The 56,154-nt window shown below is 72.5% G+C and carries 51 protein-coding genes and 2 tRNA genes (1 of these 53 only partly in view); 17 read left to right on the top strand and 36 right to left on the bottom strand.

What is annotated here, in order from left to right; genetic code table 11:
• The coding region (locus ACYU8V_RS20625) for a GTPase (protein WP_460850078.1) at positions 1-1,047 on the bottom strand (1,047 nt) is incomplete at its 3' end.
• Positions 1,044-2,687 (bottom strand): ABC transporter, encoded by a 1,644-nt coding sequence (locus ACYU8V_RS20630; RefSeq protein WP_460850080.1) that lies wholly within the window; start codon positions 2,685-2,687, stop codon positions 1,044-1,046. The genes ACYU8V_RS20625 and ACYU8V_RS20630, both read right to left, overlap by 4 nt.
• A gap of 111 nt (positions 2,688-2,798) precedes the next feature.
• Here ACYU8V_RS20630 and ACYU8V_RS20635 point away from each other — a divergent pair, with 111 nt between their 5' ends.
• Positions 2,799-4,037, top strand: coding sequence for a lipase family protein (locus ACYU8V_RS20635; RefSeq protein ID WP_460850082.1), 1,239 nt, complete (start codon positions 2,799-2,801; stop codon positions 4,035-4,037).
• 1 nt (position 4,038) lies between these two features.
• Here the strand turns inward: ACYU8V_RS20635 and ACYU8V_RS20640 are convergent, their stop codons facing one another.
• On the bottom strand, positions 4,039-4,485 hold the full coding sequence (locus ACYU8V_RS20640; protein ID WP_460850084.1) for an Lrp/AsnC family transcriptional regulator: 447 nt from the start codon (positions 4,483-4,485) through the stop codon (positions 4,039-4,041).
• Between the two features lie 132 nt (positions 4,486-4,617).
• Here ACYU8V_RS20640 and ACYU8V_RS20645 point away from each other — a divergent pair, with 132 nt between their 5' ends.
• A complete protein-coding gene (locus ACYU8V_RS20645; RefSeq protein ID WP_460850086.1) occupies positions 4,618-8,130 on the top strand; it encodes an indolepyruvate ferredoxin oxidoreductase family protein in 3,513 nt (1,170 codons plus the stop codon).
• A 21-nt stretch (positions 8,131-8,151) separates the two neighbouring features.
• Entirely contained in the window at positions 8,152-8,634 is a 483-nt protein-coding gene (locus ACYU8V_RS20650) for a nuclear transport factor 2 family protein (protein ID WP_460850088.1), read from the top strand.
• Between the two features lie 4 nt (positions 8,635-8,638).
• On the opposite strand, the gene ACYU8V_RS20655 is transcribed toward ACYU8V_RS20650, so the two are convergent.
• From ACYU8V_RS20655 to ACYU8V_RS20690, 8 genes are all read right to left on the bottom strand, one after another.
• Complete coding sequence (locus ACYU8V_RS20655; protein ID WP_460850090.1) at positions 8,639-9,157, bottom strand: hypothetical protein; 519 nt, start codon at positions 9,155-9,157, stop codon at positions 8,639-8,641.
• A 122-nt stretch (positions 9,158-9,279) separates the two neighbouring features.
• A complete protein-coding gene (locus tag ACYU8V_RS20660) occupies positions 9,280-10,452 on the bottom strand; it encodes a DUF2235 domain-containing protein (protein WP_460850093.1) in 1,173 nt (390 codons plus the stop codon).
• 43 nt (positions 10,453-10,495) lie between these two features.
• Positions 10,496-10,831, bottom strand: a complete 336-nt coding sequence (locus ACYU8V_RS20665) for a YrdB family protein (RefSeq protein ID WP_460850096.1) — start codon at positions 10,829-10,831, stop codon at positions 10,496-10,498.
• A gap of 284 nt (positions 10,832-11,115) precedes the next feature.
• Positions 11,116-11,188 (bottom strand) — tRNA-Glu (locus ACYU8V_RS20670).
• Positions 11,189-11,290: 102 nt separating this feature from the next.
• Positions 11,291-11,362 (bottom strand) — tRNA-Gln (locus ACYU8V_RS20675).
• Positions 11,363-11,407: 45 nt separating this feature from the next.
• The gene (locus tag ACYU8V_RS20680) at positions 11,408-12,340 is read right to left on the bottom strand and encodes a lysostaphin resistance A-like protein (protein WP_460850098.1); all 933 of its coding nucleotides are present in this window, start codon (positions 12,338-12,340) and stop codon (positions 11,408-11,410) included.
• Between the two features lie 34 nt (positions 12,341-12,374).
• Entirely contained in the window at positions 12,375-13,847 is a 1,473-nt protein-coding gene (gltX, locus tag ACYU8V_RS20685; protein WP_460850101.1) for a glutamate--tRNA ligase, read from the bottom strand.
• Positions 13,844-14,653 carry a fumarylacetoacetate hydrolase family protein gene (locus ACYU8V_RS20690; RefSeq protein ID WP_460850103.1) on the bottom strand — a complete coding sequence of 270 codons (810 nt, stop codon included), beginning with the start codon at positions 14,651-14,653 and terminating at the stop codon, positions 13,844-13,846. The genes gltX and ACYU8V_RS20690 overlap by 4 nt, the downstream gene beginning before the upstream one ends.
• A gap of 54 nt (positions 14,654-14,707) precedes the next feature.
• Between ACYU8V_RS20690 and ACYU8V_RS20695 the strand changes: the two genes are divergently transcribed.
• Genes ACYU8V_RS20695 through ACYU8V_RS20705 form a run of 3 tightly spaced genes read left to right on the top strand, consistent with a single transcriptional unit; the run spans position 14,708 to position 16,823 of the window.
• Positions 14,708-15,094 (top strand): hypothetical protein, encoded by a 387-nt coding sequence (locus tag ACYU8V_RS20695; RefSeq protein ID WP_460850105.1) that lies wholly within the window; start codon positions 14,708-14,710, stop codon positions 15,092-15,094.
• A gap of 54 nt (positions 15,095-15,148) precedes the next feature.
• Positions 15,149-15,991 carry a hypothetical protein gene (locus ACYU8V_RS20700; RefSeq protein ID WP_460850108.1) on the top strand — a complete coding sequence of 281 codons (843 nt, stop codon included), beginning with the start codon at positions 15,149-15,151 and terminating at the stop codon, positions 15,989-15,991.
• 58 nt (positions 15,992-16,049) lie between these two features.
• Positions 16,050-16,823, top strand: a complete 774-nt coding sequence (locus tag ACYU8V_RS20705; protein ID WP_460850110.1) for a 3-methyladenine DNA glycosylase — start codon at positions 16,050-16,052, stop codon at positions 16,821-16,823.
• A 641-nt stretch (positions 16,824-17,464) separates the two neighbouring features.
• Here ACYU8V_RS20705 and zwf read toward each other — a convergent pair.
• Together zwf and ACYU8V_RS20715 are read right to left on the bottom strand one after the other, a co-directional pair.
• A complete protein-coding gene (zwf, locus tag ACYU8V_RS20710; RefSeq protein WP_460850112.1) occupies positions 17,465-18,913 on the bottom strand; it encodes a glucose-6-phosphate dehydrogenase in 1,449 nt (482 codons plus the stop codon).
• Positions 18,914-18,971: 58 nt separating this feature from the next.
• Entirely contained in the window at positions 18,972-19,502 is a 531-nt protein-coding gene (locus ACYU8V_RS20715) for a TetR family transcriptional regulator (protein WP_460850114.1), read from the bottom strand.
• A 34-nt stretch (positions 19,503-19,536) separates the two neighbouring features.
• Between ACYU8V_RS20715 and ACYU8V_RS20720 the strand changes: the two genes are divergently transcribed.
• Together ACYU8V_RS20720 and ACYU8V_RS20725 are read left to right on the top strand one after the other, a co-directional pair.
• Positions 19,537-20,220: a response regulator transcription factor gene (locus ACYU8V_RS20720; RefSeq protein ID WP_460850116.1), complete on the top strand. Its 684-nt coding sequence runs from the start codon at positions 19,537-19,539 to the stop codon at positions 20,218-20,220.
• Positions 20,217-21,527 carry a sensor histidine kinase gene (locus ACYU8V_RS20725; protein WP_460850117.1) on the top strand — a complete coding sequence of 437 codons (1,311 nt, stop codon included), beginning with the start codon at positions 20,217-20,219 and terminating at the stop codon, positions 21,525-21,527. Before ACYU8V_RS20720 ends, ACYU8V_RS20725 begins: the two co-directional genes overlap by 4 nt.
• A 17-nt stretch (positions 21,528-21,544) precedes the next feature.
• Here the strand turns inward: ACYU8V_RS20725 and ACYU8V_RS20730 are convergent, their stop codons facing one another.
• Positions 21,545-22,843, bottom strand: a complete 1,299-nt coding sequence (locus tag ACYU8V_RS20730; protein WP_460850119.1) for a COG4705 family protein — start codon at positions 22,841-22,843, stop codon at positions 21,545-21,547.
• Between the two features lie 121 nt (positions 22,844-22,964).
• Here ACYU8V_RS20730 and bioB point away from each other — a divergent pair, with 121 nt between their 5' ends.
• Genes bioB through bioD form a run of 4 tightly spaced genes read left to right on the top strand, consistent with a single transcriptional unit; the run spans position 22,965 to position 27,247 of the window.
• The gene (bioB, locus tag ACYU8V_RS20735) at positions 22,965-24,137 is read left to right on the top strand and encodes a biotin synthase BioB (RefSeq protein WP_460850122.1); all 1,173 of its coding nucleotides are present in this window, start codon (positions 22,965-22,967) and stop codon (positions 24,135-24,137) included.
• Entirely contained in the window at positions 24,121-25,449 is a 1,329-nt protein-coding gene (gene bioA, locus ACYU8V_RS20740) for an adenosylmethionine--8-amino-7-oxononanoate transaminase (RefSeq protein ID WP_460850123.1), read from the top strand. The genes bioB and bioA overlap by 17 nt, the downstream gene beginning before the upstream one ends.
• Complete coding sequence (locus ACYU8V_RS20745; protein ID WP_460850125.1) at positions 25,446-26,567, top strand: 8-amino-7-oxononanoate synthase; 1,122 nt, start codon at positions 25,446-25,448, stop codon at positions 26,565-26,567. The genes bioA and ACYU8V_RS20745 overlap by 4 nt, the downstream gene beginning before the upstream one ends.
• Positions 26,564-27,247 carry a dethiobiotin synthase gene (bioD, locus tag ACYU8V_RS20750; RefSeq protein ID WP_460850127.1) on the top strand — a complete coding sequence of 228 codons (684 nt, stop codon included), beginning with the start codon at positions 26,564-26,566 and terminating at the stop codon, positions 27,245-27,247. The genes ACYU8V_RS20745 and bioD overlap by 4 nt, the downstream gene beginning before the upstream one ends.
• A gap of 66 nt (positions 27,248-27,313) precedes the next feature.
• Here the strand turns inward: bioD and ACYU8V_RS20755 are convergent, their stop codons facing one another.
• The 3 genes from ACYU8V_RS20755 to cimA are packed head-to-tail and all read right to left on the bottom strand — an operon-like array spanning position 27,314 to position 30,946.
• Positions 27,314-28,735: an amidase gene (locus ACYU8V_RS20755; RefSeq protein ID WP_460850130.1), complete on the bottom strand. Its 1,422-nt coding sequence runs from the start codon at positions 28,733-28,735 to the stop codon at positions 27,314-27,316.
• Positions 28,736-28,754: 19 nt separating this feature from the next.
• Complete coding sequence (locus tag ACYU8V_RS20760) at positions 28,755-29,333, bottom strand: GNAT family N-acetyltransferase (protein ID WP_460850132.1); 579 nt, start codon at positions 29,331-29,333, stop codon at positions 28,755-28,757.
• Positions 29,334-29,335: 2 nt separating this feature from the next.
• The gene (gene cimA / locus ACYU8V_RS20765; RefSeq protein WP_460850135.1) at positions 29,336-30,946 is read right to left on the bottom strand and encodes a citramalate synthase; all 1,611 of its coding nucleotides are present in this window, start codon (positions 30,944-30,946) and stop codon (positions 29,336-29,338) included.
• A 58-nt stretch (positions 30,947-31,004) separates the two neighbouring features.
• Between cimA and ACYU8V_RS20770 the strand changes: the two genes are divergently transcribed.
• On the top strand, positions 31,005-31,361 hold the full coding sequence (locus ACYU8V_RS20770) for a hypothetical protein (protein ID WP_460850137.1): 357 nt from the start codon (positions 31,005-31,007) through the stop codon (positions 31,359-31,361).
• 7 nt (positions 31,362-31,368) lie between these two features.
• Here ACYU8V_RS20770 and ACYU8V_RS20775 read toward each other — a convergent pair whose 3' ends face one another.
• Positions 31,369-33,024 (bottom strand): serine/threonine-protein kinase, encoded by a 1,656-nt coding sequence (locus tag ACYU8V_RS20775; RefSeq protein WP_460850139.1) that lies wholly within the window; start codon positions 33,022-33,024, stop codon positions 31,369-31,371.
• 60 nt (positions 33,025-33,084) lie between these two features.
• Here ACYU8V_RS20775 and ACYU8V_RS20780 point away from each other — a divergent pair, with 60 nt between their 5' ends.
• Positions 33,085-33,894, top strand: coding sequence for an FkbM family methyltransferase (locus ACYU8V_RS20780; RefSeq protein ID WP_460850140.1), 810 nt, complete (start codon positions 33,085-33,087; stop codon positions 33,892-33,894).
• A gap of 2 nt (positions 33,895-33,896) precedes the next feature.
• On the opposite strand, the gene ACYU8V_RS20785 is transcribed toward ACYU8V_RS20780, so the two are convergent.
• The 3 genes from ACYU8V_RS20785 to ACYU8V_RS20795 all read right to left on the bottom strand — a co-directional run bounded on the left by ACYU8V_RS20785 (position 33,897) and on the right by ACYU8V_RS20795 (position 36,289).
• A complete protein-coding gene (locus ACYU8V_RS20785; protein ID WP_460850294.1) occupies positions 33,897-34,970 on the bottom strand; it encodes a branched-chain amino acid aminotransferase in 1,074 nt (357 codons plus the stop codon).
• A gap of 66 nt (positions 34,971-35,036) precedes the next feature.
• Positions 35,037-36,125 carry a 3-isopropylmalate dehydrogenase gene (locus ACYU8V_RS20790; protein ID WP_460850141.1) on the bottom strand — a complete coding sequence of 363 codons (1,089 nt, stop codon included), beginning with the start codon at positions 36,123-36,125 and terminating at the stop codon, positions 35,037-35,039.
• 11 nt (positions 36,126-36,136) lie between these two features.
• The gene (locus ACYU8V_RS20795) at positions 36,137-36,289 is read right to left on the bottom strand and encodes a hypothetical protein (protein WP_460850142.1); all 153 of its coding nucleotides are present in this window, start codon (positions 36,287-36,289) and stop codon (positions 36,137-36,139) included.
• A gap of 199 nt (positions 36,290-36,488) precedes the next feature.
• Here ACYU8V_RS20795 and ACYU8V_RS20800 point away from each other — a divergent pair, with 199 nt between their 5' ends.
• Together ACYU8V_RS20800 and ACYU8V_RS20805 are read left to right on the top strand one after the other, a co-directional pair.
• Entirely contained in the window at positions 36,489-37,058 is a 570-nt protein-coding gene (locus ACYU8V_RS20800) for an O-methyltransferase (RefSeq protein WP_460850143.1), read from the top strand.
• A 101-nt stretch (positions 37,059-37,159) separates the two neighbouring features.
• Positions 37,160-37,315, top strand: a complete 156-nt coding sequence (locus tag ACYU8V_RS20805) for a DUF6131 family protein (RefSeq protein ID WP_460850144.1) — start codon at positions 37,160-37,162, stop codon at positions 37,313-37,315.
• A 136-nt stretch (positions 37,316-37,451) separates the two neighbouring features.
• On the opposite strand, the gene ACYU8V_RS20810 is transcribed toward ACYU8V_RS20805, so the two are convergent.
• From ACYU8V_RS20810 to yczE, 11 genes are read right to left on the bottom strand one after another with little or no spacing between them, the layout of a single operon-like run.
• On the bottom strand, positions 37,452-38,198 hold the full coding sequence (locus ACYU8V_RS20810) for an FHA domain-containing protein (protein WP_460850145.1): 747 nt from the start codon (positions 38,196-38,198) through the stop codon (positions 37,452-37,454).
• Positions 38,195-39,484: a VWA domain-containing protein gene (locus ACYU8V_RS20815; protein ID WP_460850146.1), complete on the bottom strand. Its 1,290-nt coding sequence runs from the start codon at positions 39,482-39,484 to the stop codon at positions 38,195-38,197. The genes ACYU8V_RS20810 and ACYU8V_RS20815 overlap by 4 nt, the downstream gene beginning before the upstream one ends.
• Complete coding sequence (locus ACYU8V_RS20820; protein ID WP_460850147.1) at positions 39,477-40,607, bottom strand: protein phosphatase 2C domain-containing protein; 1,131 nt, start codon at positions 40,605-40,607, stop codon at positions 39,477-39,479. The genes ACYU8V_RS20815 and ACYU8V_RS20820 overlap by 8 nt, the downstream gene beginning before the upstream one ends.
• Positions 40,604-42,985, bottom strand: a complete 2,382-nt coding sequence (locus tag ACYU8V_RS20825; protein WP_460850148.1) for a serine/threonine-protein kinase — start codon at positions 42,983-42,985, stop codon at positions 40,604-40,606. The genes ACYU8V_RS20820 and ACYU8V_RS20825 overlap by 4 nt, the downstream gene beginning before the upstream one ends.
• Positions 42,982-44,091, bottom strand: a complete 1,110-nt coding sequence (locus ACYU8V_RS20830) for a hypothetical protein (RefSeq protein ID WP_460850149.1) — start codon at positions 44,089-44,091, stop codon at positions 42,982-42,984. Before ACYU8V_RS20830 ends, ACYU8V_RS20825 begins: the two co-directional genes overlap by 4 nt.
• On the bottom strand, positions 44,088-45,023 hold the full coding sequence (locus ACYU8V_RS20835) for a glutamate ABC transporter substrate-binding protein (protein WP_460850150.1): 936 nt from the start codon (positions 45,021-45,023) through the stop codon (positions 44,088-44,090). The genes ACYU8V_RS20830 and ACYU8V_RS20835 overlap by 4 nt, the downstream gene beginning before the upstream one ends.
• A complete protein-coding gene (locus tag ACYU8V_RS20840) occupies positions 45,020-46,249 on the bottom strand; it encodes a hypothetical protein (protein WP_460850151.1) in 1,230 nt (409 codons plus the stop codon). Before ACYU8V_RS20840 ends, ACYU8V_RS20835 begins: the two co-directional genes overlap by 4 nt.
• On the bottom strand, positions 46,246-47,622 hold the full coding sequence (locus tag ACYU8V_RS20845) for an AAA family ATPase (RefSeq protein WP_460850152.1): 1,377 nt from the start codon (positions 47,620-47,622) through the stop codon (positions 46,246-46,248). The genes ACYU8V_RS20840 and ACYU8V_RS20845 overlap by 4 nt, the downstream gene beginning before the upstream one ends.
• Positions 47,619-48,119: a hypothetical protein gene (locus ACYU8V_RS20850; protein WP_460850153.1), complete on the bottom strand. Its 501-nt coding sequence runs from the start codon at positions 48,117-48,119 to the stop codon at positions 47,619-47,621. The genes ACYU8V_RS20845 and ACYU8V_RS20850 overlap by 4 nt, the downstream gene beginning before the upstream one ends.
• Positions 48,120-48,153: 34 nt before the next feature.
• On the bottom strand, positions 48,154-49,401 hold the full coding sequence (locus ACYU8V_RS20855; protein ID WP_460850154.1) for a toxic anion resistance protein: 1,248 nt from the start codon (positions 49,399-49,401) through the stop codon (positions 48,154-48,156).
• Positions 49,402-49,431: 30 nt separating this feature from the next.
• Positions 49,432-50,109 (bottom strand): membrane protein YczE, encoded by a 678-nt coding sequence (yczE, locus tag ACYU8V_RS20860; protein WP_460850155.1) that lies wholly within the window; start codon positions 50,107-50,109, stop codon positions 49,432-49,434.
• A 61-nt stretch (positions 50,110-50,170) separates the two neighbouring features.
• Between yczE and yczR the strand changes: the two genes are divergently transcribed.
• Entirely contained in the window at positions 50,171-51,625 is a 1,455-nt protein-coding gene (gene yczR, locus ACYU8V_RS20865) for a MocR-like transcription factor YczR (RefSeq protein WP_460850156.1), read from the top strand.
• A gap of 68 nt (positions 51,626-51,693) precedes the next feature.
• On the opposite strand, the gene serA is transcribed toward yczR, so the two are convergent.
• The 4 genes from serA to efeU all read right to left on the bottom strand — a co-directional run.
• Positions 51,694-53,286: a phosphoglycerate dehydrogenase gene (serA, locus tag ACYU8V_RS20870; protein WP_460850157.1), complete on the bottom strand. Its 1,593-nt coding sequence runs from the start codon at positions 53,284-53,286 to the stop codon at positions 51,694-51,696.
• A 116-nt stretch (positions 53,287-53,402) separates the two neighbouring features.
• Positions 53,403-54,653, bottom strand: coding sequence for an iron uptake transporter deferrochelatase/peroxidase subunit (gene efeB, locus ACYU8V_RS20875; protein WP_460850158.1), 1,251 nt, complete (start codon positions 54,651-54,653; stop codon positions 53,403-53,405).
• 104 nt (positions 54,654-54,757) lie between these two features.
• Complete coding sequence (gene efeO / locus ACYU8V_RS20880; protein WP_460850159.1) at positions 54,758-55,966, bottom strand: iron uptake system protein EfeO; 1,209 nt, start codon at positions 55,964-55,966, stop codon at positions 54,758-54,760.
• Positions 55,947-56,154, bottom strand: partial view of an iron uptake transporter permease EfeU gene (efeU, locus tag ACYU8V_RS20885; protein WP_460850160.1) — the 3' portion only. The gene runs 1,049 nt beyond the window's last position; only the last 208 of its 1,257 coding nucleotides appear in the window; its start codon lies beyond the right edge, outside the window — the gene reads right to left on this strand; the stop codon is at positions 55,947-55,949. Before efeU ends, efeO begins: the two co-directional genes overlap by 20 nt.

Raw genomic sequence — 56,154 nt, forward strand, 5'->3', positions numbered from 1 at the left:
GCCGCCGGCCGGCCGCCACAGGCCGCGGCGCCGGCGCTCGGCGTCCGCCCGCTCGAGCCGGGCCAGGACGGTGTCGACGCCCGCAGCGTCGGCCACCCGGCGCTCGAGGTCGGCGACCCAGGCCGTGGGCAGCTCGGTGGGGGCGTCACCGGCGGCCGCGAGCAGCCGCTGGGACGCGGCCCGCAGGTCCGCGTCCACACGGAGGACGGAGTGCCGCTTCTCCTCGACCCGACGCCGCAGCGCGGCACGCAGGTCGTCCACGCCCATGCCGTGCCGGGCGCTGACACCGAGGACGCGCGCGTCCCTCATCCCGTCCTGGGCCACCACCCGACGTACGTCGCGCAGCATCCACTGCCGCCGGTCCTCCGGGACCGTGTCGAGGTGGTTGAGCACGACCATGGTGACGTCGCGGTGGCCGGCCAGCGGGCGGAGGAACTCCCGGTGGATCGCCGCGTCGGCGTACTTCTGGGGGTCGACGACCCAGACCAGCGCGTCCGCGAGCGCGACGACCCGGTGCGCCTCCTCGTGGTGGGCGGTCTCGATCGAGTCATGGTCGGGCAGGTCGAGCAGGATCAGGCCCTCCGGCAGCCGGTCGCGCCGGACCCGGTCGCCGAGGTCGGCCCGGGTGGTCCGGTCCGCCGGGTCGACGCCGAGCCAGTCGAGCAGCTCCTCCACCTCCGCGCCGGCCTCGCCCCAGACCAGTGCCTTCGCGCGGGACGTGGTCGGCCGCTGGGCGGTGGAGCTCGAGATCTCGGTCCCCGCGAGCGCGTTGAAGGTCGCCGACTTCCCCGAGCCGGTCGCGCCCGCGATCGCGACGACGGTGTGGGTGGCCGACAGCCGCAGCCGCGCACCGGCCCGCTCGACCGAGGCCAGCGCCTCGTCCAGCAGTACGTCGTCGAGCCGGCCGCGCGCCGCTGCCACCGCCTGCTCCAGGGCCGTGAGGCGTACGCCGAGGTCACTCCCCCGCCCGGGTAGGTCGCCGCCCGGGCGGCGTACCGACGCACCCAGGCCGCGCGGCGCCGGAGGTGCTGCTGCTGTCCCGATCATCGTTCCTCCTCAGCGACGAGGTGGGCGACGCGTCGCGCTGCCCTCCGCAGTCGTGCGGGGGCGTCGGGCTCCAGGCCCCACCCCAGCACCGGTTCCAGGTAGCGGGCGCGCTCCTGGTCGATCAGCCGCTCGACGAGGCCGCGCATGCCGCGCGCCGCGCCTTGCCGCAGCCCCCCGGTCGCGCCGGTCGCACCGGCCGGGCCGCTGGACGCCGCCGACACGGCCAGGGCGAGTGCGAGGGCGCTGAGGCGGGCGCGGTCGGCCGGCGAGGCGGCCGGGTCGGCCGTGGCTCCGACCTCAGCGACCAGCTCCTCGCGCCAGCGCCGCGTCTCGGCACGGACCCGGCGGCCGATGCTGCGGCTGGGCCGGGAGAGATCCTCCGCGCTCCAGTCCAGCAGCGCGTCCCCGTGAGCAGTGTCCCGCAGGGCCCGGCTGGTCGCGATGGCCGCGCGCTCCGCGTGGTCCACGACCAGCGACTCCAGCGCCATGTCCAGGGCGAGCCCGAGTCGGTCGACCTGCTGCTCCTGCTCGGCGCTCAGCGAGGTCAGCCGGTCGCGCAGGCCGCCCGCGCCCGTGACCGAGAGGTCGACGTCGTCGGTGCCGAGGAGGTCCTGCCAGCGCGCGAGCAGGTCGCCGCGCAGCAGCGACCCGTCCCCCACGGCGGCCACCAGCTCGCGCTTCGCCTCGTCGTACGTCGCGTCGGCCAGCGCCAGCAGCTCGCCGACCGCCCCGACCTGGTCCTCCAGCGCCGACGCCGCCGCGACCGCGGACGCGGCGGCCGGCCGCAGCGCGCCGGTGACGGCTTGGGCGACCAGCGCGGTCCGGCGTACCGGCGAGGCGGCGATGCCGTCCAGGAAGGCGCGCACGTGCGCGACCTCCGCGGCAGGCAGCACGCCGTGCTCCCCCACGTCGCCGGCGGCGACGAAGAGCACCTGCTCGGCAGGCACGCCGCGGGTGGCCAGCATCAGGTGCAGGTGGGCCGAGACCGTGGCGTGGTCCTCGGCGGGGACCCTGCTCATCACGACCGCGACGGGCGTGTTCCGGCTGACCGCGAGCTCCAGCTGCTCCCACGGGAGAAGGTCGGAGTAGCGCGCCGCGGAGGTGACGAACAGCCACAGGTCGGCCGCGGCCAGCAGGCGCAGCGACAGCGCCCGGTTGCCCTCGTCGATGGAGTCGAAGTCGGGGGCGTCGAGGATCGCGAGGCCGCGCGGGGCGCTCGCGGTCGCGACCAGCTGGATCGCGTCCTGGGCATCGGACTCGGCGACGACCCGCTCCAGACCGCCCAGGATCCGGTCCGCGCCGAACCAGCCGGCGTCGTCCGGGTGGTGCACGAGCACCGGCGAGCGGGTCGTCGGCCGGAGCAGGCCGGGGCGGGTCACCGGGTGACCGATGAGGCTGTTGACCAGCGTCGACTTGCCGACGCCCGTCGGACCCCCCACCACGACCAGAGGCGGGGCGTCGATCCGGTCCAGCCGCGGGAGCACGTAGTCCTCGAGCTGCTCGAGCACCTGCGCCCGGGCGGCGCGCAACGGCTCGGTGCCGGGCAGCCGCAGCGGCAGCGGGGCGGCCCGGAACGCGTCGTGCATCTCCCGTGCCGCGGGCGCGACCGCCTCGTCCACGCCGCGTGCTGCGCGCGTCATCACCGTGTTCATCACCCCACTGGTGCAGCGGGGCGACCGCTCTGATCCATCCGGATCGAGAATCGTCGCGAAGTGCTTCCGGCGGGGTGGGCGCTCTGCCACGCTTCGGCCATGGTCGACAACCCGATCGGCGCCGCCGTCACCCTGGCCCTGTCGGCCGTCGGCGCGTTCCGCCTCGGGCCGCTGCCCGAGACCGACTTCTACGTCGAGCCGGAGTCCCTCCCCGAGACGCCCGGGACCCTGATCCGCTCGGAGCCCGCCCGGTTCTACCTCGACCCGCTCCGGCTCGTGCCCGCACCCGCGCGGGTCGCGCGGATCATGTTCGCCAGCCGCGACCGGCTCGACCGGCCCATCGCCGTCACGGGCACCGTGCTGACCCCCACCCGGCCCCGCAGCCGGCGCACCGACCGCGGTCTGGTCGCGTTCGCCGTCGGCACCCAGGGCATGGGCAGCCAGTGCGCGCCGTCGCGGCAGATGGCGGTGGGCCGGGAGTACGAGAGCGTGTTCATCGCCGGGCTGCTGGCCCGCGGCTTCAACGTCGTGGTCCCCGACTACCAGGGCCTCGGGATGCCGGGCGTCCACACCTACATGAGCCGCCGGGTGCAGGGCCAGGTCGTGCTCGACGCGCTGCGGGCCGCGCAGCAGCACCACGACGCGACGATCCCCCGCAACGGACCGGTCGCGATCACCGGCTACTCCCAGGGCGGTGCGGCCGCGGCGAGCGCGGCCGAGCTGTGGCACTCCTACGCACCCGAGCTGGACCTCAAGGGGGTCGTGGCCGGCGCCGTACCGGCGGACCTGGAGCTCACCGCGTGGCTGCTCGACGGCGGCCCCTACTTCGGCTTCCTCGGCTATGCGATCGCGGGCCTCACCAGCGACTACGGGATCTCCCTGGACGAGTACCTCAACCCCCGGGGCCGCGACGTGATCGCGCGGATCACCGAGCAGTGCCTCTTCGAGTCGCTGCGGGCGTTCGCCTTCACCAAGTCATCGGCGCTGACCGAGGACGGGCGCCCGCTCGGCAAGCTGCTCGCCGAGGAGCCGCTCGCCACCCTCGCCCGCCAGCAACGGCTCGGCGAGGGCACCTACCCGCGCGTCGACACCCTGCTGCTGCACTCGCGGCTCGACGACGTCGTCCCCTTCGAGGCCGGCCGGGCCCTGGCCGAGCGGTGGGTGGGCCAGGGCGCGCGGGTGCGGTTCGTGCCCGGGGTGGCACCGACGCACGCGGCGGCGGCCCTGACGTCGTACCCGGCCGCGTTCGCGTTCCTGCACGGCCGCTTCACCGGACGGCCGATGCGCGCCAACACCCAGCGCTACCTGCGCTCGCTCGAGGAGTCGGTGCCCGCCTGACTCACTGCCGGGTCCACTGCTCCAGCACGACGAGGGTCTTGGTGCTGGAGATCTGCGGGCCGGCGCGCAGCTGGCCGACGACCCGGCGCAGGTCCTCGACGCCCTCGACCCGGATGCGCAGCAAGGCGTCCGGATCGCCGGCCAGGGTGAGCACCTCCTCGACCTCCGGGATGCCGGAGACGTGCTCGCGGATCTGGGCCAGGTCCAGGTCGTCGGCGAACTGGAGCTCGGTGATCGCCTCGATGCCGCCGGTGATCCGGCCGTGGTTGACCTGGATCGTGTAGCGCTCGATGACACCGAGCCGCTCCAGCCGCGCGATCCGCCGCTGGACCGGCGCGACGGTCAGGCCCACGGCCTGGGCGATGTCGCGCAGCGGCCGCCGGGCGTTCTCGCGCAGCAGGTCCAGGATCGCGCGGTCGGTGGCGTCGAGGACGACGGGCTCGCTCACGCAACAGATCATAACGTTGATGCCAGTTTTGTTGCGCAAAGGCGCTGCAGTACGTCGTGCGGATTGCGGATCGTCGCCAAAGCCGACGACGGCCGTTGTGACCCGGCCCACCGAGGGCGCATGCTCGTGCGCGTGACCGAGCTGCTTGACCGCGCCCCCGAGCCGGCCGTCCCCGCCGCGCCGTACGACCTCGCCGACCGGTTCCGGTTGGACGCGCCCCCGGTGCTGCTCACCGGGGTGCAGGCGATCGCCCGGCTGCTCGTCGAGCACCGCGCCCTCGACCGTCGCCGCGGCCTGCGGACCGCGTCTTTCGTGTCCGGCTACCAGGGCAGCCCGCTCGGCGGCCTGGACCGGATGCTCGCCGACATGAAGGACGTCCTCGACGAGAACGACATCCGGTTCGTGCCCGGCCTCAACGAGGAGCTCGCCGCCACCGCCGTGTGGGGCAGCCAGGTCGAGCTGCCCACCGACACCCAGCGGTACGACGGGGTCACGGGGTTCTGGTACGGCAAGGGACCCGGCGTCGACCGGGCGACTGACGCGCTGCGCCACGCCAACATGTACGGCGTCAACCGCCGCGGCGGCGCGATCCTCCTCGTGGGCGACGACCCCGCCTCGAAGTCCTCGACCGTCCCCGCGGTGAGCGAGCGATCGCTGGCCGCCCTCGGCATCCCGGTGCTCTTCCCGCGCAACTCCACCGAGATCGTCACGCTCGGCCTGCACGCGATCGAGATGTCGCGGGCCACCGGTTGCGTGGTCGCCCTCAAGATCGTCGCCGACGTCGCGGACGGCGCCTGGGTGGTCGACGGCGCCGACATCGACGTCTCGCCCGTCCAGCCCGCGATCGACTGGAACGGCCACCCCTACGCCTACACGCAGAGCCCGATCGTGCTCCGCCCGGCGATGATCGTCGGCGCCGAGGCCGAGCTGGTCGGCCCGCGCACCGCTCTGGTCCACGACTACGCCGCCCGCAACGGCCTCAACGTCACCGAGATCGACCCGGCCGGCGCCCGGCTCGGCCTGGTCGCCTCGGGCAGCTGCTACGACTCGCTGCGCCAGGCGCTCGCCGACCTCGGCGTGAGCGACGAGGCCCTGGCCGCCGCCGGGATCCGGGTGCTGCGGATGGGCATGATGAGCCCCGTCGAGCCGGCCGCGATCCGCCGGTTCGCCGAGGGCCTCGACGAGATCCTGGTGGTCGAGGACAAGACCTCCTTCATGGAGATGCAGATCCGCGACGTGCTCTACGGCACCGACGGCGCCCCGCGGGTGCTCGGCAAGCTGGACGGCCGCGGCGAGCGCCTGATCCCCGCCGACGGCGAGCTCACCGCGGGCCGGCTGCTGGCCCCCCTGCGGCACGCGCTCGAGGGCTGGGTGACCGTCACCCCGCCCCAGCGGCCGCGGACGGTGCTGCCGCTCATCACGGCCGGCCGGTCGGCGTACTTCTGCAGCGGGTGCCCACACAACCGCTCCACCGTGCTGCCCGAGGGCTCGCTGGGCGGAGGCGGCATCGGCTGCCACGCGATGGTGACCATCTCGGACCGGCCGGAGAGCGTCGTCACCGGCGTCACCCAGATGGGCGGCGAGGGCGCGCAGTGGATCGGGCAGGCCTGGTTCACCGACGCGAAGCACATCTTCCAGAACGTCGGCGACGGCACCTACTTCCACTCCGGCCAGCTCGCGGTCCAGGCCTGCATCGCGGCCGGCGTGAACATCACCTACAAGGTCCTCTACAACGACGTCGTGGCGATGACCGGCGCCCAGGACGCCGAGGGTGCGCTCGGCGTGCCCGCGCTGACCCACAAGCTGCACATCGAGGGCGTCACGAAGATCATCGTGTGCGCCGACGAGCCGTCGCGGCACCGCCGCCGCGACCTCGCGCCCGGCACGCTGCTGTGGGACCGCGACCGGCTCGACGAGGCGCAGCGGATGCTGCGCGACATCCCCGGCGTGACCGTGCTGATCTACGACCAGCACTGCGCGGCCGACGCCCGTCGCCAGCGCAAGCGCGGCGCCCTCCCGGCCCGCACCAAGCGCGTGGTCATCAACGAGGCGGTCTGCGAGGGATGCGGCGACTGTGGCGCGAAGAGCAACTGCCTCTCGGTGCAGCCGGTCGAGACCGAGTACGGCCGCAAGACCCGCATCGAGCAGACCTCGTGCAACACCGACTACAGCTGCCTGGACGGCGACTGCCCGTCGTTCGTCACCGTGGAGGCGGCACCGCGCAAGCGTCGTACGACGTCCAAGGACTCGGCGAAGAGGTCGGCGAAGAAGGGCTACCCGACCCCGCCGACCGTTGCGGCGAGCGCGGCCGAGTCCCCCGTCACGACCACCCAGAACGTCTTCATGGTCGGCATCGGCGGCACCGGCATCGTGACCGTCAACCAGGTCCTCGCCACCGCCGCCCTGCGCGCCGGGTACGCCGTGGAGTCGCTCGACCAGACCGGCCTGAGCCAGAAGGCCGGTCCCGTGGTGGGCCACCTCCGGTTCGCCGGCGGCGACCTCGAGCCCGCCAACCGGCTGACCCCCGGCTCGGCCGACTGCTTCCTGGGCTTCGACCTGCTGACCCTGGCCGAGGACCGGAACCTGCTCTACGGCGACGCGGCGAAGACCCGCACCGTGGTGTCGACCAGCCGGACCGCGACCGGCGCGATGGTGCAGGACCCGAGCGTGCAGCACCCCGACGAGGCCGACCTCCTCGACCGGGTCCGCACGGCCAGCATCGAGCTGTTCGACTTCGACGCCCTCGAGGCCGCCGACCGGATCTTCGGCAACACGGTGGCGGCCAACTTCCTGCTCGTCGGCGCGGCGTACCAGACCGGCGCCCTGCGCCTGCCCGCCGCCGCGATCGAGGAGGCCATCGCGATCAACGGCACCGCTGTCGCGGCCAACGTGGCCGCGTTCCGGTGGGGCCGGGCCGCGGTCGCCGACCCGTCCGCCTTCGCGGCCGCCAACCAGCGCGTGGTGGCGCCGCGCGAACGGCACGTCCCCGCCTCCGTCGCCGCGTCCGGCCTGACCGGCGAGGTACGCCGCCTCGTCGAGCTGCGGGCCGCCGACCTGGTCGACTACCAGGACGAGCGGCTGGCCGACTCCTACGTCGCGCTCGTCGCCCGGGTGGCCGCGGCCGAGGCGGCGGTGTCCACCGACACCCGGCTGAGCGAGGCCGTCGCCCGCAACCTGTTCAAGCTGACGGCGTACAAGGACGAGTACGAGGTCGCCCGGCTGCTCACCGACCCCACCTTCCTTGCCGAGACCGGGGAGTCCTTCCCTGGCGCCACGATGTCCTTCCAGCTGCACCCGCCGGTGCTGCGGGCGATGGGCCGCACGAAGAAGATCGCGTTCGGGCCGCGCTCGCACGGGACGCTGCGGGCGCTGGCCCGGATGAAGCGGCTGCGCGGCACCGCGGCCGACCCGTTCGGCCGGGCGCACCTGCGTCGGGTCGAGCGCACCCTGCGCGACCACTACCGCGAGCTGGTGGCGGGCCTGGCGGGCGACCTGACCGCCGAGGGTCTCGAGCGCGCCGTGGCGATCGCGGAGCTGCCGGACCTGGTCCGCGGCTACGAGGGCGTCAAGCTGGCCAGCGTCGAGCGGTACGTCGCCGCGCTGACCGATCTCGGCGTACGACCGCCGGCCCTCGATTCAAAGTAGAACTCGTTCTACTATCACCGGGTGGACCTCGAAGCGATCGAAGAGATCAAGCGCCTCAAGCACCGCTACTTCCGCACCCTCGACCTGAAGCTGTGGGACGAGTTCGGTGACTGCCTGGCCGAGGACGTGACGGCGCGCTACGGCACCGCCGCGATGGGCGAGCCGCTGCACTTCGACTCGCGCGCGGCGGTGGTGGAGTACATGTCGAGCAACCTCGGGCCCGGCATCATCACCACCCATATCGCCTCCCACCCCGAGATCGACGTCGCCGGGGACACCGCGACGGCGTCGTGGGCGTTCGAGGACACCGTGATCGTGCCGGACTTCAAGGTCGTGGTGCGGGGCAGCGGCTACTACACCGACGGCTACCGGCGCGACGCCGACGGCCGGTGGCGCACCGCCTCCATCGCCTACCAGCGGATCTACGAGGCCGTCACCTCGCTCGACGACACCCCCAGCTTCAAGCTGATCGCCAACCGCTGGGACCCGAGCCTCGCCCACTGAGTCGTCACGACAGCGTGGTCACCCGGACCCCCACTCCGCTCTGGGAGATGGGGCTGCTGGTGAGGTTGCAGGCGCTGACGACGATGTGATCGGGCGAGACGACCTTGAGCGGCCCGAGCACGACGCCTGCCGGCGGGTTGCCGGTGCCGGTCCAGGTCAGCACCGCCGCCTGGCCGACCCGCGCGCCGGCGACGGAGAGGAGCAGGTTGCCGCAGCCGTTCGGCGACAGCGAGAAGCTGATCGAGCCGGTCACGTCCGCCCCGGCGAGGTCGGCGAGCCTCAGCGAGTGGTCCGCGACCTTGGACCCGTTGACCGCGGCAGGCGCGAGCTTGGCTCGACTCACGGCCTCGCTCGCGATCTTCGGGGTGGTCACGGCCCCGTTCTGGAGGGCGGCCGTGTTGACGGAGCCGGGCGCCACGACCCGGGCGGTCGCGAAGGCGGTGCCGCTGGTGGCCAGCACGATGGCGAGGGTGGCGGCGATCTCGGCGTACCGAGGCCGGCGCAGCAGGCGGTGAGACGACATGGATGAACCCCTTGGTGCTCGGATGCCGGTCGGGGATGGCCGGTCATCTCGGAACCTACGCCCGCGCCCCGGGGGCGCGGGACCGCTTCGGGGAGGCCGCGAGCGATCGTCCTGGGGTGGCGTCAGGCCGCGGGCGCGGGCGCCGGAGCCGGCGGTGATCCGAGGGGCGCCAGGTCCACACCCGCCTCGGGCAGCCGGACGACGTCCTCGATGATCCCGTCGAAGCCAGCCGTGGCGTGCGCGAGCGCCGCGACGTTCGCCGGCTCGTAGCCGCCCTCCTGGAAGTGCCCGACGGCCGAGGACGCGATCCGCAGCGACAGCGCCCGCGGGTGGGAGAGCATCCGGAGCCCGTGGTCGAACACCGGGTCGTGGTCGCCGGCATGGAGGCGGCCGCGCGCCTCGAGGATCTCGTTGTCGACGCGGTACATCAGGCTCAGCGGGTCGTGCCTGATCGGGTCCTGGCCGGAGGCGACGTACCGCGCGAGCAGGGCGGGGTCGAAGACCAGCCCGGCGGCATGCGCCTCGCGCGCCATCCAGAGCAGCGCGGTGTCGGAGAGGCCGGTCTCGGCGTACCCTCCCCCGACGTCGGAGTGGGCCCCCTCGAACCACACCTGCTTGACCCGCGGGTCCTCGACCGGCCGGCCGTCGGCCGCCTCCCAGAACGTCGGCTCGAACTTCATCCGCGTCTCGTCGATCGCGAGCGCCTGCCGGGCGCAGAGCACCTGGTCGCTCAGCTGTACGTCGTGGAAGCGCGGTACGTCGCGCTCGAACCCGGGCACGCCGAGCGCTCCGACGGTGTCGAACACCCCCAGGAACGCGATCTTCGCGGCGTTGCAGTGGTCGTGCTTGAACTCGTCCACGCTCTCGCCCATGACCCCCGCCGGCAGCGGGGTGCGCTGGTAGAGGTGCACCGCCTCGGGCAGCCGCTCCTCGACCAGCGCGACCTTGGTCAGCAGGCCGACCCGGCCGAGCATCCCGGCGACGGAGCGGGCGGTGTACGCACCGCGGCTGAAGCCGAGGATGAAGATCTCGTCGCCGGGCTCGTAGTTCTGCGCGAGGAAGCGGTAGCAGGCGATGACGTTGTGGAAGAGACCGAAGCCGAAGGCACCGCCCAGCAGCCGGTCGACCTCGTAGCTGCTCGCGCCGACACCGCTGACGTAGTAGACGAGCTGGTGCACGCCCGCCGTGGCACCCGGATCGCTCTGGACCGTGCGCGCGATCTTCTCGACGTTGGTGACGTTCTCGCTGTCGGGCTTGTTCCAGGTGCCGTCGCAACAGACGACGAGGCGCTTCATCTGCTCATGCTGGCACCGCCCGCGCGACTCCGCAGGCGAATGGTCAGGCCTCCCACTGCCCGAGGGCCGACAGCCCCACCGCGTTCATCACCACGGCCACCAGGAACACCACAGCGACGGTCCGCAGGCCGGCGCCGAACGCCAGCGCTCCGGCCGCGGCGAAGATGGCGAGCTCCAGGGGCACCCGCGTGCGGGTGCCGAGGCGCCGGGGTGCCCGCGGCGCGGCGTACCTGCCCCACACCAGGATCATCGCCAGCGGCGCTGCGACGCCGAGGACCGGCGCCAGAGCGCCGTGGCCGGTCCGGAGGCCCCACGCGGCGAGCAGGCCGATCGCGCAGAGCTCGAGCACGAACTTGAGGCCCAGGTTGACGGTGCGCATGGCCCCATCCTGGCCGGTCGAAAAAGCCGAGCGCCACCGCTCGCGCGGCCCCCACAGCCGTCAGCCCCGCAGCGGTGACGCCCTGCTCGCAGGCGACGGACGGCCGGGGTCGCCGGACGCACATCGCCCTTGTCCGTCACGCCCACGGCACGCGGGAGCCTGCGGCGGGCGTCGATCAGGGGCAGCACTCAGGTGTCCGGTGCCCGATCCGCCCGCGCCCAAACGTGGGCAGGAACGGCGAGAGGCCCCGGTCAGCTTGCGCTGACCGGGGCCTCTCGGTGGTGTACCCCCGACCGGATTCGAACCGGCGCTAACGCCGTGAGAGGGCGCCGTGCTAGGCCGCTACACAACGGGGGCATTTCGCTGTCCGGATCGCTCCGGAACAACTCGAGAACTCTAGCGAACCGCTTCCTGACCAGCCAAATCGGCCTGTCTCGCGCGCTCCCGCCGGGAGTTTCGCTGGGATACTAGGACTCGAACCTAGAATGACGGAATCAGAATCCGTAGTGTTGCCAATTACACCATATCCCACTGTTGCGGACCGTCCGGCCGAAGCCGGAGGACCGGGGAGAAACATTACACGGCGGCCTCGCGGCCTTCCAAAACACCCGGCCCGGTGCGTCTCTTCAGGCCCACCTTCCGGCTCAGCCACCAGCACAGCGCCAGGTAGAGCAGCGACTGCGTGAGGGTCACCGGGATGGCCCACCACGAGCCGTGGGTGACGTGCAGGGCGGTCGTCATGTCGCTGTAGGCGAGCGCCAGGCCGAAGGCCAGGAAGTTGTTGAGGACGTGCATCGCGATGCCCGCCTCGATGCCGCCGGTGACCAGGACCAGCACCCCGGCGACGATGCCGAACGCGAACCGGTCGAAGAACGTCGGGACGTCCTGGCCGATGCCGTGGGCGACACCGAACAGCAGGGCCGGTACGACGACCACAAGCCCCGTGCGGACCCGCTCCGAGCGGTGGCCGACCAGGTTGCCGACCGCCTGGGTCAGGTAGCCGCGGAACAGGAACTCCTCCCCCGCGGCCTGCAGCGGGGTCAGCAGCGCGATCACCAGCAGGAAGTCGCGCACCTGCGAGGTCCACGGGTTGAGGTGGCCGGAGAAGTCCGCGGTCGCCTCCCCCTGCGACGGCAGGACCGAGGAGACGACCACCGTCGCGACGAGGGTCACGGCGGCCAGTCCCAGGCAGGCTGCGAACCAGCGCCAGCGGAAGCAGGCGACCACCGAGTACAGCCAGCGCGGCGCGAGCCGGTGCACCAGCCAGGTCGCCAGGCAGACCGCCGGGATCGTCAGCGCCCACCACAGGTTCGTGGCGGCCAGGTAGCGCGGCGTGACCGGGTCACCGTCGAGGTTGTGCGGTGTGACGATCCCGATGACCAGCATCGCCAGCACGAACCAGACGCCGACGAACAGGCCGACGACGCCCACGAACGGCCGCCACGCCCCGGGCGCGCCCAGCCGCTGCAGCTGGTCGTAGGTCAGGTCGTCGGTCAGGTCGTCGGTCATGTCGCCGGCGACCGGCGGTCGAGCCGGTCGGGACTCAGAGGGCACGCTGCAACCGCGCGAGGCTGCGCTCGCGGCCGAGCAGCTCGAGGGACTCGAACAGCGGGGGCGAGATCCGGCGCCCCGTCGCGGCGACCCGCACCGGACCGAACGCGACGCGCGGCTTGAGGCCGAGCTCGTCGACCAGGGCCTTCTGCAGCGCCTCCTGGATGGCGGCGGTCGACCAGGTGCCGAGGCTCGCCAGTGCGGTGACCGCGGCCCGGACGACGTCCTTGCCCTGGTCGTCGAGCAGCTTCGCCGCGTCCTCGGGGTCGACCGCGAAGTCGGCCTCGTCGACGAACAGGAAGCGGAGCATGTCGCTGGCCTCGGTCAGCTTGTTGATCCGCTCGGCGACCAGGGGCATCGCGAGCTCGAGCAGCTGGACGTCGGAGTCGGAGACCGGGTCGCCGACCACGCCGTCGCGCTTGAGGTAGGGCAGCGCGCGGTGGGTGATCTCCTCGACCGACAGCAGCCGCATGTGCGAGCCGTTGATGGCCTCGCACTTCTTCAGGTCGAAGCGGGCCGGGTTCGGGTTGACGTCCTTGATGTCGAACGCCTCGACCATCTCCTCCAGCGAGAAGACGTCCCGGTTGGCCGCGATCGCCCAGCCCAGCAGCGCCAGGTAGTTGAGCAGGCCCTCGGGCAGGAAGCCCTGGTCGCGATAGGCGTACAGGTGCGACTCGGGGTCGCGCTTGGAGAGCTTCCGGTTGCCCTCGCCCATGATCAGCGGCAGGTGGCCGAACGCCGGGGTCGCCTTCGCGATGCCGACCGCCTTGAGGGCGTCGTACAGGGCGATCTGGCGGGGCGTCGAGGACAGCAGGTCCTCGCCGCGGAGCACGTGGGTGATCTCCATCAGCGCGTCGTCGACCGGGTTGACCAGCGTGTAGAGCGGGTCGCCGTTGGCGCGCGCGAGGGCGAAGTCGGGGACGTGCGCGGTGTCGAAGGTGACCTCGCCGCGGACCAGGTCGTCCCAGGTGATCGAGCCGTCCGGCATCCGCAGCCGCGGGACGCTCGCGCGACCCTCGGCGTTGTAGGTGGCGATCGTCTCGGCGTCGAGGTTGCGGCAGAAGCCGTCGTACCCCATCACCTTGGAGCCGCTGGCCTTGCGCCGCTCCTCGACCTCCTCGGTCGTGCAGAAGCAGGGGTAGGCGTGGCCGCCCTCGAGCAGGCGGGCGAGGGCGTCGGCGTACAGCTCGGACCGCTCGGACTGCCGGTAGGGGGCGTGCGGGCCGCCGACCTCGGGGCCCTCGTCCCAGTCCAGACCCAGCCAGCGCAGGGTGCCGAGCATCGCCTGGTAGGACTCCTCGGTGCTGCGCTCCTTGTCGGTGTCCTCGATCCGGAACACGAACGTGCCGCCGTGGTGGCGCGCGAACGCCCAGTTGTAGAGGGCCGCACGCGCGAAGCCGACGTGCGGGGAGCCCGTCGGGGACGGGCAGAACCGGACCCGCACAGGGGTGGAGACGTCGCTCATCGCTTTCCTACCTTGTTCGTCAGGGTGCCGAGGCCCTCGATGGCGACCTCGACCTCGTCGTCGACCTGCATCGGGCCGACACCCTCGGGGGTGCCGGTGAGGATCACGTCGCCGGGCAGCAGGGTCATCACGCTGCTGACATGCGCGATCAGGGTGGGGATGTCGAAGACCATGTCCCTCGTGGAGCCGTCCTGGACGACGTCGCCGTTGAGGAAGGTCTGGACCCGGCGGCCCTCGGTGAAGTCGTTCGGGTCGAGGTCGGTCTCGATCCACGGGCCCAGCGGGCAGAACGTGTCGAAGCCCTTGGCGCGGGTGAACTGCACGTCCTTGCGCTGGAGGTCGCGCGCGGTGACGTCGTTGGCGATCGTGTAGCCGTGGATGACGTCGGTCGCCTGCTCCGGCGGTACGTCGCGGCAGATCCGGCCGATCACGACGGCGAGCTCGCCCTCGTAGTGGACCTCCTCGCTCTGCGGCGGGTGGACGATCGTGTCGTTCGGGCCGATCACGCTGGTGTTCGGCTTGAGGAACATCAGCGGCTCGGAAGGTACGTCGCCGCCCATCTCGGCTGCGTGCGCGGCGTAGTTCTTCCCGATCGCGACCACCTTGCTGCGCGGCAGCACGGGCGCGAGGAGTCGCACGTCGGCGTACCGGTGCTGCTGCTCGAGGAGCTTGATGCCGACGTACAGCGGGTCGCCCGCGAGGGCGACGATCACGGCGTCGTCGTCGGGCTGGCCGTACTCGTCGAGGTCGCCGGTCAGGACGCCGTAGCTGGGATCTTCACCGGTCGTGAATCTGACGATGCGCACGTTCCGAGCCTATCGGTCGGCGGTGGGCTCGGGCCGGGCCGGTAGCCTCGCCGCATGGGCCGGCGCCGGGCGTGGATCGCAGCCGCGATCGGGCTCCTGGCCGCCGCGCTGGCCGGGATGCACGCGCTGCCCGCGCAGGCGGCCGAGTCGATGACGCACGGCTGCCCGGTGATGACCTCGGCGTCGATGGGGTCGACGGGGTCGACGGGGTCGACGGGGTCGACGGCATCCAGGGCACCGATGAGCTCGTGCGGCGAGCACCGCTGCTCCAGCCACCGGCTCGCCACGACGCCCGTGCCGCACTCCGGGCCGGGGCTCGGCTGGGTGGCGGTCGCCGCGGTCGAGCCGGCGATGCACGGCGACCGGTCCGGTACGCCGTACCGCGCCCGACCGCCGCCACGCGCCGGCGGCGGTGCGGGGCTGGGTGTGTGGCGGCAGTAGGCATCGCCCGCCTCCGCCTGCCCTCATCCGCTCCGATCATCTGGAGACCCACTCATGCACCTGCGACGTACCTTCCTGCTGCCTGCCCTCGCGACCCCGCTGCTGCTCGGCGCCTGCGGCACGACCGATCACACCCACGACATGTCCTCGATGCCCGGCATGTCCTCCTCGGCATCCGGCATGGCATCGATGCCCGGCATGGCGCACGGCGACGGCCTGTCGGCCACCTCCGACGGCTACACCCTGCGCGTGCTGTCGGCCCCGATGGGCGGCATGACGATGCCCCTGCGGTTCGCGATCGACCACGACGGGGCGCCCGCCATCGACCTGGTCCGCGAGCAGACCAAGCTCATCCACCTCTACCTGATCCGCGACGACCTGTCCGGGTTCCAGCACCTGCACCCGACGCGGTCCGGGGACGGCTCCTGGACCGTCACCCCGAACGCGCCGGCGTCCGGCTCCTACCGGGTCTACGTGCAGTTCACCGCGCGCGGATCGGACGAGCCGACCGTGCTCTCCACGGCGCTGGACCTCGGGGCGGACAGCGGGTCGCCGTCCGCCGTACCGACCGGGACGGCCACCGCCGACGGCTACACCGTGACGCTCGACGGTGCCGCCCGCGGGCACGGCATGCTGACGCTGCGGGTCAGTCGAGACGGCCGTCCGTACGCCGGGCTGCAGCCCTACCTCGACACCTATGCCCACGTGTCCGCCTTCCGCGAGGGCGACCTGGCGTTCTCGCACCTGCACCCGACCGAGGCCGTGACGTCGCGGCCGGGCGGCCCGGAGCTGGACCTCATGGCCGACTTCCCCGGACCGGGGACGTACCGGCTGTTCGTGCAGTTCCGTGCCGGAGGCGCGCTGCACACGGTGCCGGTGAGCATGGCGGTCGGCTGAGTGTCCTGAGGATCGCGGCGGGGCGGCTCGGGCCGCCCCGCCGACCTAGGGTGTCCTCGTGAGCGAGGAGGCGAGGCACCGGGAGCGGCTCGAGCCGTTCGTCGGACCGCACCTCCGGCGGCGCGCCGCCGGGCAGAAGCACCCGATCCACGACTTCCTGTTCCAGTACTACGCCTACCGTCCCGCGCAGCTCCTGCGCTGGCAGCCACCCGGGCGGTTGGATCCGGCGAAGGCTCCGCTCGCGAGGACGACGCTGACGCTCCTGCGCGCGACCCAGGCACGCGAGGGCAACTTCGGCTGCTTCGGCCTGCACGAGTGGGCGATGGTCTACCGGGACACCGAGACCCGGCACCCGCACCCGCTCCGGTTGGGCAACGAGCAGACCGACGCGGTGGTCGAGAGCCACCGCCTGGGATGCAGCCACTGGGATGCCGTGCGCTTCTTCACTCCCCCGGCGCGTCCGCTGAACACCCTGAGCCCGTTCAAGGACGACCGCCCGGACTTCGAGCAGCCCGGCTGCCTCCACGGGAACATGGATCTCTACAAGCACGCCTACCGACTGGCCGACGCGGTCGGCTCCGACCTGATCGCCGACTCCTTCGAGCTCGCCTGGGACGTGCGGATCCTGGACATGCGCGCGGCGCCGTACGACTTCTCCGGCATGACCATCGATCCGTACGACGTCGCGTGGACGCCGATCAGGATCGAGACCGCCGAGGGCAAGCGGGAGTACGCCGAGCTCCAGCGGGGCTTCGCCGAGCGGGCGGCGCCGATACGTCAGGCACTGATCGAGGCGCTGGACGCAGCGGTCACCGCGGGCGCTGGGGCCTAGTCCCGAACGCGCCTGGTGCTGGCTCCGGGTTGGTCAGGGCGGCCGCACCTTAGCCGCCCGGCACCCCGCGTCAAGGATGCTCGCTTCGCTCGCCCCGCTGCGCGGCGCTTCGCGTCCTTGACCCCCGGTCCCGACCGGGCGGCTGAACGGCGCGATAACGGCACGGGCTTCGCCCGCGCCGCCGCTTCGCGGCCGCCAGCGCGGTCGGTGGTGGGGCGCTAGGGACTATGGGTCACCTGGCCCATCGTCGCTAGCGGGTAGCAGTGGGGTGCACGATCGCCCGCGCGGGCGATCGTGACGCCCGGTCGGGCCGTCGAGGCCGTGAAGATCAGCCGCGCGGGCGATCTTGTACCTCTTGGGTGGTCAGGCCGTGCCTGGGTTGTGCCGCGGGACGTAACGGGGAGTTCTCCCGGCACCAGGTGCCGGGAGAACTCCCCGAAGAGCGATCCACCCTCCGTGGCGGCCGCGTAGCGGCGGCGCGGGCGAAGCCCGTGCCGACTCCGCGCCGTCCAGCTCGTCGTCCGGGGCCCGCAGTCAAGGAGGCCGCAGGCACCGCGCAGCGGCGCCGAAAGCGTCCTTGACGGCGGGTGACGACGAGCTAAGGTGCGGCCGCCAAGACCAGCCCCGAAGAAGGGCAGCCCTCAGAAGCCCGAGTGGTTCGGATCCCGCCAGGCCCGCTCGAACGGCAGCCGCCAGGCGTACGGCGCGATGAGCTGGTGGATCTGGTTGGGACCCCAGCTGCCCTGACGGTAGGAGCGGACGATGGGCGGGTTCTCCAGCAGGGGCGCGGAGACCTCCCAGAGCCGCTCGATGCCCTCCGCGGAGGTGAACAGGGTCTTGTCCCCGCGGGCCGCGTCGTAGATGAGGCGCTCGTAGGCCTCGAGCACCGAACCGGCCCAGCCGGTGTCCTGCATCGCGAACTGCATCGAGAGCTTGTCCAGCTTCATGCCCGGCCCGGGGCGCTTGCCGTAGAACGACAGCGACATCTTGGCCGAGTCGGCCAGGTCGAAGGTCAGGTGGTCGGGGCCGTGGTCGCCGACGCCGGAGTTCCTCGGGAACATCGACCGCGGCGGCTCCTTGAAGGCGATCGAGATGATCCGCGCGCCCTCGGCGAGGCGCTTGCCGGTGCGCAGGTAGAACGGCACGCCGGCCCAGCGCCAGTTGTCGATGAAGCACTTGAGGGCCACGAAGGTCTCGGTGCCCGACTCCTTGGCCACGCCCTCGATGTCGCGGTAGCCGAGGTACTGCCCGCGGACCACGTTCGCCGGATCCAGCGGCACCATCGAGCGGAAGACCTTGTCCTTCTCGTCGTTGATCGCCTGCGGCGACAGCGAGGTGGGCGGCTCCATCGCGGTGAACGCCAGCACCTGGAACAGGTGCGTGACCACCATGTCCTTGAAGGCGCCCGTCGACTCGTAGAACGCGGCGCGCTGGTCTAGCCCCAGCTCCTCCGGTACGTCGATCTGCACGTGGTCGATGTTGTTGCGGTGCCAGATCGGCTCGAACAGACCGTTCGCGAACCGGAACGCCAGGATGTTCTGCGCCGCCTCCTTCCCCAGGAAGTGGTCGATCCGGTAGATCTGCTCCTCGTCGACGACCTTGTGCAGCTCGGCGTTGAGCTTGCGTGCGCTCTCCAGGTCGACGCCGAACGGCTTCTCCATGATGATCCGGCTGCCCTTGACGAGGTCGGCCTCCTCGAGGGTGTGCAGCACCGGCAGCGCAGCCTTCGGCGGCACGCTCAGGTAGACGATCCGGATCACGTCGCCGGACCACTCGGCCTCGACCTTGTCCACCGCCGCGCGCAGGCCCGCCGCACCCTCGGCGCCCGGCGCCCAGTGCAGCAGCTTGGAGAACTCCGGCCACGCGTTCATGTCGCCGTCGTCGCCGGAGAACTCCGTGACGGCCTCCTTCACCAGCTCGACGAAGGACTCGGTGGTGTGGTCGTCGAGCGACGTACCGACGATCCGGAGCTCCGGCATCAGGCCGGTCTCGTAGAGGTGGATCAACCCCGGGAGCAGCTTGCGGCGGGCGAGATCGCCGGTCGCGCCGAACAGCACGATCGTCACCGGCTTCATCTGCTTGTCGGCCATGTCGTCCACACTGCCTCCCGTAGGTTTCGAGGACAAGCCTGCCGCGTGAACCGTCGGCTCAGCGCACCCGCTGGGTGAGTCCGTCCAGGATGAGCCCCAGTCCTACCGCAAAGTCGTCCGGGTGCCCAGCATCCGCCGCCCCGCGCGCCTGCTCCTCGCCGACGTGCCCGAGCACGAAGTGGACCAGCGTCCGCGCTCCCACCCGGGCCAGCTCCGCCGAGGCGCCTGCGCGCACCAGCGCCGCCGTCATCCGCTGCTCGGGCAGCACGGCGCCGCCGCCGGCGTACACCTGCGAGATGAGCGCGGCGCCGTCGCGGTGCGCGAGCATGGCGGCCCGCAGCTCCACGCACACCAGCCGCAGCTCGGACTCCCAGGTCACGATCTCGGAGGCCTGCCGCCCGCGCACCAGGATCTCGTCGGCCACCGCCGCGAGCAGGGCGTCCTTGTTGGCGACGTGGTGGTACAGCGCACTGGCCTGCACGCCGAGCTCGCCGGCCAGCCGGCGCATCGACAGCTCGGCCAGACCGTGCTCGTCGAGCACCACGATGGCGCGATCGATCACGTCGGCACGGCGGTAGCGCACTTTCATCCCCTCCTCACGTCGGCGGTGCAACCGTAGCCACATGCTGAGGATCGGCGTGTGCGAGGACGACCCCGCGATCCGGCGCGTGCTGACGCGGGCTCTGGAGGGCGCCGGCCACAGCGTCGTACCGGCACACAACGGGGCCGAGGCCCTCACGCTGCTCGCGGCGTCCCACAACCTCGACGTCCTCGTCATGGACGTCGGCCTCCCCGACGCCGACGGACGCGACGTGCTCCAGGCGCTGAGGGCCAACGGCCAGCACGCGCCGGCCCTCTTCCTCACCGCGCTCGGCGACACCCACGACCTGCTCGCGGGATTCGCCGCCGGCGCCGACGACTACGTGGTGAAGCCTTTCGAGATCAAGGAGGTGCTGGTCCGGATCGCGGCACTGGCCCGCCGCGGGCGCGACGTACCGGCGCCGACGCCGCGCGGGCTCACCCTCGACCCGGTCACGCACGCCGCGACGGCGACCGGCGGCGAGGTGCTGCTGACCCCGACCGAGTTCCGGATGCTCGCCGCGATCACGTCGCAGCCCGGCGCCGTGGTACGCCGCCGCAGCGTCGTCGCGGCCGGCTGGCCCGACGGGGCGCTCGTCAGCGAGAACACCATCGACTCCTTCATCCGTCGCATCCGCACCAAGCTCGGCGCCATCGACGCACCGGTCGGGATCGAGACGGTCCGCGGCGTGGGGTTCCGCCTGACCGAGCGCACCGACGCCCGATGAGGATCGTCGGCTCGCGGGCACTGACCGACCTCGGCGGCTTCCGTCGCCGCCTGATCCTGCTGGCGGGGGTGGGCGCAGCCGCCGTCGCCGCGGCGCTCGGGCTGGTCGCCCAGCTGATCCTCGCGACCACCACGAACCGCACCGTCGAGCGGGTGATCGAGGACCGCTCGGACGCGGTCATCGCCCTCATCGACGCCGCCACGCCGGCGACGCGACTGACCGTCCCGAGCCGGGGCGTCGACCCCGGCGTCGTCGTGTACGACGCGACCGGGCATGCCGTCGCGGGCTCCGAGCCACCCTCGCTGCGGGCCGAGTTCCTCGCGCTCGCGCGGGTCGGCGGCGAGACGAACCGGACCACCGACGCCTACGCCCTCCACGGCGAGCCGTTCACCACGCGCAGCGGTGCCCGCGGGACCGTGGTCGTCGTCGAGCCGCTGGCGCCGTACGAGCACCAGGAGGCGCAGGCCCTCGAGGTGTCCGTCGCCTCGGGCGTGCTGATCGTGCTGCTCACGGTCGCGGTGGCCTCGTGGATCAGCCACCGCGCGCTGTCGCCGGTCGCCGACATGGCCAGGACCGCCGAGGAGTGGAGCGAGCACGACCTCGAGCGCCGCTTCGACCTGGGCCCGCCCACCGACGAGATCCGTGCGCTCGCGCACACCCTCGACGGGCTGCTGGACAAGGTGGGCCACGCGATCCGGACCGAGCACCGGCTGACCGCCGAGCTCGCCCACGAGCTGCGCACCCCGCTCACCGCCATCCAGGGCACCGCCGACCTGATCGCCATGCGCACCGACCTGGACCCGGACCTGCGCGCCGACCTCGAGGAGATCGGCCGGGCGACCCGTGGGATGGCGGCGACCATCACGGTCCTGCTCGACCTCGCCCGCAGGGGCCCCGACGAGCGGGCGGCGAGGGGGACCTGTCCGGTCGTCGATCTCCTCGCCGAGGCCGTGCGGCTGCACCCCGCCGTCGAGGTCCGGTACGACGGCGGGGCCGTGCTCGACGTACCGTCGGACGTCGCGCTCCGGGCCCTGGCACCGGTCCTCGACAACGCCATCCGCCTCGCGGGCAGCGTCGCGATCGATGCGGAGCTGACCCGCGAGAGCGTCGATCTCGTCGTGACCGACGACGGCCCCGGCGTCGCCGACCCCGCGATCCTGTTCCGGCCCGGGGCGGTGCCCGGGCGGTCCGGGCTCGGCCTGGCCCTCGCCCGACGGATCGCCAGGGGTGCGGGCGGCGACGTCCTGTTCACCGGGGACGGACAGGCCCGCGGGGCCACGTTCGTGGTGCGGCTCCCGCGGGCCTGACGATCAGGACCTGACGATCAGAACTTGTGGCTCTGCAGGTCCTTCAGCAGCACGCCGAGCTGCTTCTCCTGCACCGCCGGCGCGGCCGGCTGGATCTTGCCGTGGTCGATGGCGAAGGTCTGCAGGACAGCGTCCATCTGGTCGTCGAGCAGGTGCCAGGTCTTGGGGTTGACCGCGGTCAGCGACGTGGAGTCGGCGTCCCAGTCGTCCCGCATCGTCTGGACCGTCGCGTGGGCCGCGGTGGCGTTCCCGGCCTTATCCTGGGCGATCGCCTTCCGGGCGAGGCCCTGGTACTTCGCCACGGCCGCCTGGGTCTGGCTGCCGTTGAACGCGGGCTTCGGGCAGGCGGGCATCGTCTCGCTGGCACCCGTCGGGTCACAGGTCGCGTGCGGCTGCTGGTGGCCCCAGTACATGACCCCGCCGGCGATGATCGCGACGACGACGAGGCCGAGTCCCGCGATCCGCTCCTTGCGCGGGTTGGTGGTGACGGCCGGGTCGTGGGTGGCGTCGTACACCTCGGAGACGTCGGTCCGGCTGATCGTCAGGTAGACGACGGTGCCCAGGATCGCGCCGAGGAAGATCAGGCTGGTCCACAGCGTGCCCAGGCCCAGGCCGACCGGCTGGCCCGCGGGCGCGACCTTCGGCGAGGCGAGGGCGTCGCCGATGTTGGCGCCCAGCGGGCGGGTGAGGATGTAGGCCAGCCAGAAGGACAGCACCGGGTTGGCGCCCCACTTCCACAGCGCGGCGATCGAGACGATGAGGCCGAGCGGCAGGAAGATCGACTGCACGGGGAGCCAGTTGGTGAGCTCGAGGGTCCAGTCGCCGGTCGCCGTACCGAGGGCGAAGGTGACCAGGACGGTCAGCCAGTACCAGGACTCCCGCGAGGTCGTGTTGATGCTGTGGATCGACAGGGTGCGCTCGCGCAGCCACCACGCGCCGAACACGACGGCCAGCAGCGCGGCGAAGACGGTGGAGCTGATCCACAGCGGGATGCCGATCTGGTCGGTGCCCATGTCGGTGTAGAGCGTGCCCGCGACGCTGACCACCACCACGGTCAGCCAGTACGGGAAGGGCGTGTAGCGCCGGGTCCTCATCTGCCAGGTCAGCACCGCGACGAAGATCGCGGTGAACAGCAGCATGGTGTTCGCGAGACCGAAGCCGAGGGTCTCGTTGATGTAGTCGGCGAAGCTCTCCCCGACGGTGGTGCAGAGGATCTTGATCAGCCAGAACCAGATCGTGACCTCGGGGACCTTGTTGAGCATCGTGCCGCCAGTGGTCGTGGCGGCGTCCTTCACGGCAGCGGATATCTGTGGCATGCCAGCAGCGTCGTACGACGAACCTGCCAGCAACCTGACTGGCGAGTAACCCGCACCCTGCCTTACCCTGCCACCTGAACAGTGTTCAGTTTGGGTCCAGGTAGCCGCTCAGGAGATGACGATGACCGTGTTCGACCAGCTCGCCGACAAGATCCTCGCCGGCGGTGCCGCGACCGAGGCCGACGCCGTCGCCGTCCTGCAGGCACCCGACTCCGAGCTGATGTCGATCGTCGCCGCGGCCGGCCGGCTGCGCCGCGAGCACTTCGGCAACACCGTCAAGGTGAACTACCTGGTCAACCTGAAGTCCGGGCTGTGCCCGGAGAACTGCAACTACTGCAGCCAGGCGCTCGGCTCCCAGGCCCCGATCCTGAAGTACTCCTGGCTCTCCAAGGAGGAGACCCTCAAGCAGGCCGGCGCCGGCCTCTCCGGCGGCGCCACCCGCGTCTGCATGGTCTCCTCGGGCCGCGGTCCCTCGGACCGCGACATCGACAAGGTCGTGGAGATGACCGAGGCGCTCAAGGACGAGTACGACGGCGTCGAGGTCTGCGCCTGCCTCGGCCTGCTCAAGGACGGCCAGGCCGAGCGGCTCAAGGCGGCCGGCGTGGATGCCTACAACCACAACATCAACACCGCCGAGTCCAACCACGACAACATCGTCCAGACCCACACCTACGACGACCGCGTGGACACCATCGGCCGCGCGAAGGCCGCGGGCCTCTCCCCCTGCTCCGGCCTGATCGCCGGCCTGGGCGAGACCGACGAGCAGCTCGCCGAGGCGCTCTTCGCGCTCAAGGCGCTGGACAGCGACTCGATCCCGGTGAACTTCCTGATGCCGTTCGACGGCACGCCGTACGAGAACACCTGGGAGCTCTCCCCCACCCGCTGCGTGAAGATCCTCGCGATGGCGCGCTTCGTGTGCCCCGACAAGGAGATCCGGATCGCCGGCGGCCGCGAGATGCACCTGCGCTCGCTGCAGGCCCTCGCCCTCCAGGTGGCCAACTCGATCTTCCTCGGCGACTACCTGACCTCCGAGGGCCAGGACGCCCTGTCCGACCTCGAGATGCTCCGCGACAACGGCTTCCTCATCCTGGGCATGGACGAGACCGCGTTCGACGAGCTGATCGCCGCGCACCGCGCGGGCGTGACGCACCGGGCCCACGCGGCCTCGGCGTGCGGCTCGGGCGGGTGCGGCGACGGCTGCGGTGGCTCCTGCGGCTCGCAGGCGTCCGCGGTCGAGGAGAAGCCGGCGATCCGTCGTCGCGGCGCTGGGACCGAAGTTGCCGCCAACGCCTGAGCTGTCCGAGGAGAGCCTCGCCTTCGACCGCGAGCACCTCTGGCACCCCTACACGTCGATGACCGAGCCCGCCCCGGTGCGGGCGGTCACCGGAGCGCGCGGCGCCCGGCTCCGGGTCGACGGCCGCTGGGTGGTCGACGGCATGTCGTCGTGGTGGGCCGCGATCCACGGGTACGGCGTGCCCGAGCTGGACGCCGCCATCGCCGCCCAGGCGGCCGACTTCAGCCACGTCATGTTCGGCGGTCTGACCCATGCACCGGCCGTCGAGCTGGGCCGGCGCCTGGTCGCGATCACCCCGGAGCCGCTGGAGCGCGTCTTCCTCGCCGACTCCGGATCGGTCTCGGTCGAGGTGGCGCTGAAGATGGTGCTGCAGTGGCAGCGTGGTCAGGGTCGCCCGGAACGGACCCGAATGCTCACGGTCCGCGGTGGCTACCACGGCGACACCTTCCACCCGATGAGCGTCACCGACCCCGACGGCGGCATGCACGCGATGTGGGCCGGGGTGCTGCCGGGGCAGGTGTTCGCGCCCCAGCCGCCGGCCGCTCCGTCGTACCTGACGAACGCGTTGGGCTCGGGCGCAGAGACCAACGCGTTGGTCAGGTACGACGAGTGGGAGGCCGCGTTCCGGCATACCGCCGCCGAGCACGCCCACGAGCTCGCCGGCATCGTCGTCGAGCCGCTGCTGCAGGGTGCCGGCGGGATGCACCCCTACCGCGCGGAGTGCCTGCAGGTCTTCCGTGAGGTCGCCGACGAGCACGACCTGCTGCTGGTCTTCGACGAGATCGCGACCGGCTTCGGGCGGACCGGTCACCTGTTCGTCTCCGAGCTCGTGACGCCGGACGTGCTGTGCGTGGGCAAGGCGCTGACCGGCGGCTACCTCACGCTGGCGGCGGTGCTCACCACCGACCGCGTCGCGCGCGGCATCGCCGCGTCCGAGTCCGGTGTGGTCATGCACGGCCCGACGTTCATGGGCAACCCGCTCGCCTGCGCCGTGGCGAGCGCCTCGATCGACCTGCTGCTGGCCCGCCACTGGAAGGCCGACGTCGACCGGATCCACGCGCGGCTGACCGCGGGGCTCGAGCCGCTGCGCGCGGCGCCGGGCGTGGCCGACGTACGCACCCTCGGTGCGGTGGGGGTGGTGCAGCTCGACCATCCCGTCGACAACCCCGCGGCGACCGAGGCCGCCCTCGCGGCCGGCGTGTGGCTGCGGCCGTTCCGCGACCTGGTCTACGCGATGCCGCCGTACGTCGCCTCCGACGACGAGCTGGACACCCTCGTCGAGGGCATCACGGCGGCGGTGGCTGCCGGATGAGCGCCTGGGAGGGGTGGCTCGCGGATCGAGCGGCCGCGCGCGACGACGCGGGCCTGACGCGGCGACTGCGGCCACGGGCCGCGGAGGACGCCACCATCGACCTCGCGGGCAACGACTACCTCGGGCTGTCCGCCGACCCACGGGTGCGGTCGGCCGCGGCCTCGGCCGCGCAGCGGTACGGCGCCGGGGCCGGTGCCTCACGCCTGGTCACCGGCACCCTCGACCTGCACGCGTCGCTCGAGGAGGAGCTGGCCGGCTGGCTCGGCCACGAGGCCGCCCTGGTCTTCTCGACCGGCTACCACGCCAACCTCGGCGTCATCACCGCACTGGCGGATCGCTCCGTGCGCGTCGTGTCGGACGCGCACGTGCACGCCTCGCTGATCGACGCGATCCGGCTGTCGCGTGCGGCGGTGACGGTGGTGTCGCACAACGACGTGGACGCCGTCCGGGACGCCGTCGGTGCCGCCACCGAGGAGCGTGTGCTCGTCGTGGTCGAGTCGATCTACTCGGTGCTCGGCGACGCCGCTCCGCTGGCCGAGCTGTCCACGATCTGCGAGGCAGCGGGTGCGCTGCTGGTGGTCGACGAAGCCCACGGCGTGGGCGTGCACGGCCCCGGGCTGGTCACCCGGCTCGGGCTGGCCGACCTGCCGCACGTCGTCGTGAGCGCCACCCTGTCCAAGTCGATGGGCGCCCAGGGCGGCGCGGTGCTCGGCTCCTCCGCGCTGCGCGAGCACCTGGTCAACACGGCCCGGCCGTTCATCTTCGACACCGGCCTCGCCCCCGCCCCGACCGCCGGAGCGCTCGCGGCGCTGCGGATCATGCGCGACGACCCGGCGCTGGGGCAGCGGGTGCTGACCCGCGTGCGCGGGCTCGCCGACGCGCTCGGTGTCGTCGCGCCCGACGGTGCGGTGCTGTCCATCCCGATGTCGTCGCCGCAGGCCGCCGTCGCCGCCCAGGCCGCGGCGCTCGAGGCCGGCCTGCGGGTCGGGTGCTTCCGCCCGCCGTCGGTCCCCGACGGCATCTCCCGGCTGCGGGTGACCGCGTCCGCCGGCGTACCGGACGAGGACTGGGAGCGCGCCGTCGACCAGCTGATCCACATCGTGAAGGAGCACTCGTGACCCGGGTCATCGTCGTCACCGGAACCGACACCGACGTCGGCAAGACCATCGCCACCGCCGCGATCGCCGCGACCACCGAGGGGTCGGTCGTGGTGGTGAAGCCGGTGCAGACCGGCGTACCGGCCGACACGAACGAGGGCGCCGACGCGGCGAAGGTGCGCGCGCTCACCGGCGTACCGGTGCAGGAGCTCACCCGGCTCGACGACCCGCTGGCGCCCGACGTGGCCGCGCGGCGGCAGGGCGTGCGGATCCCGCCGGTGACCGTGCACGCGGCGTACCTGCGCCGGCTCGCCAACGACTACGACACCGTCGTCGTGGAGGGTGCCGGCGGCCTGCTGGTGCGACTCGACGAGGACGGCGGCACGCTGCTCGACATGACCGTGGCGCTGCGCGACTCGATGCCCGAGGCGACGGTCGAGGTGGTCGTGGTGACCCGCGCCGGACTGGGCACCCTCAACCACACCGAGCTGACGGTGCAGGCCCTACGCGGCCGGGAGATCGAGCCGAGCGGCCTGATCATCGGCTCGTGGCCCACCGAGCCCGGGCTGGCCGAGGAGACCAATCGCGACGAGCTCCCACGCGTCACCGGGGTGCCGGTCATCGGCGTGATCCCGGCGGGTGCCGGGAGCCGCGACCGGCTGGGGTTCCAGCTGGCCGCGCCGCGCTGGATGACTCCGTAGCCCGCGAGTTCAGACTTGTGGTCAACCGAAACCATCGATTCGGTCGACCATCAGTCTGAACTCGCGCTACCAGAGGGGTGGGTGGCGGTCCTTCCACGGCACGGCAGCCTCGATCTGCGCGGCGAGCGAGAGCAGCAGCTCCTCCTCGGCGGGACGGCCGGCGAGCATGATGCCGACCGGCAGGCCGTCGGGGGTCTGGTGCAGCGGCAGCGAGAGCGCGGGCATCCCGGTGACGTTCCACGCCGAGGTCCACGGCGTGAAGCGCTTCTGGGCCTCGAAGTCCGCGGCCGGGTCCTCGTCGTCGCGGATCGCGCCGACCGGGAGCGGCGGCTGGGCGAGGGTCGGGGTCAGCACGGCGTCGTACGGCGCCAGCGCGACCAGCGCGTCGGCGGCGTACCGCCGCAGCTGGCCGATCGCCAGCCCGAACTGCGGGCCGGAGAGCGCCTCGCCGCGCTCCCCCAGCCAGCGGGTCAGCGGCCGGATCATCCCGCGCTGCTGCTCGCTCAGGTTGACCGTCGACAGCGCCGTCAGCACCGCCCAGCAGACCTCGAACACCGGCACCGCCTCGGGCGGGAGCGGAGACTGGAACGGCTCCACCGAGTGGCCCAGCGCGGTCAGCAGGTCCGTCGCGTCGTCGAGCGCCCGGCTGACCTCGGGGTGGACCTGGGTCTCGGCGATGATCGGGTCCTTGATCCGGGCGATCCGCAGCCGGCCGGGCGGTCGTGAGCAGGCCGCCAGGAAGGTGTCGTCCGGCTCCGGTGCCCACGACGGGTCGCCCGCGCGGCGGCCCGCGAGCACGTCCAGCAGCGCGGCGGCGTCGGCGACGGTCCGGGCGATGGAGCCGGAGGTGGACAGGCCGATCGGGTCGCCGTACATGGGGAAGCCGGAGATGCGGCCCCGACTCGGCTTGAGGCCCACCAGCCCGCAGCAGGACGCGGGGATCCGGATCGAGCCGCCGCCGTCGGAGCCGTGGGCGACCGGGACCAGCCCCGCCGCCACGGCCGATGCCGCGCCTCCCGACGAACCGCCCGCCATCCGGGTGAGGTCCCAGGGAGTCACGGCCGGGGGCCGTCCCTCGGGCTCGGTGTAGCAGGGCGAGCCGAATTCCGGGGTCGAGGTCTTGCCGAGGCTGATCAGCCCCGCGTCCTCCATGGACAGCGCGATCGCGTCGGAGACCTGCGGGACGTGGCCGGCGAAGACCGGCGAGCCGAACGCCGTCGGCACGCCACGGGTCAGGTTCAGGTCCTTGATCGCGGACGGTACGCCGGCCAGCGGGAACGCCTCCCCGACCGGCCCCACCGCGGCGATCTCGCGCGCCCGCTGCCGTGCCGCGTCGGGGTCGCGGAACGCGAACGCCCCGTCGACCAGCTCGCTCGGCAGCGACTCGGCCCGCGCCAGGTAGTGCTCGGTCAGCTCGACCGGGCTCAGCTCGCCCGATCGGATCAGCGCGCCCTGCTCGAGGGCGGTCAGGTCGTGCAGCTCGCTCACGCGACGACGCTACCGCCCGCTACCGCGCCGCCGCCCGCCACTCGCGCTGCAGGATCGCGAAGTCGACCTCGGTGGTCCACTCGCCCTTGAACCACTCGTTCTCGACCAGCACGGCCTCCTGGCGCATCCCGATCCTGCGCAGCACCGCGGCCGAGGCCGGGTTGCGCTCGTCGATCCGCGCGCCGACGCGGTGCAGGTCGAGGCCGTCGAAGCACAGGGCCAGCAGCGCTGCGGCCGCCTCGGTGGCGAAGCCGTGGCCGTGGTGGTCGGGGTGGAAGACGTAGCCGATCTCGCCGGACTGGTGCTCCAGGGAGTGCAGGAACACGATCACGTCGCCGACCAGCTCGCCGGTGTCGCGGCGTACGACGACCAACTGCAGGTGCTGCCCCTGGTCGGTCAGGGTGCTGCGCCGGCGCTCGGGATCGGCGAAGGACGCGGTGATCGACTCGAGCGTCGCCGGCACCGGCGGGATGTAGCGGCAGACGTCCTCACGCGAGCGGTAGGCCAGCATCGGCTCGAGGTCGGTCGGGACCTCGACCGGGCGCAGCAGCAGGCGCTCGGTCAGCACCGGGTACGCCGGCTCGAAGGGCAGTCGCACCATCACGCGGTGTGGCGCCGCAAGCCGTAGGTGATGCCGTCCACGAGCGCCTCCCAGGAGGCCTCGATCACGTTCGCGCCGACGCCCACGGTGACCCAGGTCGACTCGCCGTCGGTGTGGTCGATGAGCACGCGCGTGATCGCGTCCGTGCCGTGGCCCTGGTCCAGGATGCGCACCTTGAAGTCGATCAGCTCGAACCGCGCGACGTCGGGGAAGGCCTGCACGATCGCCGTGCGCAGCGCCTGGTCCAGCGCGTTCACCGGCCCGTTGCCCTCGCCGGTCACGACGTAGCGGACGCCCTCGGCGCGCAGCTTGACGGTCGCCTCGGAGACAGCCTCGTCCTCGGGCCGCGGGTTCGTCACGGTCTCGGTGATGACCCGCCAGCTCTCGACGTCGAAGTACGACGGCCGCGTGCCGGTCACCTCCTCGGCGAGCAGCAGCTCGAAGGATGCGTCGGCCGCCTCGAAGGTGTAGCCGCCGGACTCCAGCTCCTTGACCCGCTTGGTGACCCGCGAGACCAGCTCGGGGTCGCCGGACAGGTCGAAGCCGAGCTCCTTGCCCTTGAGCTCGATGCTCGCGCGGCCGGCCATCTCCGAGACCAGCAGCCGCATGTCGTTGCCGACGCCGGCCGGGTCCATGTGCTGGTAGAGGTCGGGATCGACCTTGATCGCCGAGGCGTGCAGGCCCGCCTTGTGCGCGAAGGCGCTGGTGCCCACGTAGGGCTGGCGCGACGCCGGCGGCACGTTGGTGACCTCCGCGACCGCGTGCGCGATCCGGGTCGCCTCGGTCAGCAGCCCGGGCGGCAGCACCTGCCGGTCGAGCTTGAGCTCCAGGTTCGCGACCACGTTGACGAGGTCGGCGTTGCCGGTGCGCTCGCCGTACCCGTTGATGCAGCCCTGCACGTGGCTCGCGCCGGCGGCGACCGCGGCGAGGGTGTTCGCGACCGCGCAGCCGGTGTCGTTGTGGCAGTGGATGCCGACGCGTACGCCGGTGGTGTCGATGACGTCGCGCACCACGTCGGAGACCCAGTCCGGGAGCATGCCGCCGTTGGTGTCGCACAGCGCGACGACGTCGGCGCCGGCGTCGTACGCCGTGCGCAGGACCTCGAGCGCGTAGGACCGGTCCAGCCGGTAGCCGTCGAAGAAGTGCTCCGCGTCGAGGAACACCTGCTGCCCCTCGGCGCGCAGGTGGGCGACGGTGTCGCGGACCATGGCGAGGTTCTCGGCGAGCGTGGTGCGCAGCGCCTTCTCGACGTGCCCGGCGTGCGACTTCGCGACCAGCGTGACCACGCCGGCCCGGCTGTCGCGCAGGGCCGCGACCTGGGGGTCGTCCGCAGCGGCGGTGCCGGCCTTGCGGGTGGCGCCGAACGCGGCGAGGCGCGCATGCTGCAGGTCCAGCTCGGTGGCGGCGCGCCGGAAGAACTCGGTGTCCTTGGGGTTCGCGCCCGGCCAGCCGCCCTCGATGAACCCCACCCCGAGGCCGTCGAGGTGCCGCGCGATCGCGAGCTTGTCCGCGACCGTGGGGTTGAGGCCCTCCTGCTGCATGCCGTCGCGCAGCGTGGTGTCGTAGACGTGGAAGGCGCCGTGCAGGTCGAGGGCGGGCTTGTCGTTCATGTCCGGCCCATTCTGACAGAGGCGTGACGCACGTCGCGTGCCGTGTCACGATCGCGCCATGACCTCCCGCTGGTCGATCGACTCGACCAACTCGCTGCTCAGCATCGGGTCCTTCGACTCGGTGCTGTCGATCGGCTCCTCGCACTCGGTGCTCTCGATCGGCTCGGCGGCCTCGTTCGGGTCGATCGGGTCGTTCGCGTCCGTCGCATCGGTCGGCTCGGCAGCCTCGCACCTGTCGCTCGGCTCGTTCGGCTCGGTGCGGTCCTCGGGCTCGGTGCTCTCCGCGGGCGGCGTGCTGTCGTGGCGCCACCACGACCACGGCCCGCGCCGGATCGCCGTCGTGGCCGCTGCCCTGACGGTCGCCACCGCGGTGGTCGCGCTCCGGATCCGGTACGCCGAACCCGAGCCTGCCTAGAGCCTGGCTAGAAGGGCGCGCCGCTGGCGGGGGCCCAGTCGATGCCCGAGGACCCGGCCAGGAGCGCGAGCAGCGCGGCGATGCCCGCGAGGACCGTGCACACGATCAGCCACGAGACGGCCCGCCGCGCAGCGGGGTTCACCAGGCGCCCGAGCGGCCCGCGGAAGCGGTCGCCGCCGGGGCCGGTCCACAGCGCCAGCGCGCCCGCGGCACCAGCCGCGAACAGCGAGGTCGGCAGGTCGCCGAGCGCGAAGCCCACCAGCCCGACGGCGGCCCCGACGAGGACGGCCCAGAGCATCAGGACGAAGGCCCCGGGCACGGCCCGGCCGACGTGCCAGGGGCCGGTCGCGACGAGCCGCGGTCCGTCGTACCACTTCGGCCCGCGGACGGTACGCCGGTCCGCGACCGCCGACGCGGCTAGCGAGCCGGAGCGCAGGACCCACACCAGGACCGTCAGCGCTGCCAGCGCCAGCCAGGGCGCGGCCGCGACGGCGCCACCGGCGGCCAGCGCACCGCAGCCCACGACGGTCGCCCGGCGTACCTTCTCGCCGAAGGGGACCGGCTCGGCGACGGGATCGAGCAGGCCGTGCTGCTGGTCCCACTCCTGCTCCATCCGGGTGACTGCCGCGGGCGCCGCGGTGGGCGCCGCGGCCTCCTCGGGCAGCACGGCCGTCCCGCCCTCACGCGGGGCGGTCGGGAGCGAGGCGAGCGGGGCGTTCAGGGTCGGCGGGGCGGGCTGCGCGGACCGGGTGATCGGCGTGACGGACGCGACCGGGCTCCCCGGGTTCACCAGCGGCCGGGTCTCCGGGCCGAGCACGCCACGGCCCGGCGGGGACACCCGCGGCGCCTCGGGGTCGGTGCTGAGGGGGCGCAGCCAGGCCAGCAGCTCGTCGAGCAGCGGACGGTCGAGCGGGTCGGGCGCGAGGGCCGCGTCGAGGACCGCGTGCAGCGGCGAGGGGACGCCGCTGAGGTCGTGCTGCCCACGGCGGGCCCGGTCGAGGATCGCCATCGCCGGCCCGCGGCCGTACGGCGCCCGCCCGGTCGCGGCGAACGCCACCGTCGCCGCCCAGGCGTGCACGTCGGCGGCCGGGGTCGCGTCGTCGCCGTACAGGATCTCCGGCGCGAGGTAGCCCGGCGTGCCGAGCAGGTAGCCGGTCTGGGTGAGCCGGGGGTCCTCCGCGACCCGGGCCAGCCCGAAGTCGATGAGGATCGGCGTGCGACCCTCCATCAGCACGTTGGACGGCTTGATGTCGCGGTGCAGGACGCCCGCGCGGTGCACGGCCGCCACGCCCTCGGCCAGGCAGCCCGCCAGCCAGTCCAGGTCGCGGCCGGCGATCGGGCCTTCCTCGGCGACGTGGTCGTACAGCGACAGACCCGGCACGTAGCGGGTCACGACGTACGGCACCTCCGCCCAGGGATCGGCGTCGAGGACCTCCGCGATCCACGGGCTGCGCACCCGCTCCAGGGACGCGACCTCGCGCGCGAGCCGGCTGCGGGCCTCCCTGTCCCCCACGACCTGCGGGCGCAGCACCTTGAGGGCGACCCGGTGCCCGTCGCGGCCGCGGGCGAGGTGGACGATGCCCATGCCGCCCTCGCCCAGCCGGGTGAGCAGCGTGTAGTCGCCCACGCGTTCGGGCGCGCCGCCACCGGGCTGGATCGTCACGGAGCGAGGCTACCCGGGCGCCGCCCGGGATCGGCGCAGCGGCGCCGTAGGGTGGCCGCCATGACGCCCACGCCCACGCCTGCCCCGTCGATGAGCGTCGACGCCGCCTACCGGCTGTTCTCGAACAGCACGCTGGTGCGCAGCCACCGCGACTCCGTGCCCGCGATCGTGCTGCGCCGGCGGATGCAGTCGATGTTCCTGCGCATGTGCCGCGACCTCGAGCCGACGATCGCGTTCGAGGCCGGCGCCCACGAGGCGACCTTCAGCCGCACCGTCAAGGAGCAGACGCCGAGCGCTCGCGTCGTCGCTTTCGAGGCCAACCCCCACGTGCACGCCAAGTACGCCGCCGAGCTGGCCGCCGCCGGCGTCGACTACGTCCACACGGCCGTGGCGGACCGCGCCGGCGAGATCGACCTGACCATCCCGCTGCGGGTCCAGGACCAGGACCGCCCGCTCGACGGCACCAGCGCCAGCCTCGGCACCCACCGCACCCTGGAGCGCTCCGAGCACGTCACCGTCCCCGCGGCGCGCCTCGACGACCTCGTGACCGTCGGGCCGGACGACCGGGTGGTCGCGTGGATCGACGTCGAGGGCGCGAACGGTCCCGTCCTGGAGTCGGGTCGCGAGGTCCTCGCCCGCACGTCGCTGGTCTACATCGAGGTCGAGAGCGAGACCGTCTGGGACGGCCAGTGGATCGACGTCGACGTCGCCCGCTTCTTCGCCGAGCTCGGCCTGGTGCCGATCCTGCGCGACATCCAATCACCCGACCGGGCGTTCCAGCACAACGTCGTGTACGCCGCCCCGGAGATCGCCTCCGACCGCGCCACCGCGCGGCGGGCCTACCAGCTATTCCGCCCCGTCGAAGGCTGAGCTCAGACGATCCGGCGCATCCAGCCGAAGGTGTCGTCGGCGCGACCGAACTGCACGTCGACCAGCGCCTGACGGATCTTCATGGTGAGCTCCTGCGACGCAGGGGCCGCGGTGTCGCCGTGGGCCGTCTTCAGCGCACCGACGGGCGTGATGACGGCGGCGGTGCCGCAGGCGAAGATCTCGGTGATCCGGCCGCTGGCGACGCCGTCGCGCCACTCGGCGATGTCGAACTTCCGCTCGGTCACGTGGTGGCCCATCTTGCCGAGCAGCTCGATGATCGAGGCACGGGTGATGCCCTCGAGGATGGTGCCGGTCTCGGGCGTGACGACCGAGCCGTCGTCGTACACGAAGTACATGTTCATGCCGCCGAGCTCCTCGACGTACTTCCCCTCCTGGGCGTCGAGGAAGACCACCTGGTCGCAGCCCTGGCCGTAGGCCTCCTGCTGCGCGACGAGCGACGAGGCGTAGTTGCCGCCGGTCTTGGCCGCGCCCATGCCGCCGCGGCCGGCGCGGGTGTAGTCCTCGGAGAGCCACAGCGTGACCGGCTTGATGCCGCCCTTGAAGTAGGCGCCGGCGGGCGAGGCGATCACCATGAAGGTGACGTGCTCGGCGGGGCGCACGCCCAGGAACTTCTCGCTCGCGAACATGAAGGGCCGCAGGTACAGGCTCTTCTCGCCCTCGTTGTCCGGCACCCAGCGCGCGTCGACCTCGACCAGCGCGGACACGCCCTGCACGAAGTCCTCGACCTCGAGGACGGGCAGCGCGAGCCGGTGGCTGGAGCGGACCATGCGCTGCGCGTTGGCCTCGGGCCGGAACGCCCAGATCGAGCCGTCGGCGTGGCGGTAGGCCTTCATGCCCTCGAAGATCTCCTGCGCGTAGTGCAGGACGGCAGCCGCGGGGTCGAGGGTGATCGGGCCGTACGGCGTGATGCGGGCGTCGTGCCAGCCCTCGGCCGGGGTCCACTCGACGGTCAGCATGTGGTCGGTGAAGTGCGTGCCGAACCCGGGGTTGGACAGGATCTCTGCCAGCCGCGCGTCATCGGTCGGGTTCGCAGAAAGCGTGGTGGTGATCTGCATGGTCATCAATCTAATCCTTCGAGTGTGGGGGTGGCAGCCGGGCTTCTCCGCACCTCGAAGGTGCGGTCAGCCGGCTACTCGGGCGGCGACGGAGTCACCGACGGCCGGCGTGTGGATCGCCTGGCCGGGGGTGCGCGCCTCGAGCTCGGCCAGTACGGCGGTCTCGACGCGGGCCGCCGCCTCGGGGTGGCCGAGGTGGTCCAGCAGCAGGGCGCCGGAGAGGATGGCGGCGATCGGGTCGGCGATGAGCTGACCGGCGATGTCGGGGGCCGAGCCGTGGACCGGCTCGAACATCGACGGCGCGGTGCGGTCGGGGTTCACGTTGCCCGACGCGGCCAGGCCGATGCCGCCGGTGATCGCGGCGGCGAGGTCGGTGATGATGTCGCCGAAGATGTTGTCGGTGACGATCACGTCGAAGCGCTGCGGGTCGGTCGCCATGAAGATCATGACGGCGTCGATGTGCAGGTAGTCGACCGTGACGTCGGGGAACTCCGCGGCGACCTCCTGGGTGATCCGCCACCACAGCGAGCCCGCGTTCACCAGCACGTTGGTCTTGTGCACGAGGGTGAGCTTCTTGCGGCGCCTCTGGGCGCGGTGGAAGGCGTCGCGGACGACCCGCTCCACGCCGTACGCGGTGTTGATCGACACCTCGGTGGCGACCTCGGCCTTGGTGCCGGTGCGCATCGAGCCGCCGTTGCCGACGTACAGGCCCTCGGTGCCCTCGCGGACGACGACGAAGTCCAGCTCGCCGCGGCCCAGCACGGCGTCGGACAGCGGCGAGACCGAGCCCGGGTAGAGCTTGGACGGACGCAGGTTCACGTAGTGGTCGAGCTCGAAGCGGAGCTTGAGCAGCAGGCCGCGCTCGAGGATGCCCGGGGGCAGGTTCGGGTCGTTCGGCTTCCCGCCGACCGCGCCGAGCATGATCGCGTCGGCGCCGCGGATCTCCTCGAGCACCGATGCGGGCAGCACCTCGCCGGTGGCCAGGTAGTTCTCGGCGCCGAGCGCGTAGTGGGTCTGCTCGAACTTCACGCCCTCCGGCGCAGCGGCCTCGAGCACCTTCAGAGCCTCGGCGGTGACCTCGGGGCCGATCCCGTCACCGGGGACGACGGCGAGGGCGACACTGCCCTGGGCAGGGGGGAACGCGTTCGTGCTCATGGGTCCGAAATCTAGTTGTCGTCGGGGCGTGCGGCCGCGTCGTCTCGCTGGTCAAACGGGTCGAACGAGGCGGCGGCGGGGTGCAGCGGGTGGTCCTCGTCGTGCTGGGCGGGACCCCAGTAGACGTGGGCCGGACGGGTGCGGTCGTGCGTGGTCGAGAACATCGGGCGATTCCTTGCATCAAAGACTTCTACGGGTGATGAGAAGCCGATGCGGGAATCGGGGATACGCCGCTAGCACCGCGGCGAGGTGGCCTCTCTCAGGCCCCGCCGCGGCGCTGAATTACGAGAAGAAACTCGAGTGCGCTCCGCATGGTGGGATCACCGTACCGCATCTTGGAGGCTCCGTCAGACTGTTCTCATCATGAGTGCGCCCCCGGATCTGCCTGACGTCGTGCTGCGCGCGTTCGACGTGTGCCGGCGCGCCGGCTACGTGTCGTTCTGCCGCACCGAGACCGGCCGGCTGCTCGCCGCCCTCGCCGCGACCCGCAACGGGGTGATGGCCGAGTTCGGCACCGGCTGCGGGGTCGGCACGGCCTGGCTGCGCTCCGGCGTCCGCGGTACGACGACCACGATCCTCACCGCCGAGCTGGACCCCAAGCTGGCCGCCGCGGCGTCGGAGATCTTCGTCGACGACGCCCTCGTGGACGTGCTGACGGCCGACTGGTCCACGCTGATGGACAAGGGCCCGTACTCCCTGCTCTTCATGGACTCCGGCGACCCCGAGTCGGTGCGGGTCGATCGCATCGCCGACCTGGTCGAGCCCGGCGGCCTCGTGGTGCTCGACGACTTCTACCCCTGCGAGCTGTGGCCGCCGATCACCGCCGGCCGCGTCGACACGCTGCGCGAGGAGTGGCTCACCGACGAGCGCTTCACCGCCGTCGAGGTGATGGTCGCCCCGGACGCCTCCGTCATCCTCGCCACCCGTCGGTAGCCGCTTCGGGACCAAGGTCCCGCGTTTCGCCGGAGGTCGTTCGGGTACCGCGTCATCCGGTGGACGTACCGCGGCCACCACTGACAGGAGGTGGAGAACCCATGATCATCCTGGGTGTCATTCTGCTGATCCTCGGAGCGCTGTTCCATGTGGCGATCCTGTGGACACTCGGCATCATCGCCATCGTCGTCGGAGCGATCCTGTGGATCGCCGGTGCCGCCGGCCACTCCGTCGGCCCAAGGACGCACTACTGGTGAGGCATGACGCCTCGCCCAGGGCCGCCTCGCCCATGACGAGGCGCGTCCCAGCGCCGAGGTAGATGCGGTCGTCGCCGTCGTGCCCGCGCCTCTCCCCGCACAGCGGAGAGGGGTGCGGGCCGGCGGCGTCGGCGACTCAGGACTCGCCGGGAGCCGCCTTGCGGATGACCAGGCGGGTCCAGGCGCCGAGATAGATCCGGTCGTCGCCGTCGAGCTCGCGCTTCTGGCCCGCCACCAGTGGGGTCGCGGGGAGCGGACCGACGGCGTCGGCGACGTACGTGCCGTTGGAGGACCCGAGGTCCTCCACCCACCAGCGCGTCCCGTCGGTGGTCAGCTGGCAGTGCCGGCGGCTGATCCCCGAGTCCGAGGACAGGTCGATGTCGGGGTGGATGCCGCGGCTCTGGGAGGCACGCCCGACCAGCAGCGACCGCGTCCGCAGCGGTACGACGGACGGCAGGCCCGCCGAGGGCAGCGGGTCGTCGGACTCCTGGGCGGCGTACCAGTCGGGGTCGATCCAGATCTCCGCGACCCAACCGGGCTCGATCGCCGGCGCCGCGGGGGTCGTGGGCGCGGCACCCAGCGGCGGCGGGGCCTCGGCGCCGGCGTCCGGCAGCGACGGCGGCGCCAGCGGTCGCGGCATGCTGCCGGTGGTGAAGTCGTAGCCGCAGGCCTCGCAGAACAGCGCGTTGGCCGGGTTGACCACCTGGCAGTTCGGGCAGGTGGCCGGGGCGTCGGCCGCGTCGGCCGGCTGCGGGTCCTCCGCCGGCTGCTCCGCGGGCTCCTCCGCCGCCGCCGGCGCGGGCTGGTCGCCGATCGGGAGGCCGCAGACGTCGCAGTAGTCGTCGGCCGACGACTGGTGCCCGGCCGGGCAGGTCGAGGTCATGAGGTCGTGTCCCGGCGGATCCGGGTCGTCTTCGTGGATGCGGTGTCCAGGGCCATCTCGTCTGCCTTCTCGACGGAGCGCTTCAGCTTGACCGTACCCTCGGCCTCGTTCTCCACGTCCACCACCTTGCGCAGCTTGGAGGTGGCCTCGTCGTTGCCGGTCTGCGCGGCGAGCTGCACGGCCCGGCCCAGCTTGGTGGTCGCGGTCGCGTCGTCACCGGCGGCCTTGGCCGCGAGGCCCTCCTGGATCGCCTGGGCGAGCTCGGTCTGGCCGGTGTAGTGGGCGACCTGCTGGTCGATCTTCGTGGTCAGCGACTCGTCGCCGGACCAGCGGGCCTTGACCAGGCCCTGGGCGACGACGTCGTTGCCGACGACGAGCTGCACGCGTGCGGCGAGCTGCTCCTGGCCGATCGCCTTGGCCGCCACCCGCACCGCCACGTGGTAGTCGCGCGACTCGTCGGCCCAGCCGCCGGTCGGGAAGTCGCCGGTGAGCGGGTTGACCTCGACCCGGCGGGCGGTGAGGTCCTCGACCGTCGGCGACACCTGGCGCACGAACAGGATCTGGGAGCCCTGCGGCGCCCAGACCCGCAGCTTGGCGTCGGCGACGCCGCGCGCCATCGAGGCCCGCATGATGTCCTGGAACTGGGCGCGCATCTCGCTGGGCCCGGGGATGATGTCGACCGTCCCCAGCAGGGCCTCCGAGATCCGGCGTACCTCCGCCACCTGCCAGTCGGTGCCGACGCCGCGGCAGTCGGCCTGGAAGTAGCCGGTCGCGCGCCGGATCGCGTCATCGAGCTTGCCGGGGCGCTCCCGGTTCTCGCCGTCGGTCAGCAGCAGGACGTGCCGCTGGGTCACCGACGGGACGGAGGTGAACAGCTGGCCGGCGAGGTCGAGCCAGGTGCTGATGGCCGTGCCGCCGCTGCCGACGAAGCGCGCGGCCGCGCTCTTGGCCTCGGTGCGGGTGCGCTCGTCCATCCGGACCATGCCCGGGCCGCTGGAGACCTGCGGGTAGGCGAGCATCGCGTGGTCGGCGCCCGCGATGACCGCGAACCAGGTGCCGTCGACGATCTCGTCGAGCGCGGCCTTGGCGCCGTCGATCGCCGCCCGCATCGTGTCCGGGCCCATCGAGCCGGAGGTGTCGACGATGATGATCTCGCCGGCATCGCCCGCGCTGCCCTGGCCGGCCGTGCCGGCGCCCGCGCACGTGATCGTGACGATCGCGTTGACGTCGGTCCCGCCGTCCGGGAGGTACTCGTTCTGGTAGACCGCGGCGCTGAACTCAGCCATCGTTCTGTCCTTCTTCCTGTGCTCCTGCGCTCTGACTTGCCGGTGCCCCGGCCTGCTCGAGCCGCGCGACCGCGACCGTGATGTTGTCGTGCCCACCGCACGTCGTCGCGAATTCGACCAACGACGAGGCCAGGGCCAGAGGTTCCCGGGTGCCGGCGGCAGCGACCTGGGCTGCCAGCTCGGCGGGCAAGGACGCGTAGTTCCACAGCCCGTCCGAGCAGACCACGAGCCAGCCCGGCGCGGTGACGTCGAGCTGCCCGATGCGCGGGGTGATGTCCGGGCTGTCCCGCCCGAGCCACTTGGTGATCGCGTGGGCCTGCGGCGAGGTCTCCGCCTGCTCCCTGGGTACGCCGGCGGACATCTGCAGCTGCGCCATCGAGTCGTCGACCGACAGCTGCACGCCCTCACCGGTGTCGGGCAGCCAGTAGGCACGCGAGTCGCCGATGTTCGCGACGTGCACCCGGGTGCCCTCCACGATCCCGCACACGAACGTCGCCGACGCGGGGTTCGGCGAGTCGGGGTCGGTGGTCGCGACGATGGCGGTGTTGGCCGCGGTGACCGCGTCCGCGAACGTCCTGGCCACGGCGGCCTCGCGGCTCTGCGCGGTGCCCATGCCGGTCGGCAGCGGCCGGCGCAGCACCTCGCGCGCAGCCTTCGCCCCGGCCAGCGAGGCGACGTCGGAGTCGACCGAGCTGGAGACGCCGTCCAGGACGATCAGCACCGCCCGCGACCCGGGCTCGGCGGCGGCGAGCAGCGCCATCGCGTCCTCGTTGCGCTCGTGCACGACACCGCGGTCGCAGACACCGGCCACCCAGGCGGCGGGCGTCTCCTCGAAGTGGTCGCGCTCGCTGGGTGCCTTGGTGCCGCACACCGTGCAGTAGTAGTCGGGGCCGACCTCTCCCCCACAGCTCGCGCACGGGCGACGGCCGGCGGGCGCGACCGGGTCCGGCAGCGCGTCGGCCGGGCGCCGGGTCGGCGCGCTGATCGGCGCGCCCTCCAGCGGACCGCCGTCGGCCGGCGCCGGAGCGGTGGTGACCGCCGCCGGCGTACCGACCTCGGCGCCGCAGCTCTCGCAGAACCGCACGCCCTCGGGGACCGCGGCCCCGCACTTCGGGCAGGTCATACCAGGCTCCAGGTCCGTACGGCGTTGGCGCGGTTGACCAGGTCGATCCGCTCGCGCCGGTCGTGGTGGTCGCGGGCGAGACCGCGCAGCGCCGACTCCAGCGCGGCCCGGACGGCACGCTCCGACGCCTCCACCGAGCCGATCCGCGCGCCCTGCACGGTGGTCGCCGACACCATCGGCAGGGCCTCGGAGAGGATCCGCACCCGGTACTCGTTCTTGTCGGCCGGGTCGAGCTGGGCGGCCTCGACGGTGCGCATCGCCTGGTCCAGCAGCCCGAGGTCCTGGCGCTTGTCGGCGAGCAGCACGTCGGCGCGCAGCCGGCGGCTCTGGGTGAAGCCGCGGCTCGTGGTCGGCACGAGGTCCAGGGCCTTGCAGGCTCCGTCGGTATCACCCGCCGCCGCCCTGACCCGGGCCATGCCGAACGCCGAGGAGGGCACGTACGCCGCGTCGGTGGCCAAGCACGCCCGGTACAGCGCCTCGGCGACGTCGGGCAGACCGCCACGCTCGCAGGCGTAGGCCAGGGCGAGCTTCGGCGCCAGCTCCCCGGGCACCTGCTGGTAGACGGCGTTGAAGGAGGCCTTGGCGCCCTCCCAGTCGCCGTTCGAGACCGCGGCGAGCCCCTCGATCCACAGCGCCCGCCACTCCCACGGGTCGTCGGAGAGCAGCGAGGCGGCGTACCGCTGGGCCAGCACGGAGTCGTTCAGCTCCAGCGCCGCGCGTGCCCGGCTCAGCCACACCTCGGCGGAGTCCTCGGGCGCCCGCTGCAGTGCGTCGAGGCGCTCCTTCGGGTCGTCGGTGCCGATCGTGACGAGCCAGGTGTGCTGGGGGTCGGTCGTGTCTTCGCGCAGCGAGGGCAGCTGGTCCCAGGACTCGATCGGCCCGGCCGTCGCGGGCGTCTCGAAGAGCACCGACGCGGCGGAGGTCAGCGCCGTGCCGTCGTGGCCGCGCGCGACGGTCTCGCGCAGGACGCCGAGCATCTGCGTGCGCAGCTCGTCGACGGAGGCGAACCGGTCGGCGGGATCGGTCGCGCAGCACTTGGCGAGCAGCCAGTACAGCGAGTCGTTGGCCTGGAACAGCGGGGTCTGGTCCACCGGCGGCAGCGAGTAGAGATAGGTGCCCTGGTAGCCGCGGAACTCCAGGCACAGCACCAGCAGGGTGCGCCCGATCGTGTAGACGTCGGAGGCCACCGACGGGCCGACCTCGGCCACCTCGGGCGCCTGGTAGCCGACGGTGCCGTAGATCGCCGACTCCTGGTCGTCGATGCGGCGTACGCCGCCGAGGTCGATCAGCTTCATCGCGTCGCCGACCTGGATCATGTTGTCGGGCTTGAAGTCGCAGTAGACCAGGCCGAGGTCGTGCAGGTACTGGAACGCCGGCAGCAGCTCCAGGATGTAGGCGAGCGACTGGTCCACCGGCAGCGGGTCGTAGGCGCCGCCGTTGGCCGCCATCCGGTCCTTGAGGATCTCCTTGACCGACTTGCCGCCGACGTACTCCATGACGATGTAGCCGGCACCCTCGTGGGTGACGAAGTTGTAGATCTCGACGATGGAGGGGTGCTCGACCTGGGCCAGGAACTGCTGCTCGGCGATGGCCGCCGCGAGCGCGTCGGGGTCGCCGGAGTTGAGCAGGCCCTTGAGCACCACCCAGCGGTTCGAGACGTTGCGGTCGCGGGCCAGGTAGATCCAGCCGAGACCGCCGTGCGCGAGGGCGCCGGCGACCTCGTACTGCCCGGCGACCAGGTCGCCGGCCTTGAGCTTCGGGGTGAACGAGAACCCGGTGCCGCACTGCGGGCAGAAGCCCTCCGCGCGCCCGGGCTGCCCGTCGTGTCCGCGGCCCACGGCCGCGCCGCACTTGGCGCAGGACCGCTTCTCCTCGGGCACCTGCGGGTCGGCCATGATCGCGGCGGCCGGGTCGATCGTGGGGGCGGGCGGCACCGAGGTCAGCCCCGCGCCGAGGCGGGCGGCGCGCAGGCGCTGGGATCCCGTGCGGGTACGCCGCGTGGCGTGCGAGCCGGACAGGCCGGCCCGCTTCGAGCCGATCGCCGCGGAGGCGACGCGCGAGGACGAGGAGCCGGTGGTGATAGGGGCGCTCATCCCCGTGGTGATCGGGGCGGCGGAGGCGGTCGGGGCGATCGGGCTTGCCGACGAGGCGCTGCCCCGGGTGGCCTTGACGGTCGCCTGCGGCGCGGCCGACGGGCTGCCGCAGACGTCGCAGTAGCCGTCCACGATCGTGCCGGTGCAGCCGGGCTGGGTGCACCCGTCCGCGGCGGACGCGGTCGGAGCCGCCGTGGCGACGCCACCGGTCCCGGGCGTCCCGCACACGTCGCAGTAGCCGTCGACGATGCTTCCGGTGCAACCGGGCTGGGTGCAGGTGCTCATGCGGTCGTCTCCTTGGAGAGCCAGATCTGGTACGTCGCGACGAGCTGTTGCGCGACGGCGATCGGGGTGGGGCGCCGGTCGAGCAGCGCTCGCGCCTGCTGCTCGCTGGCCACGAGGTCGGGCTGGTCGGCGACCCCGAGCGCCCGGGCCTTGGCGACGTACGCATCGAGGAGGTCGACGAGCTCGCGGTGGTCGTCCAGCGCGTCGGCGTACCGCTGCTGGGCGAGCTCGAGCGCCTGCGAGACGCGGTCCAGCCGGTGCTTGTAGGCGCCGATCGCGTCGGCGGTCACCGGCACCGGACCGAGGGCGTCCACGTCCGGGACGGCAAGGCGGGGCGCGGGATCCACGGTCGCCACGCAGTCGTCGGCGAGCTTGCGCAGCGCCATCGCGCGCTGCTCGAGGTCGGCCCGCAGCTCGCGCGCGGAGAGGACCTCGTCCCGGGCGTCGCGGCGGCGGGCGTTGCCGACGATCAGGTCGCGCTCGTAGATCGTCGCGTCGCTCTCCAGCGGGCCGAGCAGGCCGCCGACGTCGGCGCCGCGCTCGGCCCGGCCGGTGATGTCGTCGAGACGCTGGATGAGCCCGGCGAGCCGGCGGGCGCCGGCCTCGCGGCTGTTCGCGGGCTCGAGACCGAGCTGGTCCCGGATCCGCTCCAGCTGGGCGCGCAGCTGCTTGATCCGGGCAGCGGACGCGTCGGCGCCCGGCACCAGGGCCAGGCTCGCGCGCAGCTGGGCGACGAGGGCGTCGCAGAGTCGGCCGGCCTCGGGCAGCGACACCGCGAGCCCGCCCGGCAGGCCGGTCGCCCCGTCCAGCCGGCCCCACACCAGGGCCGAGATCCGCTCGCGCTCCTGCTGCAGCACCCGGCCGCCGTCCCAGGTGGCGAAGATCAGCCGGTAGCGGTCCGAGATCGCCTTCCACAAAGCGAGCGCGAGGGCCATGTCGCCGGCGACCTCGCCGCCGCGGCCGGTCGCGAGCGCGGCCTGGTCGAGGTCGTCCAACTCGGAGCGCCGGCCGCGGATCCAGTCGTCCAGGCTCGCCAGGTACGCCTGGATCTCGGCGGGCTCGAGGGCCTCGCCGAGCTTGCCGGGAGCAGCGGGGGCCGGGCTCATGAGCGGCCGTACAGCGGGGCCGGCGGGCTCGCGGCCACCTTCAGGTAGGGCTTGAGCCACTTGTCGTAGGACGCCTGCCAGCGACCGTCCTGCTCGTACTGGGCGATGACGTGGTTCACGAAGGCGACCAGGTCCTTGGCGTCGCGGTTCATGCCGACGCCGTACGGCTCGTCCTCGAGCGGCTGCTGGGGCGGCACCACGGCGTACTTGTCCTGCGCCACGAGGCCCGCCAGGACGGTGTCGTCGCTGGTGATCGCGTCGGCGTCGCCCTGCTGGAACTTCATCAGGCAGCCGGTGTTGGTGCCCGCTGTCACGGCGATGGCCTTCCGCTCCACCTTCTGGATGTTGGCCAGGCTCGTCGTGCCGCTGACCGCGCAGACCGTCTTGCCGGCGAGGCTCTGCGGTCCGGCGTACGACGCCGCGGCGTCCTTGCGGACCAGGACCTTCTGGCCGGCGTCGAAGTACTCGCTGGAGAACGCGATCTGCTGCCACCGGTCGCAGTTGATGGTGAACGCGCGGATCACCATGTCGACGGTGCCGTCCTCCAGGTACGGGATGCGGTTGCTCGCGGTGATCACCCGGAACTCCGCCCGCACTCCCAGCGCGCTCGCGATCGCCCGCGCCAGGTCGATGTCGAAGCCCTCGACGCCGTTGGTGTTGACGTTGCGCGCGCCCATCCGCAGCGTGTCCCAGGCGACGCCGACCCGGAGCACACCGCGCTGCCGGATCGCATCGATCGTCTTCCCGCTCCTGACCGCGCTCGGCGCGTAGGAGCGCAGGTAGGAGCTGGGCTGGCTCTCGGCCTCGGTGCACGTGGTCGCGGCCGGCGAGGAGGCCGCCGCCGCACTCGGCTTCGGTACGACGGTGTCGGCGTACCCGCACCCGGACAGGAGCAGGCCGGCCGCCAGCGCGACGGGGACGATGCGCCTCACAGGAACTCCTTCTGCCGCTCGCCGATCCCGCGGGACACCGCCACCGCGGCCACCAGCCCAAGCAGCGCGCTGAGGATGCTGAGCAGCAGCGCGAGGATGCGGCCGCTGCGCAGGTCGTGGCTGGCCTGCGCGCCGGCCGACCTGGCGAGTGCCTGCAGCTTGCCGTTGAACGTGTCGAAGGGCGCGCTCGCGCCCGTGGCGCTGTCGCTCGTCGCGGCCACGACGGCCCGCTTCCACTGGTTGGTCTCGTCCAGCTTGACGATCGCCTCGTGCCGCTTGACGTAGGTCCGCCAGCTGGTCAGGTCCTCGGCCGGGGCGGACTTCTCGACCACGGTCCTGGCCGCGTCCCACTGCGGCTCCCACACCGATCCCGAGCCGCGGTTGATCAGCCGCAGGCTCTCGATCGCCTTCGCGTCGTTGGCCGCGGTGCGGGCGGTCGCGGCCGTGGTGGCCTGCAGGTAGGAGTGGCTCTTGGTGTGGCTGTTGCTGCGGGCATCCGCGAACGCCAGGGCTGCGGTGACCAGTGTCGTGAGGACGACGATGACCGCCCCGATCACCAGGCCGGTGTTGAACCGCCGGCGGAACAGCCCGGCCAGCTGCCGGTTGACCAGGAAGAGGCAGATCAGCGCCAGGATGCCGAGCGCGAGCAGCCAGGTCGGGTGTTGCCCGCCCATCGCGTCCTGCGAGCGCTTCTGGTTGGCGGCGACGAGCGCCTCGACGATCGGCTTCGCGTCGTCACGCAGCTGCTGCGACGCCGTCTGCTGGTAGGCGATGCCCAGCGGGTAGCCGAGCCGGTCGTAGACGGCGGCCTGCGCGACGTTGCTCGTGTAGTCCTCGATCTGCCCGTTGAGGGCGGCGAGCGCCGCACGGTCGGCGGGCTGCGCCTCGGCCGCGTCGGCGATGTTGCTGAGCACGTCGGCGATGGCGGCGTCGTACTCGTGCTGGCGCTTGTTGGGCTCCAGCCCGGCCAGCAGGTAGCCGTTCGTGGCGAGCGCGTCGGCGCGCAGCATCGAGGACTCGATGTCCTGCACGCGGGTGAGCTGGTCGGTGTCGCCCGCCGCGCGCCCGTCGGACTGCCACGCGAGGAATTGGAGCAGTGCGCTGAGCACGCCGAACGCGACCACGGTGACGACCGCGATCAGGTTCAGCCGGGTGAGCAGGGCCGGGGTGTCGACGAACACCGGGGCGGCGGGAGCGGCGGCCGGTGCCGGCGGTGCCTGGGTCATGCCTGCTCCTTCACGCTGTCGACCGGGATGTCGACCGTGTCCGGCCCGAGATCGGCTGCGCTGAGACTACGCAACTGCTCGAGCGTCGGGGTGGCGACGTCCCGCAGCCGCCACGCCTGGCGGCCGATGGCGGCCTCCAGCTCGTTGCGGACGAACCGGGCGTTGCCGAACGCGGGACCGCGCTCGGTGTCCTTCAGGATCGCGCGGAGCCGGTCCAGGACCGCCTCGTCCACGTCGTAGTCGGCCGCCTTGGCCATCGAGGCGAAGATCGTCACCAGCTCGTCGTCGGAGTAGTCGACGAAGTCGAGCATGGTCCGGAACCGGCTCTCCAGACCCGGGTTCTCGGCGATGAAGCCGGCCATGGGGACCGGGTAGCCGGCCACGATGACGACCAGGTCGTTGCGCTTGTCCTCCATCTCCTTGACCAGCGTGTCGATGGCCTCCTTGCCGTACTGGTCGCCGGACAGCGAGTACGCCTCGTCGATGAAGAGCACCCCGCCCTCGGCCGACTTCACGACCTGTGAGGTCTTCTCCGCGGTCTGGCCCAGGTAGCCGGCCACCAGCTCGGAGCGGTCGCACTCGACCAGCTGGCCCTTGGACAGCAGCCCGAGCGCGCGGTAGATCCCGGCCACCAGCCGCGCCACCGTGGTCTTGCCGGTGCCGGGGTTGCCGTTGAAGACCAGGTGCCGGGTGATGGTGGGCTGGCCGAGGCCGGCCTCCTTGCGGAGCCCCTCGATGCGCAGCACCGCCGCCTGCTTGCGGATCTCGGTCTTCACCGCGTCCAGGCCGGTCAGGGCGTCGAGCTCGGCGAGGAGCTCCTGGACGGTCTTGGTGGGGGCCTCGGGCTCCTGCGCCGGCTCCGGCGCGGGCTTCGGCTCGGCGGCCTCGGGCTGTGCCGGCTGTCGGTCTCGATACACCTCCTCGCTGGCGCTCGTCGGCACTCGACCGACGACGGGCATCGGCCCGCGCAGATCGAGGCTGCTGCCCCCCAGCTGGGCGGCCGAGGCCATGGCCGCGTTGCCGACCGCGCGCGGGTCGGGCGTGCCCAGGGCGGAGGCGGCACTGGCCACGTCGGCGAGCGCGGCGGCGTACGCCGGCGCGTGCTCGGACCGCTCGAGCTCGAGCACGCCCATGGTCGGTGTCGGCGCGACCCGGAACCGGCGGCCACGCACGGCGGCCTCGAAGAACGCCTCGGCGGCGCCGGCACCGGCGTGGCCGGCCTGCTCGGCCCAGTCCGCGAACGCGCCCTTGTTCGGCTCGGCGACCGTCGCCGCGAGCGACTCCCCCTCGGCGACGGCGGTCGCGGGGTCGACCCCGGCCTTCGCCGCGACGGCCTCCAGCGCGGCCAGTGCCGCACCCAGCGTCGTGCTCACGGGGCCCCCACCGTCAGCTCGGGGCCACCGCTGTGGCCGAACTTCTCCTGCAGGAACCGGCCGTGCGTGACCAGCGCCTGCGCATCGGCGCGGTTGGCCGCGTCAAAGATCTTGTCCATGGTGGCCGCGAGCAACTCGAGCTGGTCGATGAGGATCATCAGCGCGGTCTTCTGCCCGTCCAGCGGCCGGGTGTCGGCCCAGTCGCGCGGCAGTCGCAGATAGCCGCCCACGGCCTCGGGGAGGTACTCGGTGGCGGTCGCCACGACGGCGTACCCCTCAGCGCTGCCGAGGCCGAGCTGGCGCATCCGCGGCAGCGTCTGGCTGATGGTGCGCGCGATGCCGACGACGCGTGCCATGACGACCGGGGGCGCGTTGCCCTCGGTCAGCATCGCGTTGACCCGGTTCAGCGATGCGAGCACGTCCTTCTCGGTCGGTGCGGGAGGGACGACGTACGTCTGCTCCTCCGGCTTGCGGCCGAACCACGACCTGATGCCCACGGTGCTCCTACTGGCTGCTGTTGTCCGCGTCGCGTCAGGCGGGCCGGGTGGGATCGGCGATGTCGAGCGCCCCGGCGGCGTTGCGCTGGTCCTGCTGCTGGACGCGGTCCAGGTAGGCCTTCGACTTCTGCACCTCGGTCTCCAGCACGCCGATGGTGGTCGACATCGAGTCGAGCGCCTTGAGCTTGAAGGAGTCGATGGAGTCCATCGTGGCGTAGATGTTCTGGAAGGCGGCCTGCAGCTGCTCCATGCCGATCGTCGCCGATGCCGCCTGCTCCTGGATCTTCGCGGAGTTGTCGCGGAGCATCTCCGAGGTGCTCTGGATCATGTTCGAGGTCGTCGTGTTCAGCGCGGTGATCTGGTCGAGGACCAGCTTCTGGTTGCCCAGCGCCTGCGCCACGATCACGGCCGTGCGGAGCGCCGAGATGGTGGTCGTGGAGGCGCGGTCGACGCCCTTGATCAGCTCGATGTTGTTCTTGATGATGATGTCGATCGCCAGGTAGGCCTGGATCGAGACCGCGAGCTGGGTGAGCAGGTCCTGGTGCTTCTGGCGGACGTAGAACAGCACGTCCTGGCTCAGCGTCTTGGCCGCCTCGGGGTCGCTCAGCTCGAGCTCGGCGATCTTGGCCGACAGCTTGGCGTCGAGGCGCTCGGCGACGTAGATGTACTGGTTCAGCCGGCCCATGACGGCCCACAGGTTGGCCTTCTCCAGGTTGAGCGCGACGTTGTCCTTGGTGAGCTCGTCCTGGCCGGCACGCAGGTGGTGCAGGATCCCGTTGAGCTGGTCCTGGGAGGACTGGTACTTGCGGAAGTAGTCCTCGACCTTGTCGTTCCAGGGCATCATCTCCCAGAACTTGCGGGCGCCCCGGGCCTGGGACGGGTCCAGGTCCTCGACGGTACGCCGCAGCGCGATGAGCGTCTTGCCGACGTCGGAGCCCTGCGCGATGCCACCCTGCTTGAGCGCCGTGACCGGCTTGTCGAGCATCCGGTTGGAGGTCTCGGCCGCCCGCCGGATGTCGGCGTCGCCCATGGTGCGCACGCCCTCGGCCTGCTTGGCGAACTCCGGGCTGCCGACCTTGGCCGCCGCCAGCGAGGCGAGGAACCCGTCCACCTTCGCATCCAGCTCCGGCACCTGCGCGGGGTCGACCTGCGGCGCCATCTTCGGGGCCTGCGTCTCGATGACGACCGGCGGCGCCTCGGGCGCGGTCAGCTGGATGACCGGGTCCGGCGGGGCGAGCGGGGTCGGCTCGGGAGCTGCAGCGGTGGCACCGTCTGTCGTCATGTTGCTGAGACTATCCAGCGGAGCCAGGAGTTATGCCGGGTTGGGGCATCCCGCTGCGAGGACCGGCTCGGCCCCGTCCAGGCGGACGGTCGCCAGCGGCAGGAGCTCCTGCACGATCGGGCCGATGGTGACGGCGTACAGGACGGTGCCGAGGCCGACCGTGCCGCCCATCGCGAACCCGATCGCGAGCACGGTCACCTCCAGGGAGGTGCGCACGACCCGGATCGGCCAGCCGGTGCGGTGGTGGATGCCGGTCATCAGGCCGTCGCGCGGGCCCGGGCCGAGCTGGGCGCCGATGTAGAGGGCGCCGGCGACGCCGTTGAGCACGATCCCGCCGACCAGCAGGGCGCCGCGGGCGACGGCTCCGTCCGGGGCGTCGATCATCGCGAGGCTGGCGTCGGTGGCGACGCCGATCACGATCACGTTGGCGATCGTGCCGAGGCCGGGGGCCTGGCGCAGCGGGATCCAGAGCAGCAGGACCAGGGCGCCGACCGCGATCACCACGGTGCCGAAGGACACCGGGATCCGCGCGACGATCCCGGAGTGGAAGACGTCCCACGGGTCCAGGCCGAGGCGCGAGCGGATCATCATCGCCATGCTCAGCCCGTAGATCCACAGGCCGACGAGCAGCTGCGGGATGCGGCGGCCGAGGCGGCCGGCGCGGAGCTGGGCCACCGGACCGAGGGCGGCGAGGGGCGTCGGGGACATGCCTCCAGTGTGGTCCGCATTGGACTGTTGAGAAATAGCCAATCATGGTTCACTGGCCTCTATGGAGCAGACCACTTCCGCCGCTCGACTGGCCGTGCTCGTCGAGGGCTTCCCGCGCTCCCCCGCGTACGTCGGCCTGGCCGACGCCCTGCGCGAGCTGATCGGCGACGGCCGGCTCTCCTACGGCACCCGGCTGCCGAGCGAGCGGTCCCTGACCTCGGTGCTGGGGGTCTCGCGGACCACCGTGACGCGGGCCTACGAGCTGCTGCGGGAATCGGGGTACGCGGAGGCACGTCAGGGGTCCGGCACCTTCACCCGGCTGCCCGGCGGGCCGCGCCGGGCCACCGACCGCGCGCTCTCCCCCGGGCCCGCCTCCTCCGCCGACGACGTCATCGACCTGGTCTGCGCGGCGGCCACCGCGCCGCCCGGCATCGCGGCGGCGTACGCCGAGGCGGCGGCCGACCTGCCGGCGTACCTCGGCGGGCACGGGTACTACCCGGCCGGGCTCCCGGCGCTGCAGAGCGCCATCGCGGCGACGTACGACGCGCGCGGCCTGCCCACCCGGCCCGAGCAGGTCATCGTCACGGCCGGTGCGCTGGCCGCGACCGCGATCGTCGGTGCGGCCCTCGCCGGTCCGCGCGAGAAGGTGCTGGTCGAGTCGCCGACGTACCCCAACGCCGTGGAGGCGCTGCGCACCGGCGGAGGCCGGCTGGTGACCATCCCGCTGGACGAGTCCGGGTGGGACCTGGAGGCCGTCGAGGCCGTGCTCGCGCGGCACCGGCCGCGACTGGTGCACCTGATGCCCGACCTGCACAACCCGACCGGGCTGGTGATGCCGGAGCGGAGCCGGGCGGCGTACGCACGGCTGCTGCGGCGCCATGGCGGCACCGCCGTGGTCGACGAGGCGCACCACGATCTGCTGCTGGACGGGCAGGAGCCGAGGCGGCCGTTCGCGTCGTACGCACCCGACGCCATCACGCTCGGCAGCGCCAGCAAGGCGATCTGGGGCGGCCTGCGGCTCGGCTGGATCCGCTCGCCGCTGGACCAGGTCGACGCCCTGACCCGGGCACGGGTGGGGCTGGACCTGGGCGCGCCGGTGCTGGAGCAGCTGGTGCTGGTGCGCCTGCTCGGTGACCGCGCCCTCCTGGCGACCCATCGGGCGCGGCTGGTCGCCCAGCGCGACGCGCTGATGGACGCGCTCGCCGAGCACCTGCCGGACTGGACCTACCGCCGCCCCGACGGCGGGATGGTCCTGTGGTGCCGGCTGCCGCGGCCCGGCGCCGTCCCCCTCGCCGACGCCGCCGAGCGGCACGGCGTCCTGCTGGCCCCCGGCCCCGCCTTCGCCCCGGAGGGCGGCCTGGACCGCTGGGTCCGGCTGCCGTTCACCGTGTCCGCGGACCTACTCGAGGAGGCGGTACGCCGGATCGCGGCCGCCTGGGCCGAGGTCGGTGCCGGAACGACCACGCCGACAACACCGGCCGGACGCGGACGTCCGGGCGGCGTGATGGTCGCCTGACCGCGAAAAGACAGTTCTGGCTCGCCGAGATCGCAATCTCGGCGAGCCAGAATGCTTCTTTCGGCGGGTCAGTCCGTCAGGTCGACGGCGTGGATCGAGGTGGCGTCGATGGCCTGCGCGATCTCGGCGAGCGTCTCGGCCGGGATCTCGGAGTCGACCGACAGCGCGACGAGGGCCTGGCCGCCCTTGGAGTCGCGCGAGACCTGCATGCCGGCGATGTTGACCTCGGCGCCGCCCAGGATCTGGCCGACGGTGCCGACCATCCCGGGGCGGTCGTCGTAGGTGAAGAAGGCCAGGTGGTCGGTGGGCTCGATGTCGATGTCGTAGCCGTTGACCTCGACGATGCGCTCGCGGCGCTGGATGCCGACCAGGGTGCCGGAGACCGACACCTGCGAGCCGTCGGCGAGGGTGCCGCGCAGCGTGATCAGGTTGCGGTGGTCGGGGCTCTCCGGCTCGGTGACCAGGCGTACGGCGAGGCCGCGCTCGGCCGCGAGGAGCGGCGCGTTGACGTAGGAGACCTGGTCCTCGACGACGCTGGTGAAGACGCCCTTGAGGGCGGCCAGCTCGAGCACCTTGACGTCGTGGGCGGTGATCTCGCCGCGGACCTCGACGTCGAGCTGCTGGGCGACCTCGCCGGCGACGCCGGTGAACAGCTGGCCGAGCTTCTCGGTGAGGCCGATGCCGGGCCGGACGTCCTCGGCGATGACGCCGCCCTGGACGTTGACGGCGTCGGGCACGAGTTCGCCGGCGAGCGCGAGGCGCACCGACTTGGCGACGGCGACGCCGGCCTTCTCCTGGGCCTCGTCGGTCGAGGCGCCGAGGTGCGGGACCGCGACGACGTTGTCGAACTCGAACAGCGGGCTGTCGGTGCAGGGCTCCTTGGCGAACACGTCGAGGCCGGCACCGGCGATGCGGCCCTCCTTGATCGCGGTGTAGAGCGCGTCCTCGTCGACGATGCCGCCGCGGGCGGCGTTGACGACGACCAGCGACGGCTTGGCCTTGGACAGCGCGTCCTCGCCGATCAGGCCGATCGTCTCGGGGGTCTTGGGCAGGTGCACGGTGAGGAAGTCGGCCTCGGCCATCAGGGTGTCGAGGTCGACCATCCGGATGCCGAGCTGGGCCGCGCGGCCGGGCTGCACGTAGGGGTCGTAGGCGATGACGTCCATGCCGAAGGCCTGCAGCCGCTGGGCGACCAGGACGCCGATCCGGCCGAGGCCGACGATGCCGAGGGTCTTCTCGAACAGCTCGATGCCGCTGTACTTCGAGCGCGCCCACTCGCCGTTGCGCAGGGCGGCGTGGGCGGGCGAGATGTTGCGGGCGGCGGCGAGCATCAGCGCGATGGCGAGCTCGGCGGCCGAGACGATGTTGGAGGTGGGCGCGTTGACGACCATCACGCCGGCCTGGGTGGCGGCCTTGACGTCGACGTTGTCCAGGCCGACGCCGGCGCGGGCGACGACCTTGAGCCGCTTGGCCGCGGCGAGCGCCTCGGCGTCGACCTTGGTCGCGGAGCGGACCAGGATCGCGTCGACGTCGGCGATGGCCGGGAGCAGCTCGGCGCGGTCGGCACCGTTGCAGTTGCGGATCTCGAAGTCCGGGCCGAGCGCCTCGATGGTGGCGGGGCTGAGCTCTTCGGCGATCAGGACGATGGGACGAGCGGTCACAGCGAAACCTCGTTAGGTACGGGATGGTTCGGACCGCACGGCGCTGTGCGCGTCCCCCACGCTACCAACACCCGCGCCCACGTTACGAACGTGTGACACAGGGTGGGCAGTGGCGCTCACGCGAACAGCGCGGAGGCCAGGTAGTTCCCCTGCTGGGGCGCGGGAGGTACGGCGAACAGCGCCGACCCGATGTGGGCGATGTACTCGTTGAGCTGGTCGGACCGGCCGAGCCTCTCCTGCAGCGTGATGAACTGCTGCGGGTCCTTCATGAAGCCGATGAACAGCAGCCCCGCGTCGAGTAGGCCGAGGTCGTTGAGGCCGTCGGTGTAGTTGTAGCCGCGGCGCAGGATCCGCAGCCCGTTGTTGTTCTCGTGGGCGGCGAGCGCGATGTGCGAGGTCGCGTCGATCTTCGGCTTCCCGTCGGGCCCGGTGGCCGTGAAGTCGGGGGCGTCGAACTCGTGGGTGCCGCTCAGCGGCGCCCCGTCGATCTTGGAGCGGCCGATGACCTGCTGCTGGTTGGCGACGTCGTCGGCGTCCCAGGTCTCGATGTCCATCCGGATCTTGCGGCTGACCATGTAGGCGCCGCCGGTCATCCAGTCGACGTCGTCGCCCTCGGCCAGCCAGACGAACTCGTCGAGGTCGCCGCTGTCCTTGATGTTGCGGGTGCCGTCCTTGAAGCCCTGCAGGTTGCGCGGCGTCGACTGCCCGGCACCGGCCGAGGCGCGGCCGAAGCCCATGACCGTCCAGCGGGTGTGGGCGGTGCCCCGCGCCATCCGGGCCAGGTCGCGGATCGCGTGGTAGGCGACCTGCGGGTCGTCGGCGCAGGCCTGCAGCATCAGGTCGCCGCCCGACAGCGCCGGCTCGAGGGTGTCGCTGGGCAGCGCGGGCAGCTCCTTCAGCTTCTTCGGCCGCTTGTCCGCGAGCCCGAACCGGTCGCCGAACACCCCGGGACCGAGACCGAAGGTCACGGTGAGGCCGGCGGCCGCGAGGTCGTAGGCCTCCCCCGTGTCGTCCGGTACGGCGCCGGGCCGGTCCGGCTGCACGCTGCCGACCGGCTTGCCCTGCATCAGCTGCGCGATGGCCGCCGACCACTGGGCGAACAGCACCTGGAGGTCGGTCCGCGTGGTGCCGTCGACGATGTCGAAGGTCATCAGCACGCTGTGCCGCTGCGGTGGCGTCTCGATGCCGGCCTGGTGGCCGCCCGCCGCTGAGGCGTAGAAGGCGAACGTGCGGTCCAGGTCGATCACGTTGCCGCTGCCCGCGGCGTCGGGCTCGGTGGCCGAGGCCACGCCGTACCCGGCCGCCGCCCCGAGGGCGAGGCCGCCCCCGGCGCCGGCGAACAGCGTGCGTCGCGACAGCCCGCTCATCCCCCTTCGAGCGAGCGTGTCTCCGGCGTCGCCGGCGGGTGGCACAGATCCGCTGGCCAGGCCAGCTCGGATTCCGCCGGCGCCGCCTCCCGACACGCTGCCGCTCATGCCGTCGCCACCTTCTCGGCGAGGCCGGAGAGGGCGTCGGCCAGGGCCTGGACGGGCTGGCTCACCTTGGACGCGTCCTTCTTGCGCAGCGCGGGGGTCCACAGCTCGTAGCCGCCGATCTGGGCCGGGTCCTCGTAGCCCTTGAGCAGCCGGTCGACCGCGGCGAAGCGCTTGGAGATGGTCGCGACCAGCGCGGGGTCGAGCTCGGTGAGCCCGGGGCGCAGCGCCTCGAAGGCCTGCTGGGCGCCCTCGATGTTGTCGGCGAAGTCGGCGAGGTCGGTGTGGCTGAAGGCCTCCTCCTCACCGGAGATCTTGTTGGACTGGACCTCCTCGAGCAGCCCGGCCGCACCGTTGGCGAGGTCCTCGGGACGGTAGGTCAGCTTCTTGGCCACGCCGGCGAGGGTCGTGACGTTCGCGGTGAGGTCGGCGGCGTACTTCTTGGTGGTGGCGGTGATGCGCTTGGACCCGAAGATGTCGCGCTCGATCGCGTGGAAGCCGGACCAGCCGAGCTGGGGGTCCAGGCTGCTCTGCCGCATGTCGATGAGGTAGTCCAGGCTGGAGGCCGGGTCGGTCGGGTCGCCGCCGGGGAGCACGAAGCCCTCGATGTCGGACTCGACCTTCTCGTAGAACGGCCGCGCCTCGGCGTACGCCTTCTGCGCGGCGGCGACGTCGCCGGACGCGACGGCCCTCTGCAGGCCCTTGACCGCGACGATCATGCCGTCGAGCTGGGTGACGACGTACTGGCCGTACTCGTCGGCGCCCTGTTGCAGCAGCTGGGCGGTGCTGCCGGTCGGCGACGCGGCCGCCTGGCCGGTGACCTTGAGCGCCGTCTTCTCGGTCGCGGCGGCCGGGCAGTACAGGGTGTACTCGCCGCCGCCGAGGGTCAGCGTGAGCGAGGCGGCCGGCAGACCGGTGATCACGTTCTCCTTCTCGCCGATGATCCGCTCGCCGTCGAGCACCTCGAACTCGGTGATGCCGGTGGCGCTCTGGTTCTTGATGGTGAAGGTCACCGGGCCGGCGGGGACGGTCGTGGCGTCGTACTGGCAGTCGTCGCCATTGCTGCCGGCCACCATCGTCACCGCGACCTGCGCGGCGCCGTTGCTGGTCGGAGCGCTCGTCGCGTCCTTGCTGCCGCAGGCGGCGAGCGAGACGAGGGACAGGGTGGCGACGGACGCGGCCAGCGCGTTACGCGTTGATCGGGACATGATCTTCCTTCGGGGTGGTGACGGAGGTACGCCGGCGCGCGGCCTGCCCGAGCAGGGCGGCTGCGGACACGAGGAGGGCGAGGGGGACCCAGCGCCGCCACAGCGGACGGTTGTTGCCGGGGTCGGTGGAGTCGGGGGTGGCGACGTCCACGGTGAGGCTGCGCGGCACGGTGAGGCCGCCGCCGGAG

Source organism: Nocardioides ultimimeridianus (genome assembly GCF_054777895.1).

What these genes read in the sequence shown, in the direction of transcription:
- gltX (WP_460850101.1), bottom strand. Translation starts at nt 13,847, where the DNA reads ATGAGCGACGTCTCCACCCCTGTGCGGGTCCGGTTCTGCCCGTCCCCG.
- ACYU8V_RS20795 (WP_460850142.1), bottom strand. Translation starts at nt 36,289, where the DNA reads ATGTTCTCGACCACGCACGACCGCACCCGTCCGGCCCACGTCTACTGG.
- ACYU8V_RS20830 (WP_460850149.1), bottom strand. Translation starts at nt 44,091, where the DNA reads ATGAGCCCGGCCCCCGCTGCTCCCGGCAAGCTCGGCGAGGCCCTCGAG.
- ACYU8V_RS20840 (WP_460850151.1), bottom strand. Translation starts at nt 46,249, where the DNA reads ATGACCCAGGCACCGCCGGCACCGGCCGCCGCTCCCGCCGCCCCGGTG.
- ACYU8V_RS20695 (WP_460850105.1), top strand. Translation starts at nt 14,708, where the DNA reads ATGGGCCGGCGCCGGGCGTGGATCGCAGCCGCGATCGGGCTCCTGGCC.
- ACYU8V_RS20820 (WP_460850147.1), bottom strand. Translation starts at nt 40,607, where the DNA reads ATGACCTGCCCGAAGTGCGGGGCCGCGGTCCCCGAGGGCGTGCGGTTC.
- ACYU8V_RS20790 (WP_460850141.1), bottom strand. Translation starts at nt 36,125, where the DNA reads ATGAGCACGAACGCGTTCCCCCCTGCCCAGGGCAGTGTCGCCCTCGCC.
- ACYU8V_RS20855 (WP_460850154.1), bottom strand. Translation starts at nt 49,401, where the DNA reads ATGACGACAGACGGTGCCACCGCTGCAGCTCCCGAGCCGACCCCGCTC.
- ACYU8V_RS20720 (WP_460850116.1), top strand. Translation starts at nt 19,537, where the DNA reads ATGCTGAGGATCGGCGTGTGCGAGGACGACCCCGCGATCCGGCGCGTG.
- ACYU8V_RS20805 (WP_460850144.1), top strand. Translation starts at nt 37,160, where the DNA reads ATGATCATCCTGGGTGTCATTCTGCTGATCCTCGGAGCGCTGTTCCAT.
- ACYU8V_RS20780 (WP_460850140.1), top strand. Translation starts at nt 33,085, where the DNA reads ATGACGCCCACGCCCACGCCTGCCCCGTCGATGAGCGTCGACGCCGCC.
- yczE (WP_460850155.1), bottom strand. Translation starts at nt 50,109, where the DNA reads ATGTCCCCGACGCCCCTCGCCGCCCTCGGTCCGGTGGCCCAGCTCCGC.
- cimA (WP_460850135.1), bottom strand. Translation starts at nt 30,946, where the DNA reads ATGAACGACAAGCCCGCCCTCGACCTGCACGGCGCCTTCCACGTCTAC.
- ACYU8V_RS20700 (WP_460850108.1), top strand. Translation starts at nt 15,149, where the DNA reads ATGCACCTGCGACGTACCTTCCTGCTGCCTGCCCTCGCGACCCCGCTG.
- ACYU8V_RS20810 (WP_460850145.1), bottom strand. Translation starts at nt 38,198, where the DNA reads ATGACCTCGACCTGCCCGGCCGGGCACCAGTCGTCGGCCGACGACTAC.
- ACYU8V_RS20770 (WP_460850137.1), top strand. Translation starts at nt 31,005, where the DNA reads ATGACCTCCCGCTGGTCGATCGACTCGACCAACTCGCTGCTCAGCATC.
- bioB (WP_460850122.1), top strand. Translation starts at nt 22,965, where the DNA reads ATGACCGTGTTCGACCAGCTCGCCGACAAGATCCTCGCCGGCGGTGCC.
- ACYU8V_RS20660 (WP_460850093.1), bottom strand. Translation starts at nt 10,452, where the DNA reads ATGAAGCGCCTCGTCGTCTGTTGCGACGGCACCTGGAACAAGCCCGAC.
- ACYU8V_RS20680 (WP_460850098.1), bottom strand. Translation starts at nt 12,340, where the DNA reads ATGACCGACGACCTGACCGACGACCTGACCTACGACCAGCTGCAGCGG.
- ACYU8V_RS20635 (WP_460850082.1), top strand. Translation starts at nt 2,799, where the DNA reads ATGGTCGACAACCCGATCGGCGCCGCCGTCACCCTGGCCCTGTCGGCC.
- ACYU8V_RS20785 (WP_460850294.1), bottom strand. Translation starts at nt 34,970, where the DNA reads ATGCAGATCACCACCACGCTTTCTGCGAACCCGACCGATGACGCGCGG.
- ACYU8V_RS20800 (WP_460850143.1), top strand. Translation starts at nt 36,489, where the DNA reads ATGAGTGCGCCCCCGGATCTGCCTGACGTCGTGCTGCGCGCGTTCGAC.
- zwf (WP_460850112.1), bottom strand. Translation starts at nt 18,913, where the DNA reads ATGGCCGACAAGCAGATGAAGCCGGTGACGATCGTGCTGTTCGGCGCG.
- ACYU8V_RS20665 (WP_460850096.1), bottom strand. Translation starts at nt 10,831, where the DNA reads ATGCGCACCGTCAACCTGGGCCTCAAGTTCGTGCTCGAGCTCTGCGCG.
- ACYU8V_RS20745 (WP_460850125.1), top strand. Translation starts at nt 25,446, where the DNA reads ATGAGCGCCTGGGAGGGGTGGCTCGCGGATCGAGCGGCCGCGCGCGAC.
- ACYU8V_RS20715 (WP_460850114.1), bottom strand. Translation starts at nt 19,502, where the DNA reads ATGAAAGTGCGCTACCGCCGTGCCGACGTGATCGATCGCGCCATCGTG.
- ACYU8V_RS20630 (WP_460850080.1), bottom strand. Translation starts at nt 2,687, where the DNA reads ATGACGCGCGCAGCACGCGGCGTGGACGAGGCGGTCGCGCCCGCGGCA.
- efeB (WP_460850158.1), bottom strand. Translation starts at nt 54,653, where the DNA reads ATGAGCGGGCTGTCGCGACGCACGCTGTTCGCCGGCGCCGGGGGCGGC.
- yczR (WP_460850156.1), top strand. Translation starts at nt 50,171, where the DNA reads ATGGAGCAGACCACTTCCGCCGCTCGACTGGCCGTGCTCGTCGAGGGC.
- ACYU8V_RS20815 (WP_460850146.1), bottom strand. Translation starts at nt 39,484, where the DNA reads ATGGCTGAGTTCAGCGCCGCGGTCTACCAGAACGAGTACCTCCCGGAC.
- efeO (WP_460850159.1), bottom strand. Translation starts at nt 55,966, where the DNA reads ATGTCCCGATCAACGCGTAACGCGCTGGCCGCGTCCGTCGCCACCCTG.
- ACYU8V_RS20825 (WP_460850148.1), bottom strand. Translation starts at nt 42,985, where the DNA reads ATGAGCACCTGCACCCAGCCCGGTTGCACCGGAAGCATCGTCGACGGC.
- ACYU8V_RS20655 (WP_460850090.1), bottom strand. Translation starts at nt 9,157, where the DNA reads ATGTCGTCTCACCGCCTGCTGCGCCGGCCTCGGTACGCCGAGATCGCC.
- ACYU8V_RS20730 (WP_460850119.1), bottom strand. Translation starts at nt 22,843, where the DNA reads ATGCCACAGATATCCGCTGCCGTGAAGGACGCCGCCACGACCACTGGC.
- ACYU8V_RS20725 (WP_460850117.1), top strand. Translation starts at nt 20,217, where the DNA reads ATGAGGATCGTCGGCTCGCGGGCACTGACCGACCTCGGCGGCTTCCGT.